The 54,509-nt window shown below is 71.4% G+C and carries 57 protein-coding genes, 1 tRNA gene and 1 pseudogene (1 of these 59 only partly in view); 18 read left to right on the forward strand and 41 right to left on the reverse strand.

The window, feature by feature from the left end:
• On the forward strand, positions 1 to 707 hold the 3' portion of the coding sequence (locus tag BU204_RS11265; RefSeq protein ID WP_075125555.1) for a D-cysteine desulfhydrase family protein. Its footprint begins 346 nt before the window's first position; the window shows 707 of its 1,053 coding nt (coding positions 347-1,053); the start codon falls outside the window, past its left edge; the stop codon is at positions 705 to 707.
• Here BU204_RS11265 and BU204_RS11270 read toward each other — a convergent pair.
• Together BU204_RS11270 and BU204_RS11275 are read right to left on the reverse strand one after the other, a co-directional pair.
• Positions 694 to 1,143, reverse strand: coding sequence for a hypothetical protein (locus BU204_RS11270; RefSeq protein ID WP_075125556.1), 450 nt, complete (start codon positions 1,141 to 1,143; stop codon positions 694 to 696). The genes BU204_RS11265 and BU204_RS11270 overlap by 14 nt on opposite strands.
• Before the next feature lie 178 nt (positions 1,144 to 1,321).
• Complete coding sequence (locus tag BU204_RS11275; RefSeq protein ID WP_143229443.1) at positions 1,322 to 1,642, reverse strand: ArsR/SmtB family transcription factor; 321 nt, start codon at positions 1,640 to 1,642, stop codon at positions 1,322 to 1,324.
• A 76-nt stretch (positions 1,643 to 1,718) separates the two neighbouring features.
• Between BU204_RS11275 and BU204_RS11280 the strand changes: the two genes are divergently transcribed.
• Positions 1,719 to 2,906 (forward strand): MFS transporter, encoded by a 1,188-nt coding sequence (locus BU204_RS11280; protein WP_075125557.1) that lies wholly within the window; start codon positions 1,719 to 1,721, stop codon positions 2,904 to 2,906.
• 74 nt (positions 2,907 to 2,980) lie between these two features.
• Here the strand turns inward: BU204_RS11280 and BU204_RS39045 are convergent, their stop codons facing one another.
• From BU204_RS39045 to BU204_RS11300, 5 genes and pseudogenes are all read right to left on the reverse strand, one after another.
• On the reverse strand, positions 2,981 to 3,229 hold the full coding sequence (locus BU204_RS39045) for a hypothetical protein (protein WP_143229444.1): 249 nt from the start codon (positions 3,227 to 3,229) through the stop codon (positions 2,981 to 2,983).
• On the reverse strand, positions 3,226 to 6,108 hold the full coding sequence (locus BU204_RS11285; protein ID WP_158073442.1) for an RHS repeat-associated core domain-containing protein: 2,883 nt from the start codon (positions 6,106 to 6,108) through the stop codon (positions 3,226 to 3,228). The genes BU204_RS39045 and BU204_RS11285 overlap by 4 nt, the downstream gene beginning before the upstream one ends.
• A gap of 992 nt (positions 6,109 to 7,100) precedes the next feature.
• Positions 7,101 to 7,274: pseudogene (locus tag BU204_RS41195) on the reverse strand (NUDIX hydrolase); the annotation flags it as partial.
• A 72-nt stretch (positions 7,275 to 7,346) separates the two neighbouring features.
• The gene (locus BU204_RS11295; protein ID WP_075125558.1) at positions 7,347 to 7,952 is read right to left on the reverse strand and encodes a dihydrofolate reductase family protein; all 606 of its coding nucleotides are present in this window, start codon (positions 7,950 to 7,952) and stop codon (positions 7,347 to 7,349) included.
• Positions 7,953 to 7,954: 2 nt separating this feature from the next.
• Positions 7,955 to 8,371 carry a VOC family protein gene (locus BU204_RS11300; RefSeq protein WP_075125559.1) on the reverse strand — a complete coding sequence of 139 codons (417 nt, stop codon included), beginning with the start codon at positions 8,369 to 8,371 and terminating at the stop codon, positions 7,955 to 7,957.
• A gap of 356 nt (positions 8,372 to 8,727) precedes the next feature.
• Here BU204_RS11300 and BU204_RS11305 point away from each other — a divergent pair, with 356 nt between their 5' ends.
• Positions 8,728 to 9,597 carry a helix-turn-helix transcriptional regulator gene (locus BU204_RS11305; RefSeq protein ID WP_075125560.1) on the forward strand — a complete coding sequence of 290 codons (870 nt, stop codon included), beginning with the start codon at positions 8,728 to 8,730 and terminating at the stop codon, positions 9,595 to 9,597.
• Positions 9,598 to 9,819: 222 nt separating this feature from the next.
• Here the strand turns inward: BU204_RS11305 and BU204_RS11310 are convergent.
• Positions 9,820 to 9,895: transfer RNA gene (locus BU204_RS11310), tRNA-Leu, on the reverse strand.
• 102 nt (positions 9,896 to 9,997) lie between these two features.
• Here BU204_RS11310 and BU204_RS11315 point away from each other — a divergent pair.
• From BU204_RS11315 to BU204_RS11335, 6 genes are all read left to right on the forward strand, one after another.
• Positions 9,998 to 11,209 carry a sialidase family protein gene (locus BU204_RS11315; protein WP_075125561.1) on the forward strand — a complete coding sequence of 404 codons (1,212 nt, stop codon included), beginning with the start codon at positions 9,998 to 10,000 and terminating at the stop codon, positions 11,207 to 11,209.
• A 19-nt stretch (positions 11,210 to 11,228) separates the two neighbouring features.
• Positions 11,229 to 11,405 (forward strand): hypothetical protein, encoded by a 177-nt coding sequence (locus BU204_RS40710; RefSeq protein ID WP_198942837.1) that lies wholly within the window; start codon positions 11,229 to 11,231, stop codon positions 11,403 to 11,405.
• A gap of 149 nt (positions 11,406 to 11,554) precedes the next feature.
• Positions 11,555 to 12,079: a hypothetical protein gene (locus BU204_RS11320; RefSeq protein ID WP_075125562.1), complete on the forward strand. Its 525-nt coding sequence runs from the start codon at positions 11,555 to 11,557 to the stop codon at positions 12,077 to 12,079.
• Positions 12,080 to 12,097: 18 nt separating this feature from the next.
• Positions 12,098 to 12,571 (forward strand): thioredoxin-dependent thiol peroxidase, encoded by a 474-nt coding sequence (gene bcp / locus BU204_RS11325; RefSeq protein ID WP_075125563.1) that lies wholly within the window; start codon positions 12,098 to 12,100, stop codon positions 12,569 to 12,571.
• A gap of 105 nt (positions 12,572 to 12,676) precedes the next feature.
• Positions 12,677 to 13,597, forward strand: coding sequence for a hypothetical protein (locus BU204_RS11330; protein WP_075125564.1), 921 nt, complete (start codon positions 12,677 to 12,679; stop codon positions 13,595 to 13,597).
• Positions 13,598 to 13,637: 40 nt separating this feature from the next.
• Positions 13,638 to 14,255, forward strand: coding sequence for an SRPBCC domain-containing protein (locus tag BU204_RS11335; protein WP_075125565.1), 618 nt, complete (start codon positions 13,638 to 13,640; stop codon positions 14,253 to 14,255).
• Between the two features lie 13 nt (positions 14,256 to 14,268).
• Here the strand turns inward: BU204_RS11335 and rdgB are convergent, their stop codons facing one another.
• From rdgB to clpS, 12 genes are read right to left on the reverse strand one after another with little or no spacing between them, the layout of a single operon-like run.
• The gene (gene rdgB, locus BU204_RS11340; RefSeq protein ID WP_075125566.1) at positions 14,269 to 14,868 is read right to left on the reverse strand and encodes an RdgB/HAM1 family non-canonical purine NTP pyrophosphatase; all 600 of its coding nucleotides are present in this window, start codon (positions 14,866 to 14,868) and stop codon (positions 14,269 to 14,271) included.
• Entirely contained in the window at positions 14,865 to 15,629 is a 765-nt protein-coding gene (gene rph, locus BU204_RS11345) for a ribonuclease PH (protein ID WP_075125567.1), read from the reverse strand. The genes rdgB and rph overlap by 4 nt, the downstream gene beginning before the upstream one ends.
• A 34-nt stretch (positions 15,630 to 15,663) precedes the next feature.
• Positions 15,664 to 16,269 (reverse strand): TetR/AcrR family transcriptional regulator, encoded by a 606-nt coding sequence (locus tag BU204_RS11350; RefSeq protein WP_075125568.1) that lies wholly within the window; start codon positions 16,267 to 16,269, stop codon positions 15,664 to 15,666.
• 30 nt (positions 16,270 to 16,299) lie between these two features.
• Positions 16,300 to 17,073 (reverse strand): MBL fold metallo-hydrolase, encoded by a 774-nt coding sequence (locus BU204_RS11355; protein WP_075125569.1) that lies wholly within the window; start codon positions 17,071 to 17,073, stop codon positions 16,300 to 16,302.
• A gap of 23 nt (positions 17,074 to 17,096) precedes the next feature.
• Positions 17,097 to 17,903, reverse strand: coding sequence for a glutamate racemase (gene murI / locus BU204_RS11360; protein ID WP_075125619.1), 807 nt, complete (start codon positions 17,901 to 17,903; stop codon positions 17,097 to 17,099).
• Positions 17,843 to 18,490, reverse strand: a complete 648-nt coding sequence (locus BU204_RS11365; protein WP_075125570.1) for a rhomboid family intramembrane serine protease — start codon at positions 18,488 to 18,490, stop codon at positions 17,843 to 17,845. The genes murI and BU204_RS11365 overlap by 61 nt, the downstream gene beginning before the upstream one ends.
• Before the next feature lie 54 nt (positions 18,491 to 18,544).
• Complete coding sequence (locus tag BU204_RS11370; RefSeq protein WP_075125571.1) at positions 18,545 to 19,495, reverse strand: PLP-dependent cysteine synthase family protein; 951 nt, start codon at positions 19,493 to 19,495, stop codon at positions 18,545 to 18,547.
• Positions 19,496 to 19,500: 5 nt separating this feature from the next.
• Positions 19,501 to 19,773 (reverse strand): MoaD/ThiS family protein, encoded by a 273-nt coding sequence (locus BU204_RS11375; protein WP_075125572.1) that lies wholly within the window; start codon positions 19,771 to 19,773, stop codon positions 19,501 to 19,503.
• A gap of 59 nt (positions 19,774 to 19,832) precedes the next feature.
• Entirely contained in the window at positions 19,833 to 20,258 is a 426-nt protein-coding gene (locus tag BU204_RS11380) for a Mov34/MPN/PAD-1 family protein (protein WP_075125620.1), read from the reverse strand.
• A 56-nt stretch (positions 20,259 to 20,314) separates the two neighbouring features.
• Positions 20,315 to 21,325, reverse strand: a complete 1,011-nt coding sequence (locus tag BU204_RS11385; RefSeq protein WP_198942838.1) for a P1 family peptidase — start codon at positions 21,323 to 21,325, stop codon at positions 20,315 to 20,317.
• A complete protein-coding gene (locus BU204_RS11390) occupies positions 21,322 to 21,900 on the reverse strand; it encodes a DUF2017 domain-containing protein (protein WP_143229445.1) in 579 nt (192 codons plus the stop codon). The genes BU204_RS11385 and BU204_RS11390 overlap by 4 nt, the downstream gene beginning before the upstream one ends.
• Positions 21,897 to 22,196 (reverse strand): ATP-dependent Clp protease adapter ClpS, encoded by a 300-nt coding sequence (gene clpS, locus BU204_RS11395; protein WP_143229446.1) that lies wholly within the window; start codon positions 22,194 to 22,196, stop codon positions 21,897 to 21,899. The genes BU204_RS11390 and clpS overlap by 4 nt, the downstream gene beginning before the upstream one ends.
• Before the next feature lie 46 nt (positions 22,197 to 22,242).
• Between clpS and BU204_RS11400 the strand changes: the two genes are divergently transcribed.
• Complete coding sequence (locus tag BU204_RS11400) at positions 22,243 to 23,535, forward strand: nicotinate phosphoribosyltransferase (RefSeq protein ID WP_075125573.1); 1,293 nt, start codon at positions 22,243 to 22,245, stop codon at positions 23,533 to 23,535.
• Positions 23,536 to 23,566: 31 nt separating this feature from the next.
• Positions 23,567 to 24,139 (forward strand): isochorismatase family protein, encoded by a 573-nt coding sequence (locus BU204_RS11405; RefSeq protein ID WP_075125574.1) that lies wholly within the window; start codon positions 23,567 to 23,569, stop codon positions 24,137 to 24,139.
• 5 nt (positions 24,140 to 24,144) lie between these two features.
• On the opposite strand, the gene BU204_RS11410 is transcribed toward BU204_RS11405, so the two are convergent.
• A complete protein-coding gene (locus BU204_RS11410; protein WP_075125575.1) occupies positions 24,145 to 24,828 on the reverse strand; it encodes a choice-of-anchor P family protein in 684 nt (227 codons plus the stop codon).
• A gap of 100 nt (positions 24,829 to 24,928) precedes the next feature.
• Here BU204_RS11410 and BU204_RS11415 point away from each other — a divergent pair, with 100 nt between their 5' ends.
• Together BU204_RS11415 and BU204_RS11420 are read left to right on the forward strand one after the other, a co-directional pair.
• Positions 24,929 to 27,004, forward strand: a complete 2,076-nt coding sequence (locus tag BU204_RS11415; RefSeq protein WP_075125576.1) for an ATP-dependent DNA helicase — start codon at positions 24,929 to 24,931, stop codon at positions 27,002 to 27,004.
• A 4-nt stretch (positions 27,005 to 27,008) separates the two neighbouring features.
• Positions 27,009 to 27,371, forward strand: coding sequence for a hypothetical protein (locus BU204_RS11420; protein WP_075125577.1), 363 nt, complete (start codon positions 27,009 to 27,011; stop codon positions 27,369 to 27,371).
• Here the strand turns inward: BU204_RS11420 and BU204_RS11425 are convergent.
• The 13 genes from BU204_RS11425 to BU204_RS11485 form a co-directional block, all read right to left on the reverse strand.
• Positions 27,368 to 28,144 (reverse strand): peptidyl-tRNA hydrolase, encoded by a 777-nt coding sequence (locus BU204_RS11425; RefSeq protein ID WP_075125578.1) that lies wholly within the window; start codon positions 28,142 to 28,144, stop codon positions 27,368 to 27,370. The genes BU204_RS11420 and BU204_RS11425 overlap by 4 nt on opposite strands.
• On the reverse strand, positions 28,141 to 29,364 hold the full coding sequence (gene serB, locus BU204_RS11430; RefSeq protein ID WP_075125579.1) for a phosphoserine phosphatase SerB: 1,224 nt from the start codon (positions 29,362 to 29,364) through the stop codon (positions 28,141 to 28,143). The genes BU204_RS11425 and serB overlap by 4 nt, the downstream gene beginning before the upstream one ends.
• 10 nt (positions 29,365 to 29,374) lie before the next feature.
• Positions 29,375 to 31,165 carry an aa3-type cytochrome oxidase subunit I gene (gene ctaD / locus BU204_RS11435; RefSeq protein ID WP_075125580.1) on the reverse strand — a complete coding sequence of 597 codons (1,791 nt, stop codon included), beginning with the start codon at positions 31,163 to 31,165 and terminating at the stop codon, positions 29,375 to 29,377.
• A 241-nt stretch (positions 31,166 to 31,406) separates the two neighbouring features.
• Positions 31,407 to 32,720: a hypothetical protein gene (locus tag BU204_RS11440; protein ID WP_075125581.1), complete on the reverse strand. Its 1,314-nt coding sequence runs from the start codon at positions 32,718 to 32,720 to the stop codon at positions 31,407 to 31,409.
• Positions 32,717 to 33,358 (reverse strand): ABC transporter ATP-binding protein, encoded by a 642-nt coding sequence (locus BU204_RS11445; RefSeq protein ID WP_075125582.1) that lies wholly within the window; start codon positions 33,356 to 33,358, stop codon positions 32,717 to 32,719. Before BU204_RS11445 ends, BU204_RS11440 begins: the two co-directional genes overlap by 4 nt.
• 121 nt (positions 33,359 to 33,479) lie before the next feature.
• Positions 33,480 to 34,274 (reverse strand): sugar phosphate isomerase/epimerase family protein, encoded by a 795-nt coding sequence (locus BU204_RS11450; protein ID WP_075125624.1) that lies wholly within the window; start codon positions 34,272 to 34,274, stop codon positions 33,480 to 33,482.
• A 2-nt stretch (positions 34,275 to 34,276) separates the two neighbouring features.
• Positions 34,277 to 35,428 carry a dihydrodipicolinate synthase family protein gene (locus BU204_RS11455; RefSeq protein ID WP_075125583.1) on the reverse strand — a complete coding sequence of 384 codons (1,152 nt, stop codon included), beginning with the start codon at positions 35,426 to 35,428 and terminating at the stop codon, positions 34,277 to 34,279.
• Positions 35,428 to 36,576 (reverse strand): Gfo/Idh/MocA family protein, encoded by a 1,149-nt coding sequence (locus BU204_RS11460; protein WP_075125584.1) that lies wholly within the window; start codon positions 36,574 to 36,576, stop codon positions 35,428 to 35,430. Before BU204_RS11460 ends, BU204_RS11455 begins: the two co-directional genes overlap by 1 nt.
• Positions 36,577 to 36,596: 20 nt before the next feature.
• Positions 36,597 to 37,382 (reverse strand): ABC transporter ATP-binding protein, encoded by a 786-nt coding sequence (locus BU204_RS11465; RefSeq protein ID WP_075125585.1) that lies wholly within the window; start codon positions 37,380 to 37,382, stop codon positions 36,597 to 36,599.
• Positions 37,382 to 38,410: an ABC transporter substrate-binding protein gene (locus tag BU204_RS11470; RefSeq protein WP_075125586.1), complete on the reverse strand. Its 1,029-nt coding sequence runs from the start codon at positions 38,408 to 38,410 to the stop codon at positions 37,382 to 37,384. Before BU204_RS11470 ends, BU204_RS11465 begins: the two co-directional genes overlap by 1 nt.
• Positions 38,411 to 38,421: 11 nt before the next feature.
• The gene (locus BU204_RS11475; RefSeq protein WP_075125587.1) at positions 38,422 to 39,309 is read right to left on the reverse strand and encodes an ABC transporter permease; all 888 of its coding nucleotides are present in this window, start codon (positions 39,307 to 39,309) and stop codon (positions 38,422 to 38,424) included.
• Positions 39,306 to 43,175: a ThuA domain-containing protein gene (locus BU204_RS11480; RefSeq protein ID WP_075125588.1), complete on the reverse strand. Its 3,870-nt coding sequence runs from the start codon at positions 43,173 to 43,175 to the stop codon at positions 39,306 to 39,308. Before BU204_RS11480 ends, BU204_RS11475 begins: the two co-directional genes overlap by 4 nt.
• Positions 43,176 to 43,263: 88 nt before the next feature.
• Positions 43,264 to 43,947, reverse strand: a complete 684-nt coding sequence (locus BU204_RS11485; RefSeq protein WP_198942839.1) for a cupin domain-containing protein — start codon at positions 43,945 to 43,947, stop codon at positions 43,264 to 43,266.
• Between the two features lie 233 nt (positions 43,948 to 44,180).
• Between BU204_RS11485 and BU204_RS11490 the strand changes: the two genes are divergently transcribed.
• The gene (locus BU204_RS11490; RefSeq protein WP_075125590.1) at positions 44,181 to 45,200 is read left to right on the forward strand and encodes a LacI family DNA-binding transcriptional regulator; all 1,020 of its coding nucleotides are present in this window, start codon (positions 44,181 to 44,183) and stop codon (positions 45,198 to 45,200) included.
• Positions 45,201 to 45,215: 15 nt separating this feature from the next.
• Here BU204_RS11490 and BU204_RS11495 read toward each other — a convergent pair whose 3' ends face one another.
• Genes BU204_RS11495 through BU204_RS11505 form a run of 3 tightly spaced genes read right to left on the reverse strand, consistent with a single transcriptional unit; the run spans position 45,216 to position 48,353 of the window.
• Entirely contained in the window at positions 45,216 to 46,469 is a 1,254-nt protein-coding gene (locus BU204_RS11495; protein ID WP_075125591.1) for an aldehyde dehydrogenase family protein, read from the reverse strand.
• Between the two features lie 14 nt (positions 46,470 to 46,483).
• Entirely contained in the window at positions 46,484 to 47,167 is a 684-nt protein-coding gene (locus tag BU204_RS11500; RefSeq protein WP_075125592.1) for a M50 family metallopeptidase, read from the reverse strand.
• A gap of 4 nt (positions 47,168 to 47,171) precedes the next feature.
• Complete coding sequence (locus BU204_RS11505; RefSeq protein WP_075125593.1) at positions 47,172 to 48,353, reverse strand: FAD-dependent monooxygenase; 1,182 nt, start codon at positions 48,351 to 48,353, stop codon at positions 47,172 to 47,174.
• A 49-nt stretch (positions 48,354 to 48,402) separates the two neighbouring features.
• On the opposite strand from BU204_RS11505, the gene BU204_RS11510 reads away from it, so the two are divergent.
• Both BU204_RS11510 and BU204_RS11515 read left to right on the forward strand, forming a co-directional pair.
• On the forward strand, positions 48,403 to 48,978 hold the full coding sequence (locus tag BU204_RS11510; RefSeq protein ID WP_075125594.1) for a TetR/AcrR family transcriptional regulator: 576 nt from the start codon (positions 48,403 to 48,405) through the stop codon (positions 48,976 to 48,978).
• 11 nt (positions 48,979 to 48,989) lie between these two features.
• Positions 48,990 to 49,826, forward strand: coding sequence for an enoyl-CoA hydratase-related protein (locus BU204_RS11515; RefSeq protein WP_075125595.1), 837 nt, complete (start codon positions 48,990 to 48,992; stop codon positions 49,824 to 49,826).
• 14 nt (positions 49,827 to 49,840) lie between these two features.
• On the opposite strand, the gene BU204_RS11520 is transcribed toward BU204_RS11515, so the two are convergent.
• The 4 genes from BU204_RS11520 to BU204_RS40010 all read right to left on the reverse strand — a co-directional run bounded on the left by BU204_RS11520 (position 49,841) and on the right by BU204_RS40010 (position 53,568).
• Positions 49,841 to 51,649: an AMP-dependent synthetase/ligase gene (locus BU204_RS11520; protein ID WP_075125596.1), complete on the reverse strand. Its 1,809-nt coding sequence runs from the start codon at positions 51,647 to 51,649 to the stop codon at positions 49,841 to 49,843.
• 124 nt (positions 51,650 to 51,773) lie between these two features.
• Positions 51,774 to 52,286, reverse strand: coding sequence for a flavin reductase family protein (locus BU204_RS11525; protein WP_083661216.1), 513 nt, complete (start codon positions 52,284 to 52,286; stop codon positions 51,774 to 51,776).
• A complete protein-coding gene (locus BU204_RS11530) occupies positions 52,283 to 53,080 on the reverse strand; it encodes a class I adenylate-forming enzyme family protein (protein ID WP_075125597.1) in 798 nt (265 codons plus the stop codon). The genes BU204_RS11525 and BU204_RS11530 overlap by 4 nt, the downstream gene beginning before the upstream one ends.
• Positions 53,077 to 53,568 (reverse strand): aromatase/cyclase, encoded by a 492-nt coding sequence (locus BU204_RS40010; RefSeq protein ID WP_075125598.1) that lies wholly within the window; start codon positions 53,566 to 53,568, stop codon positions 53,077 to 53,079. The genes BU204_RS11530 and BU204_RS40010 overlap by 4 nt, the downstream gene beginning before the upstream one ends.
• A gap of 171 nt (positions 53,569 to 53,739) precedes the next feature.
• Between BU204_RS40010 and BU204_RS40015 the strand changes: the two genes are divergently transcribed.
• Positions 53,740 to 53,880: a hypothetical protein gene (locus BU204_RS40015; protein WP_158073443.1), complete on the forward strand. Its 141-nt coding sequence runs from the start codon at positions 53,740 to 53,742 to the stop codon at positions 53,878 to 53,880.
• A gap of 101 nt (positions 53,881 to 53,981) precedes the next feature.
• Positions 53,982 to 54,428 (forward strand): lamin tail domain-containing protein, encoded by a 447-nt coding sequence (locus BU204_RS11540; protein WP_075125599.1) that lies wholly within the window; start codon positions 53,982 to 53,984, stop codon positions 54,426 to 54,428.
• Positions 54,429 to 54,509 lie beyond the last annotated feature (81 nt).

A 54,509-nucleotide genomic window follows, 5' to 3' on the forward strand; every position in this document is an offset into this window, starting at 1 on the left:
AGGCGTACGAACGGTCCGGCAACATCCCGCTGAGCAAGCTCTTCGGCGCGACCGTGCACGTCTGCGCCGACGACGAGGCGGCCGGCCGCACCTACGACCGGCTCCTCGCCGAGGCCGAGGCCGACGGGCGGAAGGTCGCCACCGTGCCGGTCGGCGGGTCCAACGACCTGGGAGCCCTGGGATACGTCCGTGCCACACGCGAGCTGGCCGAGCAGTTGACCGAGCGCGGCATCGACCACGCCCAACTGGTCATCCCGCACGCCAGCGGGGGCACCGCGGCCGGGATCACCCTCGCCGCCGGGCTGCTCGGCGGCCTCGCGGTGAACATCGTCTGCGTCAGCCACCCGGCCGAGGAAGCGACGGCAAACCTGGTCGAGCTCCGAGCGGGTGCCGCCGGGCTGCTCGGCGTCGAACCGGTGTCGGCTCGCCTCTCGATGACCGAAGCGACGCTCGGCCCCGGCTACGGCATCCCGACCGAGGCGGTGTGGGAGGCCCTGCGGACCTTCGGCCGGACCGAAGGCGTCGTGCTGGACCCGGTGTACACCGGCAAAGTGGCTGCGGCACTGCTCGACTGGAAACACACCCTGGACCTCGACCCCGGCGAGCCGGTGGTCTTCCTGCACACGGGCGGCATGCCCGGCCTGTACGGCTACGCGCCCGAACTCGTGACAGCTGTCGAAACGGCCAGCGAGATCAGCTCGCCCTGACGAGCTCGAAATCGGCGAAAAACACTGGTCCGTAACCGGGAAAGTAGTCCAGGGCGTACCCGGTGAAGCGGGTCACGACGCCGCCGGAACAGGTCACTCCCTGATACTCGGTGTCGTACCCCGTCCAGGGGATGAATGACCCCTCAGGGTAGGAAATGCTCCAGAACAGCCGGTTCAGGGTGATCTGTGCGCCGGACGTGGGGTAGACCGTTCCGTCGACATCGGTCGTCACGCGAAGAGCTCCCGCGGAGTCCCGCGTGACGTCGATGTGCAACGGGATGGGGTCGCCCCAGTCGCGAATGTGGTCGCCGTCGAAGCTGCCCACCCACTGCTGCGCGGTAGCTCCGCACTCCGCCGCCGCGTTGGCGGACGCCGGCGCCACCAGGAGAAGGGACGCCGCGACAGTGATCAGGGATATGATCAGTTTGTTTCGCAAGGGTACTCCTATCATTCCAACCGAAATACCCTCGGATATTTCACGGGTTGACTCGAGGACAGTTGGAGATACGAGCAAGCTCGCCGGCTGAATATCTCGCAGGCCGGTTCTCCTTGCCGCGACGTTCTCGTACCGTGCCGGCGCCTCGGACCTCGCAGCGCGACGAGAAAAGCGGCGGTCAGCGGGCCGCGGCCAGGATCGAGTCCAGGAGGCCTGGGTAGAGGACGTCCAGGTCGTCGCGGCGCAGGGTCGAGATCCGGGCCGTGCCCTCCGGTCGCATGTGGATGACCCCCGCCTCGCGAAGGATGCGCAGATGGTGGGTCCGGGTCGACTTCGTGATCGGTAGCTCTATCGACCCACAGGGCGCGCCCTCGCACCCGCGCCGGGCCAGTTCACGCACCAACCGCAGGCGGATCGGGTCGGCCAGCGCATGGAGGACCGCCTCGATCCGGATGTCCGACCTCGTCGGGTGCGGGAGCGATTCGGTCATGTCGCCCATTGTACGACTCCTGTCGTAGTTCGACGATGGTCGTAGTACGATGTTCGTCGTACCACTGGTTTCGGCAGGGAGAGCCATGTCGCCACGCACCTATCTGCTCACCTTCGGCGCCTTCGCCGTCGGTACCAGCGGATACATCGTCTCGGGGGTGCTGCCGGCGGTCAGCCGCGAGCTGGACGTCTCGATCTCCACCGCCGGCCAGCTCGGCACCGCCTTCGCCTTCACGTTTGCCGTCGCGTCCGCGCCGTTCGCGGCCTTCACCGGACGGTGGGAACGCCGCAGGCTCCTGGTCGTCGCCCTCGCGGTCAGCGCTGTCGGCAACGCGCTCGCCGCGATCGCAGCGAACTACGAGCTACTGATCGCGAGCCGCGTAGTAGCGGCACTCGGCGCGGCGAGCTACATGCCGGCCGCCACCGTGGTCGCGACCGTGCTGAACCCGCCGGAACGCCGGGGGCGCGCGGTGGCGATGGTGTTCGCCGGGCTCACGTTCGCCCTGCTCGCTGGGGTTCCCGCCGGAAACCTCCTCAGTGGACCGCTTGGCTACCACGGCGTGTTCGCCCTGGTGGCTGTCGTGTCGCTGGTAGGCGCGATCGCCGTACGGGCCGGGGTGCCGACCGTCCAGGCGCCGCCGGCCGTCGGATTGCGGGAGCGCTTCGCGGTCGCCGCGGATCGGCGGGTACAGCTCCTGCTCGGGGTGACCGTGCTCGGCGTGCTGTCGGCGATGGCACCGTTCACCTACATCGCACCGTTCCTGTCCACGACGGCCGGCGCACACGGGGTGGCGGTCAGTTTACTGCTGCTGGGCTACGGGGTCGGCGCCACGGTCGGCAACTCGCTGGGCGGCCGCGCCACCGACCGGTTCGGCAGCACGCGCCCGCTGATGGCGTCGCTCGCCACGTCGGTGGTGCTGCTCGCAACGTTGCCGCTGCTGGCGGTCAGCGTGCCGGCGGCCGCGGTGGTGATGTTCGTGTGGGGGATGGTCACATGGGCGTTCAACCCGCCGATGCAGAACCTGCTGATCGGGCTGGATCCGGCCAGCAGTGGGCTGGTGCTCTCGTTGAACGCGTCCGCGATCTACCTCGGGGTCGGGCTGTCCAGTTTGGCCGGTGGGGCGGTGGTGAGCGTGGCCGGCGTCGGTGCACTGCCGCCGGTGGCATCGGTAGCGGCTGTCCTGGCGATCGGGTTGTTGCTGCTGGTGCTGCGCGTGCGGCGTTCGCCGGATGTCAGAGAGGGCCGGGAGGTTTCCGAGCTGGCTCGGGGGTAGGCGCGCCGGAGGCGCAACGCGAGGGGTGCTGGCGCCGCTGGTGGGGTCGGTGCCAGCACCCCTCGTTCCACGGTTCAGGTGGGTGGCTGCGGCTTGTCACCGTCCTGTTTCCGCGCAGCGCGCCATCGGTAGACCCCCATCACCGCTGTTGAGCCCGCGAATGCCCCTCCCGCGACGGGCAACCACGGCACCACGTCAGCCAGCACGAACGACAGGACCAGCACGACGACGCTCACCGCGAACGCGGTCAGTGCGGCGCGGCGGTGGGCACGCCGACTGGCTCCTGGCACCAGCCAGGTTTCTTGTCGCTCTTCTTCCATCAACTGAAAAACCTACCTAGTGGGTTCAACATGCCGCCGAGCACGCCGTTGAGGCCGTCGTTGCTGACGTCCTCGTCCTCGCCACCCGCCAGCCGTGAGCCGAGGGCGGCGCCCGTACCACCGAGCAAACCGCCCATGACGGCGCTGGCCCCCAGGCAGCCGAGACCAGCCGTCGCGGGGCACGCCGCGGCGAGACCGACACCGATGGCCCCACCGATGAAGCCGCCGACCGTCCCTCCGATGGAGGGCAGTGACCATGCCCCGGTGGGGTCGCTGTTGTTGATCGGGTCGGCCTGCGCATAGGCGTAGTCGTTGCGTTCCTGCCGAGTGGGATCAGGTGCGGTGAATCGCCCGATTGACGGGTTGTAGTAACGGTAGCCGAAGAGAACCAGCCCGTTGTTGAGGGTGTAGCCGCCGTGGTAACCGAACGGGGTCACCGGTGCCGGGCTGGTGGTGGAACGACCGTAGGGCGTGCGGGCGGGGGTGGCGGCCAGCGTGCCGGTGGTGGTGAGTGCGGCGAGGACGCTGCCCTGGTGGTCGATGATCAGGTTGTGTCGAGTGGTGCCCTTCTGCTGGGTGACCAGACGACCGTCGGGGTCACGGGCGACGCTGGTGCGGGTGCCGTTGACCTTGATGCTGGAAAGGCCCAGGGCGGTGTGGGTGAACACGTGCTCGGTGGTCGTTCCACTGGTGTTCTCCGTGATGCGCCGGACCTGGGTCTGGTCTGTTGTGTCGTAGTCGGCGCTCACCTGGGTGGTTTGGCCGAGCACGGCGGTGGTGAGTTGGTTGGTCGCCGTGTAGTTCCAGGTGGCGGTCCCAGTGGGGCTGGTGATGGTCTTGGTGTTGCCGGCGCCGTCGTAGGTGACGGTGCTGTTGGGGTAGGCGGTGAGTTGGTCTGCGGCGTTGATCGTGAACGGTGCGCCGTCGAACTGGGTCGTGTTGTCGTTGTTGTCGACCGTGTAGCTCGTCGACCCGGCCTGGGTCAGGTGTTGGAGAGAGTCGTAGGTGTAGGTGATGGTGTTTCCGTTGACGGTGCGGGATTGGATTTGGTCTCGGTCCGCGCCGTCCACGGAGTAGTTGTAGCTGGCCTTGAACAGCTCGGTGCCAGCGGTGTTTTTGGCCATGACCCCGGTCAGGCGACCGGAGTTGTCGTAGGTGTTGGTCTGGCTGCCCGCGCCCGGGAAGGTGGTCGTGGTGCGGCGGTCGGCGTTGTCGTATCCGAAGGTGGTGCTCTGCCCGAACGGGTCCGCCAATGACGTTAGCCGGTTCGCCGCGTCGTAGCCGTAGGTGGCGACGCCGGCGGGATCGACCAGGGTCTTGAGGTTGCCGACCTTGTCGTATGTGTACGACACGGTCTCGCTCGCGCCGGCGCTGGTGCGTACCGCGGTGGTGATCAGCCGTCCGCTCGGATAGGTGTCGTAGGAGAACGTCGTGGACACCATGCCGTGGTTGCGGGTGGCCATCCCGCCGACCGCGTCGTAGCTCATGGTCTGCAACACCGGGCCGTTGTGCTCACTGATCGCCACGATTCGATCCAGCCGGTCGTAGGCATAGTCGATCCGTTTGCCGTTGCCGTCGGTGATGCTGCTGACCCGCGACAGCGAGTCGTAGGTCAGTCGGGTCTGCCCCAAGGGCGCGGGAGGAGTGATCAACGTGAGATTGCCGGCTGGGTCGTAGCCGTAGTCGGTCTCGCGCCCGTTGCCGTCGGTGACGGTGGTGAGCAGATTCTTGGGTCCGGAGTAGTCTCGAGTCTCGATGTCGGCGTTCAGCGGGGTCGAGCGGATCTTGGTGACGTTGCCCCCGGCGTCGTACTCCCGGGTCAGCTGCCTCCCCGCCGGGTCGGTCGTCGAGGTCGGCAGGTTCGGGTGGTCCGGGCTGGTGTAGCCCACCGTCGCGGTCGCACCAGTCGGCAAACGCCGTGTCAGCAGGTTGCCGATCGTGTCGTAGGTGCCGGTCGTGGAGTTGTTCAGCCCGTCCGTGGTGGACTGGATGTCGCTGTTCGCTGTCCAGCTCTGCGACTGGGTGTGTCCGAGCGCGTCCTTGGCCTGGATCTGCCGGCGTTGGCTGTCGAACGTGTAGGTGGTCTTGTTGTTGTTCGGGTCGGTCTGAGTGGTCTGGGTGGCGCTGTCGTAGGTGAACGAGGTTGTGACCGCGCCGCCGGACTGCCGGGGCGTGGTCACGCCCGAGACCTTTCCGCCGTTGTAGGTCAGCGACCAGGTGCGGCCGAGCTGGTCGATCAACGACTCGACCCGGCCGTCGGCGTTGTAGCCGATCTGGATCGTCTCGCCCTCCCGGTCCTCGATCTCGACCAGGTTGTTGTTCGAGTCGTAGGTGTACTCGGCCGCGGTCTCTCCACTGGGATCGACGACGCGGGTGACCCGCGCACCGATCGCCTCGAACGTCGTGACCCTGCCCTGAGTGTCGGCGATCGAGGCCAGCGACCCGTCGGTGTTGTAGTAATAGACGATCGCGTTGCCGTTGCGGTCGGTGCGGTTGAGCAGCCAGCCGTTGGGGTTGTAGTTCCAGGTTTCGCCGGTGTCGATGAACCGAACCGTGTACGAACCACCGGCGTTCTTCACCAACTTCGCCCGCAGGCCGTTGCTCGCCATGCTGTAGCCGCCGGTTCCGTTGGCCGTGAACCGCGCACACGACTTGCCGTCGGTCGGCATCAGCACCGTGTCCGTGAACGACAGGTCCAACGCCATCGACCGGCCGGCGTTGACGTGCCACCGCCGCTCCGAGTACACGACGCCATGGGACATCCGCAGGTTCAGATTCAACCCAGTCCCTCGTACCGACAGCGCCAGGTGGTCCACCCACAGGTTTCCGTTGCTCAGGTTCACCGCGAACTGCAGCCGGTCACTGATCCGGAACCGCTCCATGGGAAAGTCGGGCAGAACGCCCTCCCGGTCGGTCGCGCAGGACGTTCGCCTCGGCTGCCGAGCATCAGTTTCCCCTGCCCATGGCGAGACCGCAGGCGGCAGTCCACCCACCACCTCCCGGTTCGCCGCTTTTGGCGACCAGGCTGACGTGGGCATCTCCAGCCTCGGTTCACCCGCCGCGACTGGTACCAATCCTACCGGCACCACGACCGCGGCCACAGCTCCAGCGGCCAACACACTCACCGAGCGCAGCACGAAGCCACGCGACGACACACGTCGCATCAACGACCTTCCCCAGAAAGAATCCCCCCGACAGGACGACGCTCGCCCGATAGACACAATGCGACGAGGAGGTCACGCTGCGACACCGCCGAATGGCGGCACTCGACGCGGTGCTGATCACATCAATCCCTTGAGATGGCGCGTCGAGTTGACCCAAAGGCGGCAGACCAGTTGGTGGACAAGGGCCAGGGACCGCGGCCGTCTGCCGAGATGCGGTCACTGGGAGAAGGTCACGCTCAGGGCGATCATTTGGGGCCGCCGTCGGTGGCCTGACTGCTCTACATCCGTTCGTTAACGGCGGAATCGCTGATGCTCGAGCCAATGGACTGAGGCCCGACAACTCCCGACCGGACCGTCTTGCAGCCACCGTGCCCCGCACAGTCGTCCGCGCATGTCGCAGGTCCTCAGTAGACAAACGATGCCCAGTAACACTGACTTATATACGCTATTATCGATGAACGTGGCTGGCCCCCGGCTCGACCTGCGCCACCGAGTTCGAGTTGATCCACGCCGCGGTCGCCGACCCGCACTACTTCCCGACCTACGGTCCGGCGCCGGTGGCGTCGGCTGGGACCAGGCTCTGCTCGCCCTGGCACGGCTCCTGACCGGCGACGGGGCCGAGAACCTGACCGAGTTCGACCCTCACCCGAGGGACGCGAGTTCAGTGGCGCAGCGCCGCGGTCCGGGGGGACCCGGTCCGGGGGGGGGACCCACAGCAGGTCATCCTCACAATCGACGACCAGCCCGATCGCGATCCGGTCGAGGTGAACGACAAGGTACTCCCAGCGCTCCCCGTTCGGAGCCTCCACGTCCACCAGACCCAGCTTCACCCACCGGTTGTCGTAGATCAGCCGCTCGCCGTACGTCTTCCAGGAACGTCGCAGCGTAGGCGGCAGCGGCGGATTCCGATTCTCAGCTGCTGGACAGCGCTCCGTCCGTTCCGCGGACCTTGCCCATCAGGTGGTAACGCTGTGGTGGCTGTTCCCTTCTCGACGGACTATGCGGTAACGCAGATGTGTGGCGTCGCGGCCTTCGAGCCGACGGACGGGCTCCAGTTCGATGTGGTCGAGTCCGGTTGGTGCGAACAGCCGTCGTCCGTCACCCAGTAGTACGGGGACGAGGTGCAGTTCGAGCTCGTCGAGCTCGCCGGCTGCCAGCAAGGCCTGCGCCGCGCCCGCGCCGTGGACCAGCACGGCTCGCTCGCCCGCCGCGGCCCGGGCCTCGGCGGCGCACGTGTTGACGTCGGTGTAGAACTTCGCGCTGCCCGGCGGCTCGTCGGCCGGGTCGATGTGGTGGGTCAGCACGTGGATCGGCACGCCGTCATGGTGGTCGCCTTGCCATCGACCAGCCAGTTCGAACGTACGGCGTCCGGATATCACGGCGCCGGTCGACAGGATCTCGGCGTACACCTGTCCGTTGACCCCCTCGGACATCCGGTCGTCGAGCCAGTTGAACAGTCGTCCTCCGTCGCGGCCGAGTTCCTGGCCCGGCCGGTCGTCCGGCCCGGCGATGTACCCGTCGACCGACATGGACATGTAGAGCCGCAGCGGCGTCCTCACCATCGTCAGTCCCCTTCCTCTGCCCAGTCGGCGGCGGTCATGCCGGCGGGGTGGCCGGCGGGCCACTGGACAAGTTCGATCCGGCGGCCGTCCGGGTCGGAGATGAACGTCGTCGTCAGGCCGTCGTCGCGTTCCTGCACTGGAGCGACCGGCTCGATCCCGTGGTCGGCCAGCACGTCGAGCGTGTCGGCCATCGACTCGACCTGCACGACGAAGTGACTCACGTCGGTGCCACGGTCGACGGGCTTGCCGTCGTGAACCAGCTCGACGGTGACGAACCCATCGTCGGGGAGCTTGAGCATGGTCAGATGCCCGATAGGCGTCGCGGGCACGCTGCCGACGACCTCGTAGCCGACGGCCGTGTAGAACGCCAGCGACCGCTCCAGGTCGGTCACCCGCAGTCCGACGTGCAACGTTCTCATCCCAGTACCTCCATCGCGTGCGTCGATCATGCTGCGGCCTGGGGTCTCGCGGCTATCCCCACATTTCTGGGGGTTCGGCTAGGTTGAGGCATGGCTTCCGCCCAGCCAGTGCACGACCGGCTCCGCGACACCATCTCGCGGCTGGTTCACCGCGGGCTTGGTGTGGAGGACTACTGGCGGGCGGTGAGCGATGCGTTGGATGGCGTGGTGCCGTCGGAGGGCTCCTGCCTGATGACGATGGACCCGGCGACCATGCTGCCGACCGCGGAGTTCGTCGAGAACGGGATGCCCGCGGACGCGATCAGCCGGCTCGTCGAGATCGAGTTACGCGACCCGACTACACCAAGTGGGTCGACATGGCGCGCGCGGGTAGAACCGCAGCGAGCCTCAGCGACGTCACAGCGGGCGAGCTCGACCTCAGCCGGCGTCACCGGGAGGTCCGACGCCCCGGGGGCTACTCCGACGAACTCCGAGTCGTCCTGTCCAGCAGCACCGGCACGTGGGGCGCGCTCACCGTGTTCCGGGAGACGGGGCGCCCGCACTTCTCGCCTTCCGAGGTACGGCTCGTCACTTCGCTGACCGGCCTGGTCGCAGACGGGCTGCGCCGGTCGCTGCTACTGGACGACGCCCGCGCCGACCGCCACGACACCGGAATGCTCGTCCTGGCCCCCGATGACAGCGTCGACCTCGCCAATCCGGTGGCCGAGGAATGGATCGACGAACTCGGTATCGGCACAAGGGCAGGCACGACGCTCCCACTGGTGATCCGCGCGGTCGCCAGGCAGGCCCGCGCCATCGGCGGCCGGGAGAAGGGGCAAGTGGGCGAAGGGAGCCCCAGACCAGCCAGAGCGCGCGTGCGCACCAAGGCAGGGCGTTGGGTGATAGTCCGGGCATCGCTGCTGGGCGAGGGCACGACGGCACCGGTCGCGATCCTGCTCGAAGCAGCCCGCCCGGCGGAGATGGCACCACTGCTGGCCGACGTGTACGGCCTCACTTCCCAGGAGCGACGGGTCACCGAATGCGTCGCCCAAGGCCTGCCGACCAGACAGATCGCCAACCAGCTTCGGATGTCCACCTACACCGTTCAGGACCATCTGAAGTCGATCTTCTCCAAGACAGGCACCGGCTCCCGCGGCGACCTCGTCGCCCGCCTGTTCTTCGATCAGCGCGCCATGCGACTCACGGCTCCGACGGCAGTTCCACGTGAGTTGAGCGGTTTCCGGTAACGGCGCATCTTTGACTTCCGCTCATGCCGCGGTGCGGGCAACCTTCCAGCGACCTCGCGTTCGGTGTGGGCGCCCGGTGGTTATACGACATGGCTAGGGACGCCAGCGCTTGAGGCCTCAAGGACACGCTCAGGCGACCGCATTGAATGGAGTACGCACCCATTCCGCACCCCAAGGGCTGGCTTGATGCCGGTCAAATTGCATGTTTTCGCTGGCCAGAACTGGTGGGGCCGAAGGGAGTCGAACCCTCACTGGCTGGAACCTAAATCCAGTGCCTCTGCCGTTGGGCTACGGCCCCGAGCGCCCGGGAGGCGCCGACGGACAGCGTATCGAGCCCCATGTGGCATTGGCTCACGACATGCGGCTCCGAGTTCGTTACCATCCGACATGCCGGAGCAGCATGAGCACGGATCGGGACGTGATCAGGATGCGGTTGCGGGTCTGGGTGGGCGTTGTCGCAGGGCTGGTGGGGTTGGTTGCGGGAGCAACGGCAGCGCCGGCGGTCGCCGAACGGGGTGGCGGCGGTGAGCAGGTCAGGCGGCAGCTCATCTACCCCGGCGGCGCCAGTTACCCCCGGGTCATTCGGCTCGAGCACAGCGGGCCGGCCAACGGGCGGGTTTTCGCCACCGTGGGCAGTGTGATCAACGGGGACAGCGTCGGCATCATTCTGGAGAGCACGGACGCCGGCGCCACGTTCGCGCATGTGGGGACCATCGCCGACCCTGAGGGGGCGGACGGGCGGGGGATGTGCTGCGGCACGTTGTTCGAGCTGCCGCGCCCGGTGGGGGACATGCCGGAGGGCACCCTGCTGTGGGCCACTACCGCGGGCTACCGGGTGCCGGAGGCCCAGCGGGCCGTCAAGCAACGACTCTGGGAGAGCCGCGACCTCGGGCGCACCTGGACCTTCAAGTCCGACATCGCCACCTCACCCAACCGGTACAACGCCTGGGAGCCCGAACTCTCCGTCGCGGCTGACGGGGCGCTTGTCGCCTTCTACGCGGACGAGACCGACAAGCCAACGCATGACCAAAAAATTGTTCAGGTTCGCTCGGTCGACGGGATTACCTGGACCGACCAGCGGGACACCGTCAAGAACATGGACTTCTACGTCCGGCCGGGCATGCCTGGGGTACGCCGGCTCGCCGACGGCACCTACTTCCTCGTGTACGAAGTCTGCAACCTGGACGAGCCGATGTGCTCCGCGTACTTCCGCACCTCCCAGGACGGGTGGGACTTCGGGGATCCGCTCGACCTCGGAACCGGTGTGCGAACGGCCGACGGCAAGTATCCTCGACACACGCCGACCATCGCGGTGAGCCCGACCGGCTCGATCCTGCTGGCCAGCGAGATGCTCGTGAATGCCGACGGCACCCACGCCCCGGGCAACGGGAGGACGCTCCTGGTCAACGACCAGAACGGCACCGGTCCCTGGCGGGAGATCCCCGCCCCGGTCGAGGTACCCGACCCCAACAACGCGCCCTGCCGCAACTTCAGCCCCAGCATGCTCGTCTCCACCGACGGCACCAGCGTCCTCCACCTCGCCACCGACACCGTCGACGGAGTCTGCCGAGCCTTCTACGCCACCGGTCCGATTCCGCCGCCCGACGCCTAGGCCCCGAAGGGAGTCGTCGATGCGCACGCCCCGGCACGCCGTGGACAAGCTCGTCGACCGGTTCGAAGCTCGCGGAGTGTACGTCCCCGGCGAGGACCACACGACGATCTCGCCCTGGCGCGACTTCGGCTGGCTCATCGCCACCTGGCTCGTCACCGTCGCCGTCTTCATCCTGTTCTTCGCGCTCGCTGCCTGACGATCTTCGTGGTGCCGGTCACTCCCGGTTCGCCGGGGGTTACAGCTCGGCCACGGCACGACACCAGCTCCGCTTCTTCCCCGGTGCACCAGGTGTCCCACCGGGATAGTGCATTCAGACGTACATCCTCCCCCAGGAAGGGGCGCCCCGTGGTGATCGCCAGGCTCGCGGTCGCAGCATGCGCACTGCTGGTTCTGGTCGGATGCGGGATCGGACACTCCTCGGAAGCCTCCCGTCCTCAACAGACCGCTACCCCCAGCGCCGCCGCCGAGCGCACCGAGTACCGCGCCGATGGAACCCGCAAGTCGATCGGCGACGGCGTGGTGCTGACGATCTCCGCACCCAAGTCCTTCACCCCCACCGACACCGCCTACCCGCGCGCCAAGCGCGCCGTCGCCTTCGAGCTCGTCATCGACAACGGCAGCACGATCGCCTACCGGCCCGCGAGCCTCTCCTTCACCGCCACCGTCGAGGGCGCCGCGGCCGAGCAGGTGATCGACTCCACCCAGGGCTACACCGGCACGTCCGGCGCCACCGACGAGGTCGCCCCCAGCCAGTCGCTGCGGATCGCCGTGGCGTTCGCGGTGGGCGACCGACCGTGCCGGATGCGGATGGCGGTCCAGCCCGAGGCCGACAGCGCCACCCCGATCCTGCTGTACGACGGCACCGTCTGAACGCGATAGCGTCACCCCATGACTGAGCAGAAGCGGCTGTCCGCCGGTGACCCGGCGCCCGAGTTCCGCCTGCCGGACGCCACCGGCACCGAGGTGTCCCTCAGCGAGTTCCGCGGCCGGCACGTCCTCGTCTACTTCTACCCCGCCGCCGGCACGCCCGGCTGCACCAAGCAGGCGTGCGACTTCCGCGACAACCTGGGCGAGCTCAACGACGCCGGCTTCACCGTGCTCGGCATCTCCCCCGACGACCCGCCCAAGCTCGCCAAGTTCGCCACCGAGCAGGAGCTGACCTTCCCCCTGCTCTCCGACAAGGACCGCTCGGTCATGACCGCGTGGGGTGCCTACGGCGAGAAGCAGAACTACGGGCGCACGGTCACCGGCGTCATCCGCTCCACCTTCGTCGTCGACCCGGACGGCACGATCGCCAAGGCCCTCTACAACGTCCGAGCCACCGGTCACGTGGCGAAACTCCGCAAGGACCTCGGCGTGTAGAACACCGGGGCAACCCGGTGACGGGGTGCCACGTACGTCCCCGACGGGCGAAAAGTTGCGGCCCGACCGGGTCAACTTCGCCCATCACAACGGCGTATTCACGGCATGCCCAGCCTCCGGAAGCGCCGGCTTCACCGGCTGCTCGCGGCGGTACCGGTCGCCCTCCTCGCCTCCTGCGGCACCGTGACCGGCACCGCCCTGCCCGAACCCGTTCCCCCCACCCGCGTCGCCCACCACCCGGCACCCCAGGCGGCGCCGTCCCAACCGCGCCTCCCGGCCCCCCGGCCCGCCCCGGCCGAGGGGAACGCCGAGGCGAAGGGCCTGCTCGAGGCCGCGGCCACGGTCGAACCCGACGTCACGATCGGCGCGCTGGTGGTTGACCGGACCTCCGGCGACCCGGTGCTCTCGCTGCACGCCGACCGGCAGTTCCGCTGCGCGTCGCTGGTCAAGCTGCTGATCGCGATCGACATCCTCGAGAACGGCCCCGACGGCGGCACCCGCCCGGTCACGGACAAGGACCGCGCCGACATCGGCGCGATGCTCGGCGCGAGCGACGACACGGTGGCGAGCGCGTACTGGGTCGCCGGCGGCTACTCCGACATCATCGTGCGAACGAGCGAGAAGCTCGGGCTGACCGCGACCGAACCCCCCGAGGAGCCCGGCCGGTGGGGCGACATGCGAATCAGCGCCGCGGACGTCGTCCGCGTCTACACCTACATCCTCGGCATGCCCCTCGAGGACCGCCGGCTGATCCTGGCCGCGCTCGAGCAGGCCCCGCGGTTCGCCGCCGACGGGTTCGAGCAGCACTTCGGCATCCCCGACGGCCTGCGCTCGACCTGGGCCGTCAAGCAGGGCTGGGGCGACAACGACACGGCGATGGTCCTGCACAGCACGGGGCTCGTCGGCGAGGACTGGCGCTACATCGTGGTGCTGCTGACCGAACATCCACTCGGGACGGACTGGGGTACGGCCGCCGCCTCGGTGACCGCCGCCGCCGGGACGCTGCGCGTCCTACCCGGATTGTAAAGAGTTGACTTATATAAGCAGTGCCTGCAAGATACTCGGCATGATCGATATCGACACCCAGCTCAGCGCGATCCAGCGCGAGGTAGCCACCCGGGGGACCGACGGCGCGGAGGAGGTCGCCGTCCTGCTCCGGCGGCGGTACGAGGCGCAGGCCGCCGACGTCTGGCAGGCCGTTGCGGAGCCGGACCAGCTCCGGCGGTGGTTCACCCCCGTCAGCGGCGACCTGCGCGTCGGCGGCACCTTCCAGCTCGAGGGCAACGCCGGTGGCGAGATCCTCACCTGCGAGGCACCCCACCTGCTGCGGGTCACCTTCGGCGCCCCCACGAGCATCCTGGAGCTGCGCCTGTCCGCGGCGGACGGTTCGACCCTGCTCGAGCTCGAGCACACCGTCCCCCTCGAGCTGGCCGGCAGCGGCGCCGGCGCGCTCTACGTCGGCCCCGGCTGGGACGGGGCGCTGCTCGCGCTCGGGCTGTACCTGGACGGCGAGGTCGCCGAGGACCCGGCCGCTGCGGGCAACTCCCCGGAGGGCATCGAGTTCGCCCGGCGTTCTGTGCACGTCTGGGCGGAGGCGATCACCGCCTCCGGCGCGGCCAGCCCCGAGGAGGTCACCGCGGCGACCGAGGCCTCCCTGGCCCAGTTCGCACCGGCGACCGCGTGAACCAGGACCCTCCCTAGGGACGGGACAGCGTTCGCAGGTGCGGGAGCAGCAGCTGCAAGGCCCGGCCTCGGTGGGAGATCGCGTCCTTCTCCGCCGAGGTCAGCTCGGCCGAGGTCCGGGTCTCGCCCTCCGGGACGAAGATCGGGTCGTAGCCGAAGCCGTTGCCGCCGCGGGGCTCCCGCACCAGCCTGCCCGGCCACTCTCCCCGCACGATGATCTCCGTGCTGTCCGGCAGGACCAGCGCCGACGCGCAGACGAACGAGGCGGTCAGCCGCTCGTCGGGGACGTCGGCGACCTGCTCGAGCACCAGGCGCAGGTTCGCCTCGTCGCTGCGGGTGCGGCCCGCCCAGCGGGCGGAGAACACCCCGGGCATCCCGTTGAGCGCGTCGACGGCGAGCCCCGAGTCGTCGGCCACCGCGGGCAGGCCCGTCTCGGCCGCCGCGTCCCTGGCCTTGGCCACCGCGTTGTCCTCGAACGTCGCCCCGGTCTCCGGCGCCTCGGGGAACGGCGGCACCTCGTCGAGGCCGACTACCTCGACCCCGGCGCCGGCCAGGATCCGGCGCATCTCCGCCAGCTTCTTCGCGTTGCGGCTGGCGACCAGCAGCCTGGTCACGAGCGGACCGACTTCGGCTTCGGCAGCTCGCCCGGGTAGGGCTCGGCGAGCACCGCGGCCTGCTTCTCGTTGATCTCCGCGCAGCCGGCGAGCGCCAGGTCGAGCATCGCGTCCAGCGTGGACCGGGTGAACGTGGCGCCCTCGCCGGTGCCCTGCACCTCGATGATCGTGCCCGCGTCGGTGCACACGACGTTCATGTCGACCTCGGCCCGCACGTCCTCCTCGTAGGGCAGGTCCAGGCGCACCCGGCCGTCCACGACCCCGACGCTGATCGCCGCCACCGCGCACGACAGCGGTTGCGGGTCGGCGAGCCGCCCCGCCGCGCCGAGCCAGGTCACCGCGTCCGCCAGGGCCACGTAGCCACCGGTGATGGCGGCCGTGCGGGTGCCACCGTCGGCCTGGATGACGTCGCAGTCGATGACGATGGTGTTCTCGCCCAACGCGGCGAGGTCGATACAGGCCCGCAGCGAGCGGCCGATCAGGCGGCTGATCTCGTGGGTGCGGCCACCGATCCGGCCCTTGACCGACTCCCGGTCGCCCCGGGTGTTGGTGGCCGACGGGAGCATCGCGTACTCGGCCGTGACCCAGCCGAGCCCCGACCCCTTGCGCCAGCGGGGCACCCCCTCGGTCACGCTCGCCGCGCACAGGATCCGGGTCCGGCCGAACTCGACCAGTACCGATCCGGCCGGCCACACCTGAAAACCGCGGGTTATCGAGATGTCCCTGAGCTGGTCGTCGTTCCTGCCATCGCTTCGCGCCACCGGATCACCCTACGACCGCGGCCGGAGGGCGCGGTCAGCGGACCAACCGGTCGAGGATCTGCCCGACGTCCTCGCGCAGCCGGGCCGCGGCGTCCTCGTCGCCGGCGAGGTGGCTCAGCAGCGCCTGGTGGAACACGCCGTAGAGCAGCGCGTACGCCACCCGCGCCGGCACCGCCGGGATCGCCCCGGCCAGCTCGGCATACCGGGCGACGATGCGGCCGATCATCCGCTCGAGGCTGCCGTCGATCTCCCGCACGTCGGCGCGGAACGACTCCTCGAACAGGCTCTGGTTGCGCAGGTCGAACCAGAGCCGGTGCATCGAGGTCTCCTCGCGCAGCGTCGTCGCCATCGACTCGCCGAGGTCGGCCCGCAGCTCGTCGGCGGTCAGCGCGGTGGCGACGGCGTGGTCGTAGCGGGCGATGCAGGACTCCTTGTAGAGCCGCACACAGCAGGTGATCAGCTCGACCTTGTCCCGGAAGTAGTAGTGCACCACCCCGTGGGAGAACGCCGAGTTCTGGGCGATCTCCCGCAGGCTCGTACGCGCGTACCCGAGCTCGGCGAGGGTGTGCAGGGCGGAGGCGGCCAGCTGGGACCGGCGGTCGGCGAACTTGCCGGCCTTGGGCTCGGCGATCCGGGACACCGGCCCATCCTAGGGCGCCTGGCGGCGCGGTCAGATCTCGAACGTGGCGCCCTTGACCACGAGCTCGGTCAGCTCCTCGCCGAACTCCTCGCGCGCCTCGCCCAGTACCGCGTCCCGGTCGGTCCACGGCGGGACGTGGGTGACCAGCAGCCGGCCGACGCCGGCCGTCCGGGCGAGGCGACCGGCCTGCCGCCCGGACAGGTGCAGGTCCCGCGGGCGGTCCTCGGCGTGGGTCCAGGACGCCTCCGCGAGCAACACGTCCGCGCCGGTCGCGAGCTCCTCCAACGGCGCCTCCGGCCCGGTGTCACCGGTGTAGACCAGCGTCCGCCCGCCGTGGCTGATGCGGAAGCCGTAGGCCTCGCAGGGATGCGCTGCCTTGCCCACGTCCACCCGGAACGGCCCGATCTCGATCGTTCCGCTGTGCAGCGGGTGGAACTCGAACACGTCGGTCAGGTCGGTCTCGGCGCGGTCGGCCTCGTCCGGGCTGTAGGCGGCGGCGAACCTCGACGGAGCCTCGACCGGGGCGTGGACGGGCAGCCGTCGCACCCGCGGGTCGTACGGCGGGGCGGGGTGGTACCGGCGGAACACGGTCAGGGCAGTGAAGTCGGCGCAGTGGTCGGGGTGCAGGTGCGAGAACACGAGCGCGTCGAGGTCGAAGGGATCCCGCAGCGCCTGTAACTCGGCGAGCGTCCCGTTGCCCAGCTCCATGCCCAACAGGAAGTCCTCGGCCTCGAGGAGATAGCCGGACGAGGGGTTGCTGGGGCCTGGAGAGCTTCCGGAGCAGCCGAGGACGAACAGCTTCACGGGCCACAGCCTGACACATTCATTCAACTCACGGGCACAGGCACGAACGAGCCGAGCCCGGGCCCGAGAAACCGCCTGGCCAGGCGGGTGAACGGGGCCGAGGGTCCGGTGGCGACCAGCTCGTGGGCCGGCTCACCCGGCTCGGCCAGCAGGTCGAGCTCGGTGAGCACGCGGACGACGTCCTTGGCCGTCTCCTCGGCACTGGACACGAGCGTCACGCGGTCGCCCATGACGATCTGCAGGACCCCGGTGAGCAGCGGATAGTGCGTGCAGCCGAGCACGACCGTGTCCACGTCGGCCTGTTGCAGGGGCTCGAGGTAGGCCTGGGCGAGGCCGAGCACCTGCCGGCCCGAGGTGATGCCGCGCTCGACGAAGTCCACGAACCGGGGGCAGGCGGCGCTGGTGACCGTGATGTGCGGGGCGGCGGCGAAGGCGTCGTCGTAGGCCCGCGACCGGACCGTGCCCTCGGTCCCGATCACGCCGACCCGGCCGTTGCGCGTGCTCGCGACGGCCCGCCGCACGGCCGGCACCACGACCTCGACGACGGGGATGTCGTAGCGCTCCCGAGCGTCGCGCAGGCAGGCCGCCGATGCCGTGTTGCAGGCCATCACCAGCATCTTCACCCCGTCGGCGACCAGCGTGTCGGCCACCGCGAGCGCGTGCCGGCGAACCTGCGCGATCGGCAGCGGGCCGTAGGGGCCGTGTGCGGTGTCCCCCACGTAGCGCAGCCGCTCGGCCGGCAGCTGGTCGGCGATCGCGCGGGCGACGGTCAGGCCGCCGACGCCGGAGTCGAAGACGCCGATCGGCGCCTGGCGTTGTTCGCCACCGATACGAGCCACGCCGCCAGGATGCCACCCAGCGCACCGAACAGGTGCCCCTGCCATGAGATGCCGGGGTTTCCCGGCAGGACGCCGAGCAGCGTGCTCCCCCAGTACAGGAACAGCACGACCGCGACCACGAGCTGGCCGGCGCTGCGCGTGAAGATCCCCCGTACCAGCAGGAACGCCAGCCAGCCGAACGCGAGGCCGGAGGCGCCGACGGTCACGCCCTCGGCGCCGGTGAGCCAGACACCCGTACCGCTGGCCAGCCAGACCGTCGCGGTCACGGCGGCCCACTGGCCGAACCCGCCCGCCAGCGCGAGGAAACCGAAGACCAGGATCGGCAGGGTGTTGGCGAACAGGTGCGACCACCCCGAGTGCAGCAGGGGCGCCAGCAGGATGCCGTCCAGGCCGCCGACCGTGCGCGGGTGGATGCCGAGGTTGTCCAGGTTCGCCGGCAGGACCGCGTCGACCGCCTCGACCAGGTACAGCAGCGCGGTGAACGCGGCCACCACGACCGCCGCCCGCAGGGGGTTGGCCGGCAGGACCCGGTTGACCGGTGTGGGGCGCGCCGCCGGAGCGGCTGGCAGTGTGCTCACGTCTTCGAGGCTACGGAGCGGTCGGCCGGTCCGGATCGGGGTTCTCCCCGATATTCAGGCCCAGAGATGCCCGTCGAGCCGTTCGGAGGCCTCGTCCAGCGAGCCGCTGTAGGCACCGGTCGACAGGTACTTCCAGCCCCCGTCGGCGACGACGAACACGATGTCGGCCCGGTCGCCGGCGCGGACCGCCTTGTCCGCCACGGCGAGCGCGGCGTGCAGGATGGCTCCGGTGGAGATGCCGGCGAACACGCCCTCGGTCTCCAGCAGCTCGCGGGTGCGGCGCAGCGCGTCGTAGGAGCCGACCGAGTAGCGGCCGGTGAGCACGTCGGGGTCGTAGAGCTCCGGCACGAAGCCCTCGTCGAGGTTGCGCAGGCCGTAGACCAGCTCGCCGTAGCGCGGCTCGGCGGCCACGATCTGCACGTCCGGCTTGTGCTCGCGCAGGTACCGGCCCGCCCCGACCAGGGTGCCGGTCGTGCCCAGCCCCGCCACGAAGTGGGTGACGGTCGGCAGGTCGCGCAGGACCTCCGGGCCGGTGCCGTGGTAGTGCGCGCCGGCGTTGTTCGGGTTGCCGTACTGGTAGAGCATCACCCAGTCCGGGTTCTGCTTGGCCAGCTCCTTGGCCCGCCGCACGGCCTCGTTGGAGCCCCCGGCCGCCGGCGAGTTCACGATCCGCGCACCGTAGGCCTTGAGCAGCTGGCGGCGCTCCTCGGAGGTGTTCTCCGGCATCACGCAGACCAGGCCGTAGCCCTTGAGCTTCGCGGCCATCGCCAGCGAGATCCCGGTGTTGCCGGAGGTCGGCTCGAGGATCGTGCACCCGGCGTGCAGCACGCCGTCCTGTTCGGCGGCCTCGATCATCCGCAACGCCACCCGGTCCTTCACCGATCCGGTGGGGTTGCGGTCCTCGAGCTTGGCCCACAGCCGCACCTCCGGGGAGGGGGACAGCCGCGGCAGGCCGACCAGCGGCGTGTCGCCCAGGGCGTCCAGGAGGGAGTCGAAGCGCGCCACCCGGCTCAGCCTCCGGCGACGGCCGGCAGGATCGTGACGTTGTCCCCGTCGGCGATCGCGGCGTCCAGCCCACCGGCGAAGCGGACGTCCTCGTCGTTGACGTAGACGTTCACGAACCGGTGCAGTGTGCCCTCCTTGACCAGGCGTGCCTTGAGACCGCCGTGGTTGGCCTCGAGGTTGTCGATCACCTCGGCCAGAGTGGCGCCGCGTGCCTGCACCTGCTTCTCGCCGCCGGTGTGCGTGCGCAGAATCGTCGGGATGGAGACGGTGACGGCCATGTGCTACCTCCGCTAGTGGGCTTGCTGTTGGGAAAGACGTCCGTGGGCCCGCTGGTATTTCAGGTCGGGACCACGTCCACCGGCTCCTCGGTGACCTCGCCGTCGAGGATGCGGTAGGAGCGCAGCTCGTGCCGCTCCGGGTCGCGGGTGCCGATCAGCACGTAGTGCGGCGGGGCGAGGAACTGCGCGTACTCCTGCGCCCGCGCGATGTCGGTACGCGACGGGTACGGCTCGGTGGCGGTGTGCGAGTGGTAGATCACCACCGGCTCCTCGTCCTTGGCCGTCATCTCCCGGTACACCGCGTTCCACTCGGTGGAGTCGAACTCGTAGTAGGTGGGCGAGCGGGCCGCGTTGAGCATCGGGATGACCCGCTGGGGCTCGCCGGAGCCCTCCGGCCCCGCGAGGATGCCGCACGCCTCGTCCGGGTGGTCCCGGCGCGCGTGCGCGACCATCGCGTCCACCAGGTCCTCGCGTATCCGCAGCACGATCACAATCTTACGGGCTGGACACACGGTTCCCAGTCCGTGGGAGCGGCCCGGGATCACGACCCGTCTGGTGGCCACACCTCCCGGTAGGCCACCAGACCGGCGAGCGAGGTGGCCGCCAGCAGGCCGTGCACGACCGCACGGGCGAAGACCTCGGCCGCCGCCGTGCACAGCCGGTCCAGCGCGGCGGCGCGGGCCACCGGGCCGAACGGCGCGTCGGCCGCGACCAGCGGCTGAGCCTGGGTGGCGGCCGCGAACACGGTGTCGCCGTCGAACATCGAGTGGGCCGGGCGGACCGCGCGGGCCAGCCCGTCCTGGGCGGCGATCGCGATGCGCCGGCACTCGGCCTTGGTCAGGTCCGCGTCGACCGCGACCACGCCGACGGTGGTGTTCAGCTCGGCCCGTGCGGCGGTCGGCAGCACGCCCGGCCGGTCCGGCCAGCGCCCGCCGAACTCCTCGGCCACCTCGTGGTCGGCCACCCACGGGCGCCCGGTCCCGGCGTCCACGGCCTCCCCCACGGCGTTGACCACGACCAGCGCCCCGACGGTGAAGTCGTCGACCATGGCGCTCGCGGAGCCAACGCCGCCCTTGAGCGAGCCCACCTTGGCGCCGGTACCGGCGCCGACCGTGCCCTGCGTGACCGGCCCCGAGCAGGCGGCCGTGCAGGCCAGGTAGCCGAACTCGGCCGAGGGCCGGTTGCCCCAGGACGACCGGGGCAGGTCGAAGATCACCGCACCCGGGACGATCGGCACCACCTCGTGCGGTTCCGCGCCCACCCGCATGCCGCGGCCCTGCTCGCCGAGCCAGCGCATCACGCCGTCGGCGGCGGCCAGCCCGTAGGCCGAGCCGCCGGACAGGCACACGGCGTCGACCTGTCGCACCAGGTTCTCCGGCGCGAGCAGGTCGGTCTCCCGGGTGCCCGGCGCGCCGCCCCGGCCGTCCACCGCGCCGGTGGACCCGGGCGGCAGCAGGACGACGGTCGTGCCCGTGGCCCAGCCGCCGCCGATCCGCTGGTGGTGGCCGACCTCGACCCCGACGACGTCGGTGATCGCGTTGAACGTCGTCACGGGAGTTCGTCGTCGCCGGACAGGGCCAGCACCAGGTGCTCCTGCAGCCAGGTCAGCCACTGGTAGACGCCGAGGTGCGGGCTGCGCGGGTCGTCCGGCGGCAGCTCCTCGGGCATGTCCTCGGTGACGCCGAGGGTGGTGCCCAGCGCCAGCCGGACGTCGTTGACCGCCGAGAGCCAGGACTCTGCCTGCTCGAGGGAGAGCCTGATCGTCCCGCCCTCCGGGGGGCAGGTGTCGAGCACCACACCGGCGACGCCGGTCTTGAGGTCGAGCAGCTCCGGCTCGTGCAGCGAGCGCAGCGCCGCCGCCGAGTCCCGCTCCTCCTTCGACGGCTCGCCGTCGCCGCGGTCCAGCCGGTGGAAGTCGGGCAGCAGGCGGGACAGGATCGGGTCCTCCGGCGCCGTGCTCATGCCGGTGCGGATCCCGGTCAGCTCGGCCAGCTCGTCCTGCGGCGTCGCGTCCTGCCTGGCTCGCAACATGCCCTCGACCTGGCCGACCAGGCCCCGCAGCACGTTCGCCTCCCGGCGGTCGACCTTGCTGGTGACGGTGTCGCCGACACGCTCCCAGGGGATCACGACTCGTGCTGCATGGTCGCCCAGAGGCCGGCCGCGTGCAGCTTCGCGACGTCGCCCTCGACCTTGTCCTTGGAGCCGGAGGACACGATGGCCCGGCCCTTGTGGTGAACGTCGAGCATGAGCTTGGTGGCGTGTTCCCTCGAGTAGCCGAACAGCTTCTGGAAGACGTAGGTCACATAGGACATCAGGTTGACCGGATCGTTCCACACGATGGTCTGCCACGGTTTGTCCTCGGCCGCGAGGTCGGTCCCGACCGGCTCGACCTGGGTCTGCTCCTGCTCGACAGGCAAAGACATCCCGACCGCCATACCGTCCATGGTGGCATGTCTAGGCTGACCGTTCATGACCGGATCCGGTATGAGCACCGCGTTGCTCACCGACCACTACGAGCTGACCATGGTGGCCGCCGCGCTGGCGGCGGGCACCGCGGACCGGCGGTGCGTGTTCGAGACCTTCGCCCGGCGGCTGCCGGCCGGCCGGCGCTACGGCGTCGTCGGCGGCACCGCCAGGGCCATCGAGGCGATCAGCAGGTTCACCTTCGGCGAGGACGAGCTGCGCGAGCTCGCCGACCGCGACGTGGTGGACGCGGCCACCCTCGACTGGCTCGCCGGCTACCGGTTCACCGGTGAGGTCGACGGCTACCCGGAGGGCGAGCTGTACTTCCCGGGCTCGCCGCTGTTCACCGTGCGCGGCACGTTCGCCGAGGCGGTGCTGCTGGAGACGCTGGTGCTGTCGGTCCTCAACCACGACAGCGCGATCGTCTCCGCGGGTGCCCGGATGGTGAGCGCGGCCAACGGCCGGCCGATCATCGAGATGGGCGGGCGCCGCACCCACGAGCAGGCCGCGGTCAGCTCGGCCAGGGCCGCCTACCTGGCCGGCTTCGCGACGACCTCCAACCTCGAGGCCGGGCGCACCTACGCCATCCCCACGGCCGGCACCTGCGCGCACGCGTTCATCCTGCTGCACGACAGCGAGCGGGCGGCGTTCGCCGCGCAGGTCCAGGCGCTGGGCACCGGCACGACGCTGCTGGTCGACACCTACGACATCACCGCGGGCATCGAGACCGCGATCGAGGTCGCCGGGCCCGAGCTCGGCGCGATCCGGATCGACTCGGGCGACGTCGGCGTGCTGGCCAGGCAGGCCAGGGCGCAGCTGGACTCGCTCGGCGCGCGCAACACCCGGATCGTGGTGTCCGGCGACCTCGACGAGTACGCCATCGCCGCCCTGCGGGCCGAGCCGGTGGACGCCTACGGCGTCGGCACCTCGCTGGTCACCGGCTCGGGCTCGCCGACCGCGGGAATGGTTTACAAACTGGTCGAAGTGGAGGGTCGACCGGTGGCGAAGCGCAGCTCGCACAAGGAGTCCCGGGCCGGGCGCAAGTCAGCGCTGCGGCGGCACAAGCCGACCGGGACGGCGATGGAGGAGGTCGTGTACGTGGTCGCCGACGGCGAGCCGGAGGCCGGCGAGCACGACCGGTCGCTGGTCGTGCCGCTGATGCGCGGTGGACAACCGGTCGAGGGGCTGGCCACGCTGGAGGAAAGCAGGAGACGGGTGCGCGACGGGCTGGTCAGCCTGCCGTGGGAGGGCCTCAAGCTGTCCCAGGGCGAGCCGGCCATCCCTACCGTGTACCGGTGAGAGACCGGCTGGACGAGGACAGGGAGCGAGCGTGGCCAACGCACTGATCGTCGTGGACGTGCAGAACGACTTCTGCGAGGGCGGGTCGCTCGCCGTCGCGGGCGGGGCCGTGGTGGCCGCCGCCGTCAGCCAGCTCATCCAGGCCGGCGAGTACGACCACGTCGTGGCGACCCGCGACTACCACCTCGACCCGGGCGGGCACTTCAGCGAGGCTCCCGACTTCGTCGACTCCTGGCCGCCGCACTGCCGGGCGGGCACGCCGGGCGCCTCCTTCCACCCCGAGCTGGACGTGGCCGGGCTCGAGGCGGTGTTCTCCAAGGGCGCCCACGCGGCGGCCTACTCCGGCTTCGAGGGCGCCACGCCGGACGGCACGGCGCTCGCGACCTGGCTCCGGGCGCACGACGTGTCGGCCGTGGACGTGGTCGGCATCGCGACCGACCACTGCGTGCGGGCGACCGCGCTGGACGCCGTTCGGGAGGGCTTCTCGACCACGGTGCGGCTGGAGCTGACCGCGGGCGTCGCCCGGGCCACGGTGGACCGGGCGCTGCGCGAACTCACCTCGAACGCCGTCAGGCTGACCGGCGCCCCCGTCGTCGCCTCCTGAACGGCTCAGGAGGGGTCGCAGTGCACCGAGCCGACGACGATGTCTCCGGTCGCCGGTGCGGCGGACGGCGTCGTCGGGAACAGCCGGATGCGCATGAGGTTGAGCCGCACGCTCCCGTCCGGCGGGGTCGGGGTGACCAACTCGTTCAGCGTCACCCGCGCCAGCGGCGGTGACCCGGCCGGCCCGGGGATCATCACCACGTGGTTGCGCGGGACGGTCGAGGGGGCCAAGAACCCGTTGAGGCCGGTGAACTGGAAGCGCGCCTCGGTGCCGCTCGTGGTGATCGCACAGGTGACGCGGTAGCTGGCCAGGCGGATCAGGGGTCCGCCGTACCGGCGCAGCCCAGGCAGCCGGAAGGTCCCGCCGGTCACGGTCGCCGTCGTCGTCCAGGCGACGACGCTCGCCCTGCACCTCGTCGAGCCGGCGGCGAACTCGACGAAGTCGGTCACGCCGACCCCCGGCGTGCTGGCCTGCTGGTTCGCCCCGGTCTGGCACTCGGCGATCGGCGGGATCGCCTGGGGCGTCCCGTCCACGACGATGTTCACGGCACCGATCGAGCCGCTCGCCAGGGCCGGTGCCCGCACCCCCGGGGCCACCGTGTCGGCCCCCGCGTAGCCGACGCCGGGCAGCACCAGGGCCAGGAGGGACAGCCCGACGAGGACGCCGTGTCTGGCTTTTCTCACGGTCATGGGACGAGCCCACACCCGCCTCCGCGCGGAGGCCAGGGCCTTGCCGGCGCTGCCACTCGGACGAGGCCCGGGGACAACCCGTCCGGGCGACGGCGGGTGCATGCGCAGGATTGACGGGGCGCAGAGGTACGGTCTCGCTGTGCCGGAAACCACCACCGAACTCCCTGGCGTCTCCGAACTGCTGGCGACCGCGGTGGCGGCGGTGGGTGGTACCGAGCGGCCGGGCCAGCTCGCGATGGCCGAGGCCGTCGCGCGGGCGATCCGCACCGGCGACCACCTCGCCGTTCAGGCCGGAACCGGCACCGGGAAGTCGTTGGCCTACCTGGTCCCGGCCCTGCGCCACGCGGTGGAGCGGGAGGCGACGGTCGTCGTCTCGACCGCGACGATCGCGCTGCAGCGCCAGCTCGTCGACCGCGACCTGCCGCGGCTGGAGAAGGCCCTCGCGAAACCGCTCGGCCGCAAGCCGACGTTCGCGATCCTCAAGGGGCGGCGCAACTACCTGTGCCTGAACAAGCTCGACAGCGGGATGCAGGACGAGCCGGACGACGCCGCGCTGTTCGACCCGTTCCAGGTCTCCGCGCTCGGCCGGGAGATCACCCGCCTGCGGGAGTGGGTGTCCGACACCGAGACCGGGGACCGCGACGAGCTGGTGCCGGGCGTCACCGAGCACGCGTGGCGCCAGGTGTCGGTGACCGCGCGCGAGTGCCTCGGCGCGGCCCGCTGCCCGGTGGGCACCGACTGCTTCGCGGAGAAGGCCCGGGGCGAGGCCGGCCGTGCCGACCTGGTCGTGACCAACCACGCCCTGCTCGCGATCGACGCGCTGCAGGGCTTCCAGGTGCTGCCCGAGCACGACCTGGTGATCGTCGACGAGGCACACGACCTGGTCGACCGGGTCACCTCGGTCGCCACCGCCGAGCTCACCTCGTCCTCGGTCGCCGCGGCGGCCCGGCGGGCGGGCCGCGTCGTGGACCAGGAGATCGCCGACCGGCTGCTGGAGGCCGGTGACGGCTTCACGCTGATCCTCGAGGACCTGCCGGCCGGCCGCCTGGACACCCTGCCGGTCGCGCTGTCCGGCACGCTCTCGGTCGTGCGCGACGCCGCCCGGGCCTGCCTGGACGGGCTCGGACCCGAGCGCCCCGCGGACGTGGACGTGGCGACCGCGCGCAAGCTGGCCCAGTCGCAGCTGGAGGAGGTGCACGACACCGCCGTCCGGCTGCTCGGCGCGTTCGACGCCGACGACGCGCACAAGCGGGACGTGGTGTGGCGCACCGGCGACAGCGGGCTCGGGCCGCCGCGTCCGCCCGCGCTGCGGGTCGCCCCGCTGGGGGTCGCCGGCCTGCTCCGCGAGCGGCTGTTCGCCCAGCACACCACGGTGCTCACCTCGGCGACGCTGACCCTGGGCGGCACGTTCGACTCGATGGCCCGCTCCTGGGGGCTGCCGCCCGAGCAGCAGGGCCCGAGCGAGAAGACCGCGGGGACGGCCACCGACAAGGCCCCCGACGGACCGAGGTGGACCGCGCTGGACGTCGGCTCGCCGTTCGACCACGCCCGCTCCGGGATCCTGTACCTGGCCAGGCACCTGCCCCCGCCGGGCCGCGACGGGCTACCGCCCGCCTACCTCGACGAGCTGGCCGAGCTGATGACCGCCGCCGGTGGACGCACGCTCGGGCTGTTCTCCTCGATGCGTGCTGCGAAGCAGGCGACCGAGGCGCTGCGGTCCCGCTCGGACGTGCCGATCCTGTGCCAGGGCGACGACTCGACGGCCCTGCTGGTCCGCAAGTTCGCCGAGGACGAGGCGACCTGCCTGTTCGGCACGCTCTCGCTCTGGCAGGGCGTCGACGTGCCGGGGCCGTCGCTGTCGCTGGTCGTGGTGGACCGGATCCCGTTCCCGCGGCCGGACGACCCGCTCGCCTCGGCCAGGCAGCGGGCGGTGGAAGCACGCGGCGGCAACGGGTTCCTGTCGGTGGCCGCGACCCACGCGGCGCTGCTGCTCGCCCAGGGCACCGGCCGGCTGCTGCGCTCGACCAACGACAGGGGTGTCGTCGCGATCCTCGACCCCCGGCTGGCGACCGCCCGCTACGGCGCGTTCCTGCGTGCGTCGCTGCCCGCCTACTGGACCACGTCCGACACCGAGGTCGTTCGGGCGGCCCTGCGCAGGCTGGCCGCGGCGAACTGATCGAATGCACCCAACAGCACGGCTTCAGGGAGAACTCAGCGTGTCCAACAATTCCGGTATCACCGTCGACGACGACGGCGTCCGCCGGCTGCTCGCCGACGGCACCGAGGAGTCGGTGACCTGGGCGGACCTCGCCGAGGTGGCGATCAGGACCACCCCGGAGGGCCCGTGGAAGGAGGACGTGTTCTTCCTGCTGGTCCGCACCGGTGGCGGCGGCTGCGCGGTCCCGGCCGGCGACCCCTCCGCCGACGACCTGATGAACCGGCTCCAGTCGATGCCCGGCTTCGACAACGACGCCTTCATCGAGGCGATGACCACCCAGGAGGACGGCCTGTTCGTCGTCTGGCAGCGCTCGGCGCAGGACTAGTCAGGCCGGGGCAGCTGTGCGACGACGGTCACCGTTCCAGGCGCGACCTCGGTGAAGCCGGCGTCGCGGACGGCCACGACGCCGCGCTCGCGCCAGGCCCGTCCCGGCTCCTCGCCGGGGTGCAGCTCCGCCCACCGCTGCGGCGACGGGGTGCGGACCGCACACCGGTAGTCGGCCGCTGCCCAGTCGGCGAGGTCGGCGCCGTCGGCCTGCCACAGGGCGGCGAGCAGCATCGTGGCATGGCCGACCTGGGCAGCCGCCTTTCCGGCGGTCATCTCGACCTTGGGGTTGACCCAGAGCACGGGAACATCGGACTCGGGCGGGTCCGGCTCGTCGGCGGGCAGGTCGCTGCCGGCAATCTGGAGCCGGGAGACCTCCTTGGGGGTGTCCACCACCCGGCCGGGCACCAGCGCCCGGACCGAGGCCCCGCCGACGGTCACGGTCACCCCGGGAAGCTCCTCCACGGCCGCCCAGTGGGCGCCGCGGGCCCGGCGGGCGACCTTGCGGATGTGGGCCCGGACCCACTCGGCGACCGCGTCGTGCCATTCGCCGTCGGGCTCGGCGGCCCTCGGGTCGAGGCAGACGGCGACCGCGGCCGCCGCCGCGGCCTCGAGCATCGCGGTCCGCGGGGGCGGCTCGGCGCGTTCGATGCGCATGATCATCGGCATTGCCCGCACCAGCGCCGGGTCCTCGGCGGAGACGTCCGCGGTGGCCTCGGCGGGCAGCCGCAACCAGGCCGCGTAGCGCCCGGCCAGGGGGTCGAGGATCCTCACGGGCGCAACGGCTCCAGGCCGTCCGCGGCGTCGGCCGCCTCGACCTCGGCGCGGGTCACGCCGAGCACGAACAGCACGACGTCCAGGTAGGGGTGGGACAGCGCGGTGTCGGCGACCTCGCGCAGGGCCGGCTTGGCGTTGAACGCCACACCGAGCCCGGCGGCGGAGAGCATGTCGATGTCGTTGGCGCCGTCGCCGACGGCGACGCACTGGGCGAGCGGCACGTCGAACTTGGCGGCGAAGCGGCGCAGCGCCGTCGCCTTGCCGGCCCGGTCGACGATGTCGCCGACCACCCGGCCGGTGAGCTTGCCCTCGACCACCTCGAGGTCGTTGGCGAGACTGAAGTCCAGCCCGAGGCTCTCCGCCAGCCGGTCGATGATCGGTGTGAAGCCGCCGGACACCACGCCGCAGCGGAAGCCGAGCCGCTTGAGCGTGCGGATCGTGGTGCGCGCACCGGGCATCAGCTCGATCGAGTCGGCCACCTCGTCCAGCACCGACTCGGGCAGCCCGGCCAGACACGCCACCCGGCGCTCGAGCGACTGGGCGAAGTCCAGCTCGCCGCGCATCGCCGCCTCGGTGATCTCGCGGACCTCGTCCTCGCAGCCCGCGTGGGCGGCGAGCATCTCGATGACCTCGCCCTGGATCAGCGTCGAGTCGACGTCGAACACGATGAGCCGCTTGGCCCGCCGGCTCAGCCCCTCCCGTTCGACGGCGACGTCCAGGCCCACCCGCGCGGAGACGTCGGCGAGCGCCGAACGCAGCGCGGTGTCGCCGTCGAGGGTGTCCTGCGCCACCGAGACCCGCAGTTCGAGCCCGGTCACCGGGTAGTCGGCGATCCGCCGGATCGTGTCGATGTTCACGTCCAGCGCGGCGAGCCTACGGGCGACCTCGGCGAAACCGCGCGCGGTGACCGGACGGCCGAGCACGATCAGCACATGGCTGGAGCCCACCCGGGCCGGGGAGAGCGAGTCGGCCCCGACCTCCACGGTGACCTGCATCGCGACCGTCGCCATGGCCTGCTCGACGGCCTCCTGCAGACCCTCCGGGTCGTGGTCGGTGCCGACCAGCACCCCCAGGACGAGCTGGCCGCGGATCGTGACCTGCTCGACGTCGAGGATGTCCACGCCGTGCCGGGACAGCACGGCGAAGAGCACCGACGAGACGCCGGGCTTGTCCGGTCCGGTGACCGTGATCAGGACCGGCGTACTCGGCTGGCTCATCGAGGAGGACTCAGTTCGGCTTCTTCGGGTCGCCCTTGGAGATCTCGTCCGGGTTCATCTTCTCGGCGAGCATCTCCGACGGCGCCGGCCCGACGTTGGTCGGGTCGCTGTGCTTGGCGCTGAACAGGCCGGTGTACTTGTCCTTCGCGGCCTGCTCGGTCATGTGCGGGTAGTGCAGGTCGAACGCCGGGCGCTCGGACCGGATCCGGGGCAGCTCGGTGAAGTTGTGCCGGGGCGGCGGCGTGCTCGTGGCCCACTCGAGCGAGTTGCCGTAGCCCCACGGGTCGTCCGCGGTGGTGGTCTCGCCGTAGCGGTAGCTCTTGAACACGTTCCACACGAACGGCAGCGTCGACGCGCCCAGGATGTAGGCCCCGATCGTGGAGATCGTGTTCAGCGTGGTGAAGTTGTCCATCGCCAGGTAGTCGACGTACCGGCGGGGCATGCCCTCCGCGCCCAGCCAGTGCTGCACCAGGAACGTGCCGTGGAACCCGATGAACGTGGTCCAGAAGTGCAGCTTGCCCAGCGACTCGTCCAGGTACCGGCCGGTCATCTTGGGGAACCAGAAGTAGATGCCGGCGAAGGTGGCGAACGCGATGGTGCCGTAGAGCACGTAGTGGAAGTGCGCCACCACGAAGTAGGTGTCCGAGACGTGGAAGTCGATGGCCGGCGCGGCCAGCAGGATGCCGGTCAGACCGCCGAAGAGGAACGTGACCAGGAAGCCGACCGAGAACAGCATCGGCGACTCGAAGGTCAGCGAGCCCTTCCACATCGTGCCGATCCAGTTGAAGAACTTCACGCCGGTCGGCACCGCGATCAGGAAGGTCATGAAGGCGAAGAACGGCAGCAGCACGGCGCCGGTGGCGTACATGTGGTGCGCCCAGACCGCCACCGACAGCGCCGCGATGCCCAGCGTCGCGTAGACCAGGCCGCGGTAGCCGAACAACGGCTTGCGGCTGAACACCGGGAAGATCTCGGAGACGATGCCGAAGAACGGCAGCGCGACGATGTAGACCTCGGGATGGCCGAAGAACCAGAACAGGTGCTGCCAGAGGATCACGCCACCGTTGGCGGGGTCGAACACGTGCGCGCCGAGCACCCGGTCGGCGAGCAGGCCGAACAGCGCCGCGGTGAGGATCGGGAAGGCGATCAGGATCAGGATCGAGGTGATGAAGATGTTCCAGGTGAAGATCGGCATCCGGAACATCGTCATGCCGGGGGCACGCAGGCAGATCACGGTCGTCAGCATGTTGACCGCGCCGAGGATGGTGCCCAGACCACCGAGGGCCAGGCCGACGATCCACAGCTCGCCGCCCACACCCGGGGAGAAGGTCTTGCCCGACAGCGGCGTGTAGGCGAACCAGCCGAAGTCGGCGGCACCGCCGGGGGTCAGGAAGCCGGAGACCACGATCAGGCCGCCGAACAGGAACAGCCAGTAGCTGAAGGCGTTCAACCGGGGGAAGGCCACGTCCGGGGCGCCGATCTGGATCGGCAGCACGAAGTTCGCGAAGCCGAACAGGATCGGGGTCGCGTACAGCAGCAGCATGATCGTGCCGTGCATGGTGAACAGCTGGTTGTACTGCTCGGCCGACAGGAACTGCTGCCCGGGGAAGGCCAGCTCGGAGCGGATGAGCATGGCCATCGCGCCGCCGATCATGAAGAAGGCGAACGCCGTGACCAGGTACATCATCCCGATCTTCTTGGGATCGGTCTCCCGGAACAGCTGCAGCAGGTACGAACCCCTGGCTGTCGGGCGCGCCGGATACGGTCGCGTGGCGATCGGCTTGGGGGCTACTGCCGTCACTCCTGCCTCCTGTATCTACAACCACGCGTGGCCGTGATTCGTACTGGATCGTAGCCCGCCCGGCTCGAACCAGCGCCGCTGGGCTCGCCTGCGGGCCTGCTGGGATCGCCCCACGCAGGGCGCCCGACGGCGATCCCCGCCGAGCCCAAGCCTGCCACCCGGGAGCGGTGGCCGCGAGCCGGACGCGAGCCCTCGCCGAGGTGCTCTACCTCAGGAGTTCACCCGATCTCGCTACCCGCGCTCAGCGCAGCACGGCCACCGCGACCGCGGCCGTCACGACCGCCGCGCCCACCGGGAGCGGGACCGTCGGGACCAGGAGGACGGCGAACAGGCCGAGGTCGGGTCCACGCAGGGTGCGGGTGACCAACCGCACCGGCAGGGTGCCGAACGGGGTCGCCACCGGCATGAGGTTGTCGTAGGCCGGTGGCGCCCCGGTGGCCGTCCGCACGGCGCAGGCGGAGACCAGCGGCACGGCCAGCACGACGCCGGTCTCCCACGGCGCACCGGCGGCCGCGGCGAGGCCGAGGGCCAGCCCCGCCCAGACGGCGGCGAGCACGGTCAGCACGGCCAGGTGGGCCGCGCGCAGCCGCAGGTCGGAGTGGCCGACCCAGCGGCGGCGCCCAGGCGAGCGCCACAGTTCGGCGAGCCCGCCGGTCAGCGGCACCAGCGCCAGGTAACCGAACAGGGCGAACACGACCTCGTCCGGCAGCGCCGGCAGCGCCAGGTGCGCCGCGACGGCGACCAGCGCGAGCAGCAGCGCGGTCGGGATCCGCCGGGTCCGCGCCGCGACGCCCACCCAGGCCAGCCGCACCCCGACCGGCGCGGTCAGCCGCCACCCGCGCACCGGCCGACCGGCCGGCAGCAGCATGGCCACGTCGAGGAAATGGGTGCCGACGACGCGCATGACCCGCTCGCGCCAGCCCTGGACCAGGTCGCCCCGGCCGGCCCGGACGATCTCCGGCCGGGTGAGCGGCCCGGATCTCGCCAGTAGCGTCAGCAGCACGGCCGCCGCCAGTCCGAGCGCCACCGCCACGCCGGTGAGGGCGTCCGGCCCCGGCCGCACCGCCACCGCCGCCGCGGCGAACCCGAGCACGACGAGCGGCTCGACCCATCCCGGGCGCCGTGGGCGACCGACCGCTCCCAGCACGAGGGCACCCGCGGCGACCTGCGCGGCGACCCCGGCCAGCACCCAGCGCGTGCCGAGGCCCGCCACGGCGGTCAGCAGTGCCAACAGGTATCCGAGCGCGAGCATCCGAGCCGCCCACTGGACCAGCAGGCGTCGCGCGAGCAGCCGTTCCCGGTCGGTTGCCCCGAAGTCGTTCCAGGTCAGCACGGCCGGCTCGAGCCAGACGAACCCGCGCGAGAGCATCGAGGACCAGGCAAGCACCGTGGCGAGGAGGACCAGGACCAGCGTGTCGTGCGGCCGGTCGGGAACGCCGACGACCTGCCGGACCCGGTCGAGCCGCAGGAGCGCCATCAGGAGGATCCCGGTGCCCAGGTACAGGGCGAGGGTCCGGTCGTCGCCGCGGAGCCACCGGGACAGGACCGCTCTCATCCCAGCCGGACCACCGTGTCGGCCGTGTCGAGCAGGGGCGGGTGGTGGGTCGCGAGAACGACGGCGCGGCCCCGATCCCGCTCCAGGCCGACCAGGGTCGCGAGCCAGCCGCGGCCCTGGTCGTCGAGCGCCCGCTCGGGTTCGTCGAGGAGCAGCACCCGGTGCGGCCGCGCGACGGCGCCGAGCAGGAGCAGCCGACGCCGCTGACCGGCGGAGAGGTGGTAGGCGTGGACGTCGGCGCGATCGGCGAGCCCGGCTGCCTCGAGCGCGTCGTCGATCTCGCCGGCCTGGTCGCCGGCCCGGCCGCCGAAGGAGGTCGCCAGCAGCTCGAGGTGCTGGCGCGGCGAGAGCTCGGCGAACAGGTCCGAGTCGTCCAGGAGGACGGCAACGTCACGGCGGAACCGGACGTCCCGCTCGTCGGGCGACCGACCGGCGACGGTCGCCGTGCCCTCGGTGGGTGGGTGCAGGCCGTAGAGGCAGTGCAGGAGGGTGGACTTCCCGCTGCCGTTCGGCCCGGCCAGGACGAGGCACTCGCCGCCGGAGAGGGACAGGTCGAGGCCGCGAAACAACCACTCCTCGCCGACCACCACCCCCAGCCCCCGACAGGCGACGGCGTGATCGACGGCGGGAACGGACACGCACGGAGGGTACGGCCGCCAGCGGACACGCGGCGTGACAGGTACCACGCGCAGACGTTGTCGGTTCGTCCGCTCAACGGCCCCGGCCGGCGACCAGAACCGCCCTCGTCGCCGCGCTCGGTCAGCTCGGGGAGCAGGCGCGGTAGGCCCTGATCGTCTCGTGCAGGATCTCCCGGCCGGGGCGCTGCCAGAGCTCGGCGTTGAAGACCTCCACCTCGATGGGACCGGTGTAGCCCGCGGCCGCCACCCCCGCCAGGAACCGGGGGAACTCGATGTGGCCGGTACCGGGCAGGCCCCGGCCCACCAGGACGTCGGCGGGCAGGGGCAGGATCCAGTCGGCCAGCTGGAAGCAGGCGATCCGGGGGCCGGCCCCCGCCAGCAGGCTCCACACGCGCTCGTCCCACCAGACGTGGTAGGTGTCCAGCGCTATCCCGACCGCCTCCGGCGGGAACGGCGCCGCCAGTGCCAGCGCGGCGTCCAGGGTCGTGACCACGCTCCGGTCCGCGCAGAACATGGGGTGCATGGGCTCCACCGCCAGCCGGACGCCGACGTCGAGGGCGTAGGGGGCCAGCGCCTCGAGGCCGGCGGCCACGCGGGACCGGGCGGTGTCCAGGTCCCGTCCGAACAGTCCGCCGCAGACCAGGACCAGTGCGGGCGCGCCCAGTTCGGCCGCCTCGTCCAGCGCCCTGCGGTTGTCCTCCAGCCAGTCGTCGGCGCCGAAGAAGCCGCCGCGGCACAGGGAGCTGACCGACAGCCCCGCCTCCCGGACCAGCGCCGCCGAGCGGGCCAGGCCGTGCTCGGCCACCGGCTCGCGCCACAGCCCGACGGCGGGCACGCCGGCCTCGGCGCAGCCGGCAACCAGCTCGGGCAGTGGCCAGAACTTCGCGGTGGCCTGGTTGAACGAGAACCGTGCCAGGCTCACTGCGCCACCCCGCAGACCGAGAAGAACGCCCTGGCCCGTGCGGCGGCCAGCGACGCGTCCGGCAGCAGCCCGGCCTCGTCGGCCAGCACCAGCAGGCGCCCGAGGTGCGCGGGTGAGCGCCCGGACTGCAGCCCACCGACCATCGTGAAGTGGTCCTGGTGGCCGCCGAGCCAGGCCAGGAACACGATCCCGGTCTTGTAGAACCGGGTCGGCGCGGCGAACAGGTGCCTGGCCAGCGGCACCGTCGGGTCGAGCAGCGCGTGGAACTCCTCGCGGCGGCCGGCGTCGAGCGCGTGCAGGGCACGCCCGGCGACCGGGGCGATGGCGGCGAACACCCCGAGCAGCGCGTCGGAGTGCCCGGCCTCGTCCCCGGCGATCAGCTCGGGGTAGTTGAAGTCGTCGCCGGTGTACATGCGCACGCCCGGGGGGAGCCGGCGGCGCATGGCGACCTCGAACCCGGCGTCCAGCAGTGAGACCTTGATGCCCTCCACCCGCTCGGCGTGCTCGGTCAGCAGGCCGAGCACGGTCTCCACCGCGGTCGACGGCTCGGGCGACCCCCAGTAGCCGACCAGGGCCGGGTCGAACATCGGGCCGAGCCAGTGCACGACGACCGGCGAGGACACCTCGGCCAGCAGGGTCGAGTACACCGACAGGTAGTCCTCGACCCCGCTCGCCGCCGCGGCGAGATGGCGGCTGCACATCAGCACCGGTACGGCGCCGGCCTCGACAACGTCCGCGAGCTGCTCGCGGTAGGCGTCCAGGATGGACGGCAGCGTCGCCGGACCCGCCGGCAGCTGGTCGGTCGCCACCCCCGCGACGATCCGCCCGCCCACCGACCGCGCCTGCGCCGCACTGCGCCGAACCAGCTCCCGCACCGCCGGGTAGTCGAGCCCCATCCCCCGCTGTGCGGTGTCCATCGCCTCCGCCACGCCGAGGCCGTGGCGCCAGAGGTGGTGGCGGAAGGCCAGCGTGGCCTCCCAGTCGAGCACGGCGGGCGCGTCCGGCACGTTCTCCGCGTCCGGCGCGGCGACGACGTGGGCCGCGGCGTAGGCGATCCGCTCCCGCGGTGGGCCGGGAACGGATGCCGCGTCACCGGCACCACGCAGCCGGTACCGGCCCACGCCCGGCAGCACGACCTCGTCGGGCATCAGGCGAGCTCCGGGATCTCGATCCGCCTGCCCTCGGCCGCCGAACGCATGCCCAGCTCGGCGAGCTGCACGCCGCGGGCCGCCGCACGCAGGTCCCAGGGGAACGGCTCGTCGGCGGCGACGTGGCGCAGGAACCGTTCCCACTGCTCGCGAAAGCCGTTGCCGAACTGGGCGTTGTCGGGCACGACCGCCCAGTCCCCGCGCTGGTCGACGTTCGGTGCCAGGTCCGGGTCCCAGACCGACCGCGGGGTGGCCACTCTGGACTGCGCACGGCAGTGCCGCAGCCCGGCGACGGCACTGCCGTGCGTTCCGTCCACCTGGAACTGGACCAGCTCGTCGCGGAACACCCGCGTGCACCAGGAGGAGTTGAACTGGGCGATGATCCCGCCGTCGAGCTCGAAGACCGCGTAGGCCGCGTCCTCGGCCGTCGCCGGGTACTCCTCGCCGTCCTCGTCCCACCGGCGGGCGATGTGCGTTGCCGTCGTGCACTGGACCGTGCGCACCCGCCCGAACAGGTGCTCGAGCACGTAGTGCCAGTGCGGGAACATGTCCAGCACCATGCCGCCGCCGTCCTCGCGGCGGTAGTTCCAGGACGGGCGCTGCGGTTGCTGCCAGTCCCCTTCGAACACCCAGTAGCCGAACTCGCACCGCACCGACAGCACCTGGCCGAAGAACCCGCTGTCCACAAGTCGCTTCAGCTTCAGCAGCCCGGGCAGGAAGAGCTTGTCGGCGACGACACCCACCTTCAGCCCGGCCGCCTCGGCAGCCCGGGCGAGCACGAGCGCGCCCTCGAGGTCCATCGCGACCGGCTTCTCGGTGTAGACGTGCTTGCCCGCCTCGACAGCCGACGCGATCGCCTTCTCCCGGCGCTGCGTCGTCAACGCGTCGAAGTAGATCTCGACGTCGTCCCGCGCCAGCGCCTCGTGCAGGTCGGTCGTCCAGTCGGACAGCCCGTGCCGCTCGGCGATCTCCGCGAGCTTGCGGTCGTTCCGGCCGACCAGCACCGGCTCCGGCCACAGCAGCGTGCCGTCGGACAGCGGCAGGCCGCCGTCTGCCCGGATGGCCAGCAACGAGCGAACCAGGTGCTGGCGGTAACCCATCCGCCCGGTCACGCCGTTGACCACGACGCCGATCGACCTACGGGTCATTCCTCGCTCCTTGGGTGTTCTCAGTGGCTCTCGACCGAGCCGAGCAACTGGCGGATCTCCCGGGTCAGCTCCCCGAACCGGGAGTCGGTCATCACCTGGGCGTAGTCCCGTTCGGCCGGGAGGTCCACGGACAACGTACGCATCAACCGGCCGGGCCGCGGGCTCATCACCACGACCCGGGTGCCGAGGAACACCGCCTCCGCGATCGAGTGGGTGACCAGCAGGATCGTGGTGCCGGTCTCCCGCCAGATCCGGTTCAGCTCGGCGTTGAGCTGCTCGCGGGTCAGCGCGTCCAGCGCGCCGAACGGCTCGTCCATCAGCAGCACCGGCGGCTCGTGCAGCAGCGCGCGGCACAGCGCCACCCGCTGCTGCATGCCACCGGACAGCTCGTGCGGCAACGCCTTCTCGAACCCGGCGAGGCCGGTCAGCTCGATCAGCTCGTCGGCCCGGCGGGCCGCGCGTGCCTTGTCCATGCCGCGCATCTCGGCCTGCAGCAGGATGTTCTTGCGGACCCCGCGCCACTCGAGCAGCGCGGCCCGCTGGAACGCGAACCCGATGTCCCGCTGCGGCCCGGTCACCGGTTCACCAAGCAGGCTGACCGAGCCCGAGCTCGGCCGGACCAGCCCGGCGACCACCTTGAGCAAAGTGGACTTGCCGCAACCGGAGGGGCCCACGATGCTCACGAACTCGCCCGCCGCGACCCGCAGGCTGACGTCGTCCAGCGCCGTCGTGTCCGACCGCTTGGACCGGAACCGGACGGTCAGGCCCTCGACGTCGACCGCGGTGTCGGTGAGCGTGCCGGTCATCAGGACCCCGACCCGCCAGCGTGGCTGCCGTCCCAGTAGGTCGCCGGGTCGCCGGCGTCCTTCAGCTCGGCGTACTGCTCCATCAGGTCGATCGTGCCGGTCCACTGCTCCTCGGTGTTGACTCCCGGCTCTCCCGCGGTGTCCAGCTGCAACAGTGGCTCGGCCAGCTCGAGCTGCTGGGTGAGGACCTCGACCGGGGGCTCGTTCTCCGCGGCCTCGGCCATGGCCTCGGCCGCCGCCGGGATGTCCTTGACCGCCTCGGCCCACGACTTCTGGGTGGCCCGGACGAACCGGCCCACCAGGTCGGCCTTCCCGGACAGGGTTTCCTCACTGGCGACGATGCCGGTACCGAGCATGTTCAGGCCGGAGTCGGCGAAGAGCAGGTAGTCCACCTGCTTGCCGGTACGGGCCTCGATCGTCGGGCCCTGGTCGTGGAAGAAGCCCATGATGGCGTCCACCTGGCCCTCGGCGAGCTGGGCGATCTTGTTGGCCGGGTCCATGTTCACGACCTTGACATCGCCTGGCTGCATGCCGTTGGCCCGCAGCCAGGCCGGGAACGTCGCGTACATCGCGTCTCCCGGCGTGCCGCCGACGGTCTTGCCCTTGAGGTCCTGCGGCTTGGTGATGTTCTGGTCGGACAGGAACTCCAGCGAGGCCGGGCCCTTCTGCAGGAACACCCCGACGCTCTTCACCGGCATGCCGGTGCTGATCGCCTTGAGCAGCGGCGGCGTGTCCGCCCACCCGAACGTGGTCTGCCCCTGGGCGACGGCCTGGATGGTCGCGCCGGAGCCGTTGCCTGGCTCGATCTCCAGGTCGATGCCCTCGTCGGCGTAGAACCCCTTGTCGAGGCCGTAGTAGAAGGGCGCGTGCTCGCCGTAGGGCACCCAGTTCAGGGTCAGCGTGACCTTCTCGGCGTCCGCCGGGGCGTTGCCGGCGTCGTTGCCGCCCTCGTCCGGGTTGCCGCCGGGGGCGCAGGCCGCGAGCAGGACGACGGCGGCCGCGAGACCGGCTAACTGCTTGACGTTCATTGGCAAGCCTTTCAGGAGGTCGTGAGCGGGGTGACCGAGCGACGGCTGGCGTGCCACGGGATCAGCAGCGCCTCGGCCACCTCGACCACCACGAACAGCAGGATTCCGATCAGCGACATCAGGATCAGGGCGGCGAACAGCAGCGCCGAGTCCAGATTTCCGTTGGCCAACAACAGGACGTAGCCGAGGCCCTCGCTCGCCCCGACGAACTCACCGACCACCGCACCGACCACGGCCAGCGTCACGGCGACCTTCTCCCCGGCCATCAGGTGCGGCAGCGCGTTGGGGAAGCGGATCTTGCGGAAGGTCTGCCAGCGCGACGCGCCCATCGTCGAGGACAGCTCCAGCAGCTCGTGGTCGGTCGAGCGCAGTCCCGCCACGCCCGAGACGACGACCGGGAAGAACGCGATGAGCACCGCGAGGATGATCTTCGGCGCCAGTCCGTTTCCGAACCAGACGACCAGCAGCGGCGCGATGGCGATCTTCGGGATCACCTGTGCGAACAGGACGATCGGGTACAGCGCCTTGTCCATCGTGCGCGAGTAGGCGATCAGCACCGCCGTGGCCAGGCCGAGCACGCTTGCCAGCACGAACCCGATCACGGTCTCGTAGAGCGTGACGTAGGAGTGGTACATCAGCGAGGACCACTCGGCGATGATCCGGTCCCAGACCTGCTTGGGGGTGGGCACGAGGTAGTTCGCCACCCACTCCCGGGCGGTGGCGACCCACCAGAGCACGAACACCAGGCCGAGCAGGATCGCCGGGCGCCACATGGCCTCGAGGAAGCGCAGGAACCGCGCTCCGAGCTCGATCCGGGCACGCGGCCCGCCGGGCGCGGGCGGGCCCGGCTCCTCCCCGGCGGAGGGCTGGACGTCGTTGGACGCCGTCGTGCTCGTCACCGGGTCACCACCTTCTCCACGACGACCGCGTCGATCGCCCAGGACTGGCCGGCGGCGCCACCGAACGTCACGGACACGGTCCGCCCCTCCGCGCCGCCGTCCGCGGTGAACTGGTCCCAACCCCAGCTGCCGGCCGCGACCGGCACCCCGCCGTCGACCACCCGGTCACCGTCCACTGTGATCACGATGGGCGGGGCGGCCGCCTGCGGGTCGCCGCGCAGGACCGACACGGTGTGCGCGCCGGCCGGGATCCGCAGCCGCAGCGTCCCCGGGTTGGCCGAGGTCACCACGTCCCGGCGCAACGCGTCCGGTCCACCACGGTCGCGACCCGCCAGGCCGGGCGCGTCGGCCCAGCCGAAGCCGGTCTGGTCGGTGTGGACCGTCGTCGGGTCCAGCCCGGCGAACCCGTCCTGGACCGGGCCGCCCGGCGCGCCGGCATCCAGCGAGTACACGGCCCGCTCGGTCGAGGGCACCAGGTAGGTCGACGCGCTGGCCCGACTGCTCACCCGCACGCCCCGGTCGGCGGTGCCGTAGGCGGTCAGCCGCGCCGCCAGCAGCGGACCGGTGGCCGCGGCGGGCTCCGGGGAGGTGAAGGGGATGCGTACCCGGACGCTCCCGCGCCGGGGGACCTCCACCTGGACCGGCGTCTGGGTCCACTCCGCCGGCACCCGCAGCCCCACGGTCGCCTGGATCTTCCGGTTGGTGCGGTTGACCAGGTCGACCTCGGCGTGGCCGGCGTCCCCGGCGGCCGTCGGCGAGGGCAGGGTGAGGTTCGCGAGCTCCACCATCGAGCCGAACTCGAACCGGTCCAGGTTGAACAGCGTGCCGGTGGTGCTCGGGTTGGTGAACACCAGGAACAGCTCGTGGGTCACGCCGGGGTCGGTGACCGCGGCGCTCACCTCGGTCCACGTGGTGCCGCCACCGGTCACCGGGACGGCGGCACTGCCGAGCAGCGGACCGTCCGGCGCGCCCTGGCGGACCTCGATCGTGCCGCCGCCCGCCTGGCTCGCCACCCGGAAGCGGAGGTCCGGCACGCCGGTGAGGTTGACCGGCGTGTAGCTCACCCAGTCGCCGTGGTGGATCTGCCCGACCAGGCCCGCGCTGTTGCCGTCGGCGGTGTTGCCGACCACGCGCACGCCGCTGGCGGCGTCGAAGTGATCGGCCTGCTTGACCTTCGGCTGCAGCCGCACCCGCTCCCGGTCGGTGAGCCCACCGCTGTCGGTGTAGGACGACTCCACGTAGTACTCGAGGTCCTCCGACGTGCTGTGCAGGTTGTCGATGACGGTCTCGACCCGACCGGTGCACCCGGTCCGCTGCCCCGTGCGGTGCTTCTGCCGGGCGTGCCAGAGACCGGACTCGGTGACCACGTCCCCGCAGTCGATCGAGCCGTCCTCGGTGTACCCGTCCTCGGCGTCGGTCACATCGACCTCGAACGGCACCGGGACACTCCAGTCGAACACCTGACCGTCCACCGGCGTCAACAGGTCAACCTCCGGCGCGGTGTTGCCTACGGTGACGGTGACCTGGGCGGAGGCCGAACGCCTGGTGGGGTCGGTGACGGTCAGCCTGGCTGTGTACGTGCCGTTCTCGGTGAACGTGTGGCTGGGGCTCGCCTCGGTCGAGTCGACGGTCCCGTCGCCGTCGAAGTCCCAGCCGTAGGTCAGGGCCTGTCCCTGGTCGGGGTCGGCCGAGCCGCCGGCGTCGAACCGGACGGTCAGCGGTGCCTGGCCCGAGGACGGCGTGGCCGAGGCCTCCGCGAGCGGGGCCCGCTCACCGGGTCGGAGGTAGTCGAGGCGGTAGAGCGCCGAGTCGAAGTTCGGGTCGCCACGGCCGGAGCCGCCGTAGTTGGTGCCCCACTCGATGACGTAGAGCGAGCCGTCCGGACCGATCTCCAGGTCGATCGGCCGCAGGAACTGCTCGGCGGGCAGGAACCGGTTGACCGTCAGCGCCCGACCGTCCTGGTCGGACCGCACCTCGAAGATCGCGTTGCGGGTCCAGTCGGCGACGAACACGGCGTCGTCGTAGTACTCCGGCAGCTTCGTCTCCGAGTCGAGCTCGGGGTCGTAGTGGTACTTCGGCCCACCGATCGCGAGCCGGCCCCCGGTACCCAGCTCGGGCCACTCGGGTGACTCGTCGTAGGGATAGGCGATCCAGGCCGGCTGGGCCGGCGGGAGCTTGCTGAGCCCGCGGTTGTTCGGGGAGTCGTTGGTCGGCCCCCCGGCGCAGTCGTAGGCGGCGCCCGACTGGCCGGTGGCGAAGTCGTGCTCCACATAGGCCCGGTTGGCCGCGATGCAGTAGGGCCAGCCGAAGTTGCCGGCGGCCTTGGCGAGGTTGAACTCGTCGTGCCCCTTCGGGCCGCGGGCCGGGTCGTCGGCCCGCGCGTCCGGGCCGACCTCGCCCCAGTACAGCCAGTCGGTCTCGGGGTCGATGTGGATCCGATACGGGTTGCGCAGGCCCATCACGTAGATCTCCGGGCGGGTGCGCTCGGTGCCCGGCGGGAACAGGTTGCCCTCGGGGATCGTGTAGGTGCCGTCGTCCTCGGGGTGGATCCGAATGATCTTGCCGCGCAGGTCGCTCGTATCGGCGGAGGTCCGCTGGGCGTCCTGGGGCTCTCGGCCCGGCCGCTCGTCCAGCGGGCTGAACCCCTCGCAGCACGCGTCGGTGTCGTCGCCGGTGGCGACGTAGAGGTTGCCCTTGCTGTCGAAGGCCATGCCGCCGGCCTCGTGGCCGTTGACCTCCCGTTGGGCGAAGAACTCCAGCAGCACCCGCTCGCTGTCCGGGTCCACCCGGTTGGCCGACTCGTCGAAGGTGACCCGGGAGATGCGGTTCACCACCTTGTCGGCCGGCGAGTAGTACAGGTAGATGAAGCCGTTGGTGGCGAAGTCCGGATCAAGCACCAGGCCCTGCATGCCGTGCTGGTGGTTGACCAGGACGTTGAACTTCCCCGCCTCCCGGCTGACGTCAGCGGCCGGGTCGTAGACCTTGAGCCAGCCCCCGCGCTCGATGAAGAACACCCGCCCGCGCGCGTCGATCTCCATGTCCAGCGGGTCGTCGGTGTCGGCCTCGAGCGCGACCTTGCGCCAGCGCTCGTTCTCGGTGGGGCCGCAGTCCCCGGGGGCCGCGCCGGCCGCCCACTCGATCCCGCCGAGCAGGTGCTCGCGGAACAGCGGTTCGTCGAACGCTGATGGCTCGTGCCCGAGCCCGGTGTACCAGGACCGGCCGCCCTCGAAGTTCTGGCACCAGGAGATCGGGTGGTCCGCGCCCATGGTGTGGCCGGTGTAGCTGCGGGTGTCGAGGCTGGCCAGCACGTGCACGTTCCCGCGCGGGTTGGCCACGAAGTCGTAGGGCTCCTCGGTGCGCTGCCAGACGGGCGGGAGGTCCCGGGTGGACGGGTGGGCGCGGTCGTCCACCTGGATCGCGACCGGCTGGACCGCGGGGTGCGCCTTGAAGAAGGCACCCATCAGCTGCCCGTACCAGGCCCAGTCGTACTCGGTGCCGCTCGCCGAGTGGATGCCGGTGAACCCGCCGCCGGCGCGGACGTAGCGCTCGAACGCGGAGCGCTGGGCGGCGTCGAGGATGGCCCCGGCGCGGCTGTTGGTGTTGTTGAAGACCACCGCGTCGAACGGGGCGAGGCCCTCGTCGGTGAACAGGGCCGCGTCGTCGGAGACCGTGACGTCGAAGCCGTGCTCCGCCCCCAGCTCGGTGATCGCCTGCTGCCCCGCGGGGATCGACTCGTGATGTTCGCCGTTGACCTTCGAGAACACCAGCACGCTGAACCTCGGCTGGGCCGTGGCCGGGGTGGCGGTGACCACCGTGCCGAGCACCAGGGAGAACAGGATCGCGAGGACGAGGGACGGCTTGCGCACGAGATCCTCCTGCCGGGGGCCACCTTGCCAGGCAAGCGCTTTCCTGCGACCTTATTCCGGCCGTCCACGATCGGCAAGGGCTTTCCCGTTACTCCTCCGGACGGCGCAACGGGTAGGTGTCGAGGTGACCGCACATGCCGAGCCGGCCGCGCTCGACCGGCCCGTCCAACGCGTGCACCCGCGCGTCCATGAGGTGCCCGGCGTCGCCCCGGGCCAGCGCGTCCAGGTGCACCCCGGTGAGCTGGGCGGCGCGGAAGGCACCGTCCTCCCAGCGCCGACGCCAGGTCTCCAGCTGCGGTTGCTTGAGCTGTGCGGCGGCGGTGTGGAGCGCGGCCATGGCCCGCCGCCCGTCCCGTTCCACGGCCGCCCGGAGCTGCTCGAACCCCTCGACGGCGAGGTCGCGCCGGGCGTAGGCGGCGCGCGGGTCGGTACCGGGCGCGCCGCCGTCGGGCAGGGCCGCGGCCGCGGCGTAGCGGTCGGGGTCGGCGAGGACCTCGGCCGGGAAGGTCAGCACGGCGTCCCCCGCCTCGGGCAGGCCGGAGTTCGCCATCAGCACCACGATCTCCAGGTCGCCGAGGTTGACCAGCCGGTGCACGGTGCCCGGGGTGAACCACAGGACGGTGCCCCGCGCGAGGGCGTGCTCGGCGAACCCGGCGCCCGAGATCGTCTGCACCGCGCCGCGGCCACCGATGACCACGTACGCCTCGCTGCAGCAGAGGTGCAGGTGCGGCGAGCCGCCGGGGCGGCCGTCGGGGGTAACCGTGTCGTACACGCACAGTCGCGAAACTCCGACCCCGCCGGGCAGTGGATCACTCATCGGGGACCCGTGGCAATCTTGTGGTGGCGGGCGACCGCGGTGGACACTCTGGACAGGTGGACGCTGGGCAGCTGGACAACCGCGAGCCGTGCCGGCATGACGCCTCCAGGCGCGAGGAAAAGGCTTTCCTTGTAGCCTGACGCTAGGGCCGCGGGGGCCGTCCGTCAACGTTCGAAGAGAGGTGCGAGGTGGCCACGCTCGCCGATGTCGCACGGCGCGCAGGGGTGTCCGCGGCGACGGTCTCACGGATCGTGAACGGCAGTCCCAAGATCGTGTCCGAGGAGCTGCGCGAGCGGGTGCTGCGGGCGGTGCAGGAGTTGCAGTACGTGCCGAACGCGCACGCGCAGCTGCTCGCCCGCTCGCACCGGACCACGGTCGGGGTGATCGTGCACGACGTGTCCGACCCGTACTTCGCCGAGATCACCCGGGGCCTCCAGCGGGTGGCCGGCGAGCAGGGCCGGCTGGTGATCATCTGCAACTCCTACCGCGACCCGGAGCGCGAGCTCGAGTACGTCGAGCTGCTCCGCGCCCAGCAGGTCGAGGCCATCATCCTGGCCGGCTCGGGCTACCACGACCCGGCGTTCACCAAGGCGCTCAACGCGAAGCTGAGCGCGTACATGGCGACCGGCGGGCGGGTGTCGGTGGTGGGCCGGCACAAGGTCGCCGGGGACGCGGTCATGCCCGCCAACGAGCACGGCGCCTACCTGATCGGCAGGGAGATCTTCGCCGCCGGCCACCGCCATGTCGGTGTCGTGGCCGCCCCCAAGCAGCTCACCACCACGACCGACCGCCTCGCCGGCCTGCGCCGGGCGGCGCGGGAGTACCGCCGCACGCTGCCGGCCCGCCGGATCGAGTACGCCGAGTTCGACCGGGACGGTGGCGCCGCGGCGACCGCCGCCCTACTCGACGCCGAGCCCAGGCTGACGGCGATCGCCGCCCTCAACGACTCGATGGCGATCGGCGCCCTGGCCGTCCTGCGGGAGCGCGGCCTGTCCGTGCCGGGTGACGTGTCGGTCGTCGGCTTCGACGACATGCCCATCGCCCGCGACGTGACACCGGCCCTCACGACGGTCCGCCTCCCGTTGGTCGAGATCGGCGCCCGGGCGATCGCACTCGCCCTCGACCCCCAGCACCCGAACCCCCGCGTCGAGGACGCCGAGGCCACCCTCGTCCACCGCGAGTCCCTCGGCCCGCCCCGCTCCTCCTGAGCCCAGGTGCCCGGATCAGCCGGGCAGGACCGCGTACTGGCGCAGGCAGAGGTCGGGGTAGGTGACCGGGCCGCGGGGGCCGGGGACCTTGTCGATGTTGATGCCGGTCTCGGGGACGCCCAGCATCCGGAAGCCGTCGAGCAGGCGGGTCGGGGCGTTCCAGAAGACGCCGGTGCCGGCGTAGGCGGCCATGAACGCCTCGGCCGTCGCCTCGTTCGCCGTGACGATGGCCGCCGCCAGCCCCGAGGTCTCCTCGTTCGCCACCCTGGCCGCGTCGGCGGCGTCGCGGACGGGAAGCACGGTGACGGTGGCCTCGCGCTCGTCGTCCAGGGCCCACTCGTAGCCGACCGCGTGGCTGTGGGGCGGCAGGGAGGCCTCGACCCCCAGGTCCGACAGCACACCGAGGACGGCCGGCAGCACGCGCTCGTAGCAGTCCTGGTGCAACAGCAGCAGGTTGAGCCGGTTGCACACGCCGAGCCGGTCGAGGCTGCGCCGGACGATGTCGACGGCGAGGTCGAGATCGGCGGCGACGTCGACGAACAGCACGCCGCCGCCGTCGGCATGGGCCAGGGTGCGCACGCCGTGCTGCGCGGCGAGCCGGCTCAGTTCCCTGGTGCTGTCCCCGCTGCCGCGCAGGATCACCAGCGGCACCGCGTCCGGCAGGGTGACCAGCGCGCCGGCCGCGGCGCGGTCGGCGCTGGGCACCAGCTGGACCGCGTCCGGATCGATGTCTACATCGGACAGAGCTGGGGCGATGACCGACCGCAGCAGCTCGGTCGCCGAGCGCAGGGCGGCGGACCCGGTGCGCAGGACGCCGGCGTTGCGCGACTTCACCAGCTGCGAGGCCACGTCGACCGTCACGTTCGGACGCGCCTCGTAGTTCGCGCCGATGACGCCGACCGGGCGGCGCCGCTCGATCAGGCGCAATCCCCCCGGCAGCTCCCCGAGCTCGACCGAGCGAACCGGGTGCGGCGCGTCGGCCAGCAGGCGCAGCGCCTCGGCCATCGTGGCGAGCCGGTCCTCGGTGATGCGCAGCCGGTCGAGCAGCCCCGTGCTCATCCCGGCCTCGCGCGCCGCCGCCACGTCGGCCTCGTTGGCCTCGAGAACCGTGGCGCTGCTGTCGGTCAGGCGGGTCGCCATCGCGGCCAGCGCCCCGTCGACGGCGTGGTCCGGGGCGGCCGCCAGGGCCGGCGCGGCCTTCTTCGCGGCGGCGGCACACGCGGCGACGGCATCGGCGACGGCAGGGGTCTCGGCGTCAAGGACCGGCATGGCCCCAGTCTGCCTCACGCCAGCAACCACGCCGTCGCGAGCACCAGGCACCCGAGGTCGATCAGCATGAAGCTGCCCACCCAGAACAGGCCGGGCGCGCCGGTGATCTCCGCTAGCTGGTCGGCGTCGGAGTCCCTGGCCCGGCCGCGGCGGCGCTTGCCCTGCAGCTCGGCCACCGAGCGGACGCCGCCGAGCAGCAGGAACCAGGTGATCACGTGGGCGAAGGCGGCCTGCACCTCGCCCTTGGCCCACCACGCGACACCGACCAGCACCGCGCCGGTCACCAGGACCGAGAACACGCCGTAGATGTTGCGCACCATGACCAGCACGCCGAGCAGCAGCACCACGCAGGCCACGAGCAGCGCGGTCACCCGCTCGGCGCCGAGCAGGGCGGCGAAGCCCAGCCCGAGCAGCGAGGGCGCGACGTAGCCGGCGAACCCGGTGAGGACCATCCCCGGGCCGTAGGGCTTGCCCTTGGTGACCGTCAGACCCGAGGTGTCGGAGTGCAGCCGGATGCTGGCCAGCCGCCGCCCGGCCAGGACCGCGACCAGCGCGTGCCCGGCCTCGTGCACGATCGTGATCACGTGCCGGGACAGCCGCCAGGTCATCGAGAGCGCGACGATGGCCAGGGCGATGCCCGCCGCGACGAGCACCATGGTGTCCGGCGGGTCGATGCGGCCGAACAGGTCCTCCCACACGCTCCTAGCTGATCACACGGTCGGTCTGGTCCGTGTCAGCAGGGGGCTGCCAGTCGAACACGCCACGCAGGGACCGCACGAACATCGAGCGGGGCGTCAGCCGCACCACCAGGTTCCTGGCCGCCGCCGCGAGGGGCGAGTGCGCCTGGACCACCTCGCCCACCAGGTGCGACCTGCGGGCCAGCGCCTGCGTGCGTGGCCGGCGCAGGGCGTCGTAGCGGCGCAGTGCCGCCTCGAGGTCGCCCGTGGCGCCGACCAGGCGAACCAGCGTCGCGGCATCCTCGAGCGCCTGGCACCCGCCCTGGCCGAGGTGGGGCGTCATCGCGTGGGCGGCGTCGCCGACCAGCGCGACCCCGTCCCGGACGTAGGTCCGCAGCGGGGGCAGCTCGTAGAGGTCGTTGCGCAGGACCGCCTCCGGCGTCGCCGCCGCCAGCAGTGCCGGGATCGGGTCGTGCCACCCGGCGAAGCGCCGCCGGAGCTCGGCCAGCTCGCCGTCGGCGGAGCGGCCGCCGGCGGGGACGGTCGCGGTGGCGTAGCAGTAGATCCGCTCTCCCTGCATCGGGAACATGCCGAACACCGAACCGGGACCCCACGACTCGCCGCTGACCGGGCAGGGCATCGGCAGCACCAGCCGCCAGGCGGTTCGCCGGGCGTACCGGGGCGGGGCGGCCTCCGCGAACACCGACGTGCGGACCGCACTGCGCACCCCGTCCGCGCCGACCACGAGCTCGGCCGCCAGCTCCCCGGGCTCGCCGCCCTCGGTCGTGTACTCCACCACCGGGTGTGTCCCGTCCCGCCGCACGCCTCGCACCCGCGTGCCCGTCATCCGGCACGCGTCCGGGACACCGGCGAGCAGGGCGTCCAACAGCTCGGCGCGATGGGCGACCACCGCGTTGGCGGAGGTGTCCCCCACCGCGGCGTCGCCGGCCAGCCGAGCCAGCCACCGGCCGCGCCAGTCCCGCACGCCGCCGGGTTCCGGCAGCCGCTCCGCCGACAGCCGGTCGGCGGCACCGATCACCTCGAGGGCGCGGAAGGCGTTGGGCCACAGGGAGATTCCCGCTCCCACCGCGGACAGCTCCGGGGCCTGCTCGAGCACCCGCACGTCCCACCCGGCTCGGACCAGGCCGGCCGCCGTGGCAAGCCCGCCGATCCCGCCACCCACCACCACCGCACTGCGCATCGCCATGAACTCCTCCTCTACAGCTGTAGTGACTCTACACCCGTAGAGTGCCGTCATGGCAGACAATCGCCGGGATCACATCGCCGACGCGGCCATCCGAGCGTTGGCCGCGGGTGGCATGCGCGGGTTCACCCATCGCGCCGTCGACCGCGCGGCCGGCCTCGCCGAGGGCTCGACCTCCTACTACTTCCGGACCCGCGAGGCGCTGATCCTGGCCGTGCTGGCCAGGATGGCCGAGCTGGACATGACGGACGTCGGCGAGCTGCCCACCCTCGGCGGAACGGTCGGCCTGGACGAGCTCACCGAGCTGGTGACCGCCCTGGCGCTGCGTTGGCTCGGCGAGGGCAGGGACCGCACGCTGGCCCGCTACGAGCTGTCGCTGGAGTCGACCCGGCGGCCGGAGCTGCGCGCGAAGATGGCCGAGTACGGGTCCCGCTTCCGGCTCATGGCCGAGACCCTGCTGACCGCCGCCGGCACCCCCGAGCCCCGCCGACGGGCTCACGCGCTGCTCGCCTGTTTCGACGGGGTCGTCTACCACCAGCTCGCCGGGGTCGGCGGGAACCCGATGGATGAGGCCGACCTGCGCGCGGCCTGCCGGGACATGCTGGCCACCGCGTTGCGCCCGTCATAGCGTTGCCTGTCGTGGATCCCACCCTCGACTACGAGCAGATCGGCTACGCCGTCGCCGACCGCGTCGCGACGGTCACCCTCGACCGCCCGGAGGCGCGCAACGGCTACACCGTGCGGATGTCCGACGAGCTCGCGCACGCCCTGGAGCGGGCCGACGCCGACCCCGACGTGCGGGTGGTGGTGCTCACCGGCGCCGGCCGGGACTTCTGCGTCGGCGCCGACCTGTCCGCCGGGGGCCTCGACCTGGACGGCGCCGACCCGGCCGCCTGGGACGAGCCGGCCGGTCGCTGCTCGATGCGGATCTTCGCGATGAACAAGCCGGTGATCGCGGCCATGCGCGGGGCGGCGGTCGGTGCCGGCTCGACGATCGTGCTCCCCGCCGACTACCGGCTGGCCTCGACCGACTCGCGGTTCGGCTTCGTGTTCTCGCGGCGCGGCCTGTACCCCGAGGGCGCGTCGACCTGGTTCCTGCCGCGGCTGGTCGGGCTCGGCCGCGCGCTGGACTGGATGGTGAGCGGCCGCGTGTTCGACGCCGAGGAGGCCCTCGGTGCGGGCCTGGTCCACTCGCTGCACGAGCCGGACCGGGTTCTCGACCGCGCCCACGAGCTGGCCCGGGAGCTGATCGCGAACACGGCTCCGGTGTCGGTCGCGGTGATCCGCCAGCTGCTCTACCGGATGGCGCCGCTGGACTCGCCGTTCCCGGTGCGCCGCCTGGACTCCAGGCTGATCGCGGGCGCGTTCACCAGCCCGGACGCCGTCGAGGGCATCCTGGCGTTCCTACAGCACCGAGCCCCGCACTGGCGGGGCTCGGTGCCGGCCGACCTCCCGGACGGCCTGCCCTGGCGCTGAGTCGCGGACGTGCCCTAAAGGCGTAGGACGTCGTCGGTGGGGTCCGGCTCGAACAGCGACTCGATCTCGTGGCGGTACTTCTCCGCGATGGGCCTGCGGCGCAGCTTCATCGTCGGGGTGAGCTCATCGCCGCCCGGGTCCCAGGTGGTGGGGATGATCCGTACCCGCTTGAGCTGCTCGACCCGGGCGAGCTTCTCGTTGCCCTCCTGCACCCCGGCCAGCACGGCGGCCCGGATGTCCGGGTGCGCGGCGAGCTCCGCCGGCGAGGACGCGCTGATGCCGTGGGTGGCGGCGAAGCCGGCCGCCGCGTCCGGGTCGAGGACGGCGAGCGCTGCCACGTAGGGCCGGTTGTCTCCGATCGCCACTACCTGCCCGACCAGCGAGGTCGCCGCCTTGATCGCGTTCTCGATGTTCGACGGCGACATGTTCTTGCCGTGCGAGGTGATGATCAGCTCTTTCTTGCGGTCGACGATCGTGACGTACCCGTCGGCGTCGACCGTGGCGATGTCACCGGTGTGTAGCCAGCCGTCGGCGTCGAACAGCTCCGCGGTGCGCTCGGGATCGTTGCGGTAGCCCCGGGTGACCGTCGGGCCGCGGGTGAGCAGCTCGCCGTCCTCGGCGATCCTCACCTCCATGTTCAGCACCGCTCGCCCGACCGTGCCGAGCCTGGTCTGCCCGGGGGCGTTCGCGGTGGTGGCACCGCCGGTCTCGGACATGCCCCACACCTCGTAGATGCGGATGCCCAGCCCCCAGAAGAACTCGAGGATCTCCGGGGAGATCGCCGACGCCCCGGAGGCAGGGCCGCGGGCCTGGTCGAGGCCGAGCTTCTCGCGCAGCTTTCCGAGCACGAGCTTGTCGGCCAGCCGGTGCTGGACGGCCAGCGCCGGCGGCATGGACCGGCCGGCGAGCTCAAGCCTGGCCGCCCTGATGCCGGTGCGGATCGCCCAGTCGGCGATCTTCCGCTTGGCCCCGCTCTGTTCGGCGGCGAGCCCGGTGTCGATGGCGGCCTTGAACTTCTGCCACACCCTGGGCACGGCGAAGAACGAGTGCGGCCGGGCGTCGGTGAGCCCCTCGACGAGCTTGGTGAGGTCGGCGACGCAGGTGACCTGGATGCCGAACATGATCGCCGAGTACTGCGCGGTGACCCGGTCGGCGATGTGCGCCGCCGGCAGGTAGGACACGACCCGGTCCCCCGGGTCGATCTGGAACAGCACACGCATCGCGTCGGCCTCGGCGATCACGTTGGCGTGGGTCAGCTCGACGCCCTTGGGCGGCCCGGTCGTGCCCGAGGTGTAGATGATCGTGGCCAGGTCGGACGGTTCGACGGCCCGCCAGGCCGCCTCGAAGTCGAACCCCGAGTCGCCCCGCGACTCCAGCTCGGTCAGCGACATGGCGCCCTCGGCCTCCCCGTCGACGCACACGATGTGCTCGACGGTGCCGGCGACCTCCCGCAGCCGGGGCAGGAACCGCTCGTCGCAGAACACGACCGCGTTCCCCGCGTTGCCGAACAGGTAGGAGATCTGATCGGGGGCCGAGGTGTTGTAGATCGAGAACGGTGTCGCGCCCAGGTGCAGTGCGGCGGCGTCGGCGAGGTGGAACTCGGGCCGGTTGGTGAGCATCAGCCCGACGGTGTCCCCCCGGCCGACGCCGAGTGCGGCCAGCCCCGCGGCGATGGCGCGCACCCGCTGGTCCCACTGCCGCCAGGTGACCTCGACCCCCCCGCCCGGGGTTCGAAGTGCGACCGCGTGGGGGGTTCGACGCACGCGGTCCTGGAACGCCGCACAGAGCGTGATGTGGTTGGAGGCGGGGGTCTGGTTGGTCATGAGCACGCTCCGCTGCGGCTGTGGGGACACCCGTGGATCGCGTGATCGTAAGTGTCGCCACCCCTCCGCGTCCACGGGATCTGCGCTTTTCCGACAAACGGACGCTTCGTCCCGTGCCGACGGCTCAGCTGGCGCGCGGGAGCGTGTCCGGTCGGGCGAGCCGGCGGAAACCCTGCTCCAGGTAGACCAGCGGCTCGTGCGGTCCGGTCCTGGCCCGGACCACCTCACCCAGCAGGATCACGTGGTCACCGGCCGGCATCGAGCGCACCGACCGACATTCCAGCCGCACCGCGACGTCGTCCAGCAGCGGCACGTCCTCGAACCCCCAACTCACCGGGAGGCCCTCGAAATCGTTGGCCGAGTCGCGGGTGAACCGGTCGGCCAGCTCCTCCTGCCCGGCGCGCAGCACGTGCACGGCGTAGGCGTCCGCGGCGGTGAACACCGACCGGCAGTGCGCGTCCCGGTCGACGCAGACCGAGACCAACGGAGGCCGGGCGGACACCTCGCTGACCGCGCTCGCCGTGAAGCCCCACCACCAGCCGTCCCGGTCGGCGGTGGTGACCACGGCGACGCCGGTCGGCCAGTGGGTCATCGCGTCACGGGCCGAGCACGGGTAGACGGTCGAGGTGGTGATCACGATGCCCTGCTTTCCTGCTCGTCCACCCCGAGGTGCGCCCCGACCAGGGTCGCACCGAGGCGGAGTGCCTCCCGCCGGGCGGCGGCGGGGTCCGGGTTGCCCCAGAGCACCTGGGTAGCGCCGGCGGCGATGCCGGCGCCGAGGTCGTCGAGGGGGTAGGACGGGGCGGCGTTGAGCACGAGGGCCCTCTCCCCCAGGCGGGCCGCGGCGGTCACGGCCGCGGCCTTCAGCTGGTGGTGGCTGCGACCGGAGCGGCCGCAGACGGACACGATGGCCGGGGCGGTCTCCTCGCGGTCCCGGGGCTCCACCGCGAGCAGCCCGCGCTCGGCCAGGTCGGCGCAGGTCGGGCGCCCGGTCTCGCCAGGCCCGTCGAACAGCACCACCTGGTCGAGACGGGTTCGGCCGAGCACGCGCCGGACCCGCTCGTAGGCGACCCGGCCGAGGACCGCGGCCCGGACACCGGTCTGGTCCAGCACCTGGGCGAAGGTCTCGGCCGGCATCCTCGGGTTCACCGGGGTCACGAGGTTCCCGCTGCGCAGAACCGCGTAGAACGCCGCGGGGAGGCCGAGGCCGAGCCCGGTGGACACGGCGACCGGCAGCCCGTCGCCGCCGATCAGCTGGCGCAGCCCGAACGCGATCCGGGAGATGTCCCGGTCCAGCTCGGCGAAGGTGACAGTCCGGTCTCCCGCTCGCACCGCGACGCGGTCCGGCCAGCGGGTGGCGGCGAGCCTGGGCAGCACGTCCGCGGAGCCGACGGGGACGTCGGTGTGGCTCGCGAACGACAGCCCGGTCATGCCGGCATCACCTCCACCGGTTGGGCCAGCGGCAGCCACCGGCCCTCGGCGGCCTCACGCAGGGAGGCGAGCAGCGTGCCGCTGGTCGCGGCGATGACCTGCTCGAGCCGGCTCGCCTCGGCCGGGCTGTCGTCGACGACGCGGAAGTAGTGGGCGAGCTCGACGTGGGAGCCGCCGCCCTTGGGCACGACGAGCCAGAGCCCGCCGAGCGAGACGAGCGGGGGCAGCACGCTCTCGTGGCGGAACCGCACCTGCAGCCGCTTGGGGTTGGCCGCCCGCGAGGACAGCCAGCTGCCCGTCCGGCCGCCGACAGTGCCCCAGAGCCGAAGCCGTTCACCGGTCGCGTCGACCCCCAGGTGCTCCACCGCGCGCACCGCGCCGAACAGCGCGGGCCATCGATCGATGTCCGCGACCAGCTGGTACACCCGTCGCGGCGGTGCGGCGATCGTGACAGACCGCCGAGCGGTCCAGATGCTGAGCTCCGTCATGGTTGTCGCCTCCTCTGGGTTGGCGAGCACCTGTATGTGAGTTTCCTCACCGCCGCTGAAAGATCGGTCGAGTCGGCCTGAAGTCGAGGACTCCGCTCGAGGTCGACCGAGGCTCGAGGTGTCGGTCACATGCTGGAGGTTCTCCCGCTTTCCCGGCGAAAGGAGTCCGCGATGAGCGAGACGCCCGCGGTGCCGCCCCGGGACACCCCCACGGTGTTGATCCTCGACACCGGCGCGCCCGCCCGCCGGTTCCGCAACCTCATCGTTCGTGTCCGCTCGGTAGCGCCTCCACCGCGTAACGTCAGCAAGTGACGTTCCGTCCCTCCGGGACGGTCGTGGTCCGGAATGTCCTGTAACGACCCGTCGCTCGACGCCGACCTTCGTAGACATCCGAGATCACGGAGGCAAAAGAAATGCGAAAGACAGTTCTTGCCGTGGTGTCCGCGGTAACGGCGATGCTCGCCGGTCTGCTCGCCGCCGTTCCGGCCGAGGCCGCCGGTGGAGTGATTCTCTACCGCGCCTACTACAACTCACCCGGCACCGACAACCGGAGCAATGTCAGCCTGAACGCGGAGTACGTGCAGCTCAAGAACACCAGCACCGTGGCGAAGGTCGTGACCGGCTGGACGCTGCGGGACAAGCAGAACCACGTCTACCGCTTCCCGACAACGCGGATCGGCGCCGGGCAGTACCTGACCGTCCGCACCGGCCGCGGCACGAACAATGCCGCCACCCGTTACTGGGGCAGCGGCAACTACATCTGGAACAACACCGGCGACACGGCCTATCTGCGCACCTCGACCGGGGCGCTGGCGGACACCTGCACCTGGGGCGGCACCGGCAGCTGGCGCTACTGCTGAGCGCGGCGCGGCGTCTCGCGGCTGGGTCTGTCTGGTTCAGACGGTCCAGGTGTCGTTGCCGGTGAGGAGTTGTTGGAGGTT

Origin of the sequence: Actinophytocola xanthii (assembly GCF_001921205.1) — a bacterium.
Taxonomy (GTDB): domain Bacteria; phylum Actinomycetota; class Actinomycetes; order Mycobacteriales; family Pseudonocardiaceae; genus Actinophytocola; species Actinophytocola xanthii.

Excerpts from the sequence above, each read along its gene's own strand:
- BU204_RS11505 (WP_075125593.1), bottom strand. The coding sequence starts at position 48,353 with ATGGCGATGCGCAGTGCGGTGGTGGTGGGTGGCGGGATCGGCGGGCTT.
- BU204_RS11495 (WP_075125591.1), bottom strand. The coding sequence starts at position 46,469 with ATGCCGGTCCTTGACGCCGAGACCCCTGCCGTCGCCGATGCCGTCGCC.
- clpS (WP_143229446.1), bottom strand. The coding sequence starts at position 22,196 with ATGTCTTTGCCTGTCGAGCAGGAGCAGACCCAGGTCGAGCCGGTCGGG.
- BU204_RS40010 (WP_075125598.1), bottom strand. The coding sequence starts at position 53,568 with ATGACGGAGCTCAGCATCTGGACCGCTCGGCGGTCTGTCACGATCGCC.
- BU204_RS11285 (WP_158073442.1), bottom strand. The coding sequence starts at position 6,108 with ATGGAGCGGTTCCGGATCAGTGACCGGCTGCAGTTCGCGGTGAACCTG.
- BU204_RS11510 (WP_075125594.1), top strand. The coding sequence starts at position 48,403 with ATGGCAGACAATCGCCGGGATCACATCGCCGACGCGGCCATCCGAGCG.
- BU204_RS11375 (WP_075125572.1), bottom strand. The coding sequence starts at position 19,773 with ATGGCCGTCACCGTCTCCATCCCGACGATTCTGCGCACGCACACCGGC.
- serB (WP_075125579.1), bottom strand. The coding sequence starts at position 29,364 with ATGAGCCAGCCGAGTACGCCGGTCCTGATCACGGTCACCGGACCGGAC.
- BU204_RS11410 (WP_075125575.1), bottom strand. The coding sequence starts at position 24,828 with ATGACCGTGAGAAAAGCCAGACACGGCGTCCTCGTCGGGCTGTCCCTC.
- BU204_RS11400 (WP_075125573.1), top strand. The coding sequence starts at position 22,243 with ATGACCGGATCCGGTATGAGCACCGCGTTGCTCACCGACCACTACGAG.
- BU204_RS11330 (WP_075125564.1), top strand. The coding sequence starts at position 12,677 with ATGCCCAGCCTCCGGAAGCGCCGGCTTCACCGGCTGCTCGCGGCGGTA.
- BU204_RS11305 (WP_075125560.1), top strand. The coding sequence starts at position 8,728 with ATGGCGCGCGCGGGTAGAACCGCAGCGAGCCTCAGCGACGTCACAGCG.
- BU204_RS11455 (WP_075125583.1), bottom strand. The coding sequence starts at position 35,428 with ATGCCCGACGAGGTCGTGCTGCCGGGCGTGGGCCGGTACCGGCTGCGT.
- BU204_RS40015 (WP_158073443.1), top strand. The coding sequence starts at position 53,740 with ATGAGCGAGACGCCCGCGGTGCCGCCCCGGGACACCCCCACGGTGTTG.
- BU204_RS11280 (WP_075125557.1), top strand. The coding sequence starts at position 1,719 with ATGTCGCCACGCACCTATCTGCTCACCTTCGGCGCCTTCGCCGTCGGT.
- BU204_RS11465 (WP_075125585.1), bottom strand. The coding sequence starts at position 37,382 with ATGACCGGCACGCTCACCGACACCGCGGTCGACGTCGAGGGCCTGACC.
- BU204_RS11415 (WP_075125576.1), top strand. The coding sequence starts at position 24,929 with ATGCGCAGGATTGACGGGGCGCAGAGGTACGGTCTCGCTGTGCCGGAA.
- BU204_RS11315 (WP_075125561.1), top strand. The coding sequence starts at position 9,998 with ATGAGCACGGATCGGGACGTGATCAGGATGCGGTTGCGGGTCTGGGTG.
- BU204_RS40710 (WP_198942837.1), top strand. The coding sequence starts at position 11,229 with ATGCGCACGCCCCGGCACGCCGTGGACAAGCTCGTCGACCGGTTCGAA.
- BU204_RS11300 (WP_075125559.1), bottom strand. The coding sequence starts at position 8,371 with ATGAGAACGTTGCACGTCGGACTGCGGGTGACCGACCTGGAGCGGTCG.
- BU204_RS11540 (WP_075125599.1), top strand. The coding sequence starts at position 53,982 with ATGCGAAAGACAGTTCTTGCCGTGGTGTCCGCGGTAACGGCGATGCTC.
- BU204_RS11335 (WP_075125565.1), top strand. The coding sequence starts at position 13,638 with ATGATCGATATCGACACCCAGCTCAGCGCGATCCAGCGCGAGGTAGCC.
- bcp (WP_075125563.1), top strand. The coding sequence starts at position 12,098 with ATGACTGAGCAGAAGCGGCTGTCCGCCGGTGACCCGGCGCCCGAGTTC.
- BU204_RS11420 (WP_075125577.1), top strand. The coding sequence starts at position 27,009 with ATGCACCCAACAGCACGGCTTCAGGGAGAACTCAGCGTGTCCAACAAT.
- BU204_RS11295 (WP_075125558.1), bottom strand. The coding sequence starts at position 7,952 with ATGGTGAGGACGCCGCTGCGGCTCTACATGTCCATGTCGGTCGACGGG.
- BU204_RS11530 (WP_075125597.1), bottom strand. The coding sequence starts at position 53,080 with ATGACCGGGCTGTCGTTCGCGAGCCACACCGACGTCCCCGTCGGCTCC.
- BU204_RS11440 (WP_075125581.1), bottom strand. The coding sequence starts at position 32,720 with ATGAGAGCGGTCCTGTCCCGGTGGCTCCGCGGCGACGACCGGACCCTC.
- BU204_RS11470 (WP_075125586.1), bottom strand. The coding sequence starts at position 38,410 with ATGAACGTCAAGCAGTTAGCCGGTCTCGCGGCCGCCGTCGTCCTGCTC.
- BU204_RS11520 (WP_075125596.1), bottom strand. The coding sequence starts at position 51,649 with ATGACCAACCAGACCCCCGCCTCCAACCACATCACGCTCTGTGCGGCG.
- BU204_RS11275 (WP_143229443.1), bottom strand. The coding sequence starts at position 1,642 with ATGGGCGACATGACCGAATCGCTCCCGCACCCGACGAGGTCGGACATC.
- BU204_RS11460 (WP_075125584.1), bottom strand. The coding sequence starts at position 36,576 with ATGACCCGTAGGTCGATCGGCGTCGTGGTCAACGGCGTGACCGGGCGG.